Below are 57,136 nucleotides of genomic sequence, written 5' to 3'. Positions count from 1 at the left end.
GGTCGGAACTGACCACGCTGCCGAAGCTGTGACTGGTTTTTATACCAAATACGGTGACGGGGGTGCCGACGTGGTGCCACTATGGCGGCTCAACAAGCGTCAGGGGAAGCAGTTACTAGCAGCCCTGAATGCACCTAAGCACTTGTATGACAAGGTCCCAACCGCTGACCTGGAAGAAGACCGGCCAGCCTTACCTGATGAAGTCGCACTTGGCGTCCGTTATGATGACATCGACGATTACCTTGAAGGGCGGACCATCAGTGACGCGGCTGCAGAAAAGATCGAAGCCTGGTACTTGAAGACGGCTCACAAGCGGCACGCAGCCATTACGGTATTTGACGATTTCTGGAAGTAACCCCAGTCCGTCTGATTATGACAATTGAGATTCAAACCATTAGTTAAAAACGAGATTCGGATGAGCCTTTTGAAGCGGCCCATGCGAATCTCGTTTTTTAGCGTTGTTTGTGTTAAAACCAGCTATATCACAGGTTTATTTATTAGCGTTGGAACTGAAACGTGGTCTATTGTAAGCAAACGCAGATGCCTTTTGAAACGTGCTGGTTCTTAAGTTCAAATGCAGCCAGCTTAGACCCGCTGGAAGCAGTGCGAGTTACCGTAAACTTTCTGTTGTAGTTGCGTCCTAGTCCGGCTTCCAGGCATTCTGGGCAATGGCCGGAACGTGATGGACGCAGATTTAAGCCGACAAACCACGTCTTAAATACTGGTCTTTCACTAACCAAGCACAAAACACTTGCTAAGTGAAATTTCACCACTGGGCCTTGCCCCAAATACCTTCCAGCCGGGACAGTATTCGAAAGGCAGACATGGGTGTACCCAGCTTTTTAATGAAATGTCCGCTGATTTGCAGTAAACAGTCGTTTTGACCTTCAACTGTCAGACTTGTTCATAATGATAGCTAAACTTTTTCCCTAGTCTTTAGGTCTTCAAATCATCGGGTTCACTGGACTTTCCATACCTTTCTATGTTGCCTAAGATAATAAAACCGTGAATTCTAAACGAAGAGAATTTTATCGATTAAATTCAAGACTAGTGTCCGTTGAAATTAATGAATCATATTTTAGCAATCTTCTCAGTACTTAAATGTCGTAAAGTATCAACGATACCACTTTAAAGTTTGCCTGAAAGGCCGGTCTTCCAACATTCAGTGGTCAATTGCACCCAAATAGGTGGCCGTTTATCAGCCATTCGAGCGGGTTCCCGACTGTCCGGCCCGCCGGACAATGCTCAGTAGCCAAATTATTCTTAGTCGGAAGTGGGCTGCTTCCGGCTTAGAATAAGACTCGTATTTGAAATTGCGCAGTGGGTTTCTGCGTGAGTTCAAATCGATGTCGGCTTACGTTCCAGCAATTGTCAGCCGGCCCCGGAAGTCGGAGTAGGATGCGCAAATGCTGACGAACATTACACCAACTAACTGGCACGTTTCAATCATGAGCCATGACATCGACTCTCACACGCGTCATAACGGAACTTGGACCATAAGCGCTCACAGCCGTTTTATCCATCGTTTGATACCGTTTTCGTGGCTTTGGGCTAATATAAGTATTAAAATTGAGGTTAACAAAATAAGTGAACATTTGACTGTACTAGAACAGGAACATCATAAGTTATCACGGCGTTGACGGTATAAAGTGCGCAGGAGTTGAAATCGTGTTATTGATCGTTCAAGCAATTATTTTGCTAGACAGCCCCCATAGAATCTGTTATTCTTACGTTACAATCATAAGGGAGTAACTAGCAGAGTCATTCTGCGGCAATATCGTCAGCAAGAAGCCAATCCGGTATTGTCTTAAATAGTGAGACTTATGTATGTCCACACAATTTTGCGTGCATACATGAGTCTCATTTTCTATCTGGAGAACATTTAGGAAGTGGGGCTCGGATGCCAGAAAAGGAGCATAAGATGAGTACAAAACCTAAGTATCAACAGTCATTGCCAGCCATATATCAGGAGTTAGAAACTGATGAACATGGGTTGCAGCAAAGCGCCGCTGCCCAACGGCTGGAACAATATGGTCCGAATGCGTTGAACCAGCAGAAGACCACGTCCCTGCTACAAAAATTCATCGCCCAATTCAAGGACTTCATGATTATCGTGTTGTTAGTGGCTGCTTTAATCGCCGCGTTTACCGGGGAAGCCGTTGATGCGGTCATCATCCTGTTAGTGGTCGTTTTGAACGCGATTTTTGGGGTTTTCCAAGAATCCAAGGCAGAAGAGGCCATCAACGCGTTGAAGGAGATGTCGGCGCCGGATGCCACGGTGTTACGTGATGGTCAGTTACAAACGGTCAAGAGTGATGCGTTGGTTCCTGGCGATATCGTTTCCTTGGAAGCCGGTGACATCGTTCCAGCTGATTTGCGATTGATTGAAAGCGCGTCTCTCAAGGTGGAGGAATCCGCACTGACCGGGGAATCCGTTCCGGTTGAAAAACAGGCTGAAATGGTGGCTGATGGTGAATTGCCAATCGGTGACCGGTTGAACATGGCCTATATGAACAGTAATGTCACCTATGGTCGTGCAATGGGGATCGTGGTTGCTACTGGGATGCAGACTGAAGTTGGTCGGATCGCCGGCATGATTGAAGCCGCTGATGAAACGACGACGCCACTGCAAGCCAACTTGACCCAATTAGGGAAGTCGTTGACCATCTTGATTCTGGTTATCGCGGCTGTCGTCTTCGGGATTGGAATGTTGCGGGGCCAAGAGAGCCTGATCAACATGCTGCTCACGGCGATTTCGTTAGCGGTGGCGGCCATTCCAGAAGGACTACCCGCAATCGTGACGATTACATTGGCTTTAGGAACGCAACGGATGGCCAAACGCCACGCCTTAGTTCGTAAGTTGCCAGCGGTTGAAACGCTTGGTAGTACTGATATTATTGCTTCCGATAAGACCGGGACGTTGACACAAAATAAGATGACGGTTGAAAAGTTAGTCCTCAACCAGGAATTAGTCGATGCCCGCACGACCGAATTACCGCTTGATAGTCACTTAGCACAAGTGATGATTTTAAGTAATGATACGAAGATTATGTCGGATGGCTTAGCTGGTGACCCGACCGAAACGGCTTTGATTCAATACAACTTGGATCAGAACTACCCAGTCGACCAGTTATTAGAACAACGTCCGCGGGTCAACGAAGTACCGTTCGATTCAGAACGGAAGTTGATGTCGACGGTTCATCCGCTGGAAGACGGCCGCTTCTTAGTCGCTGTTAAGGGTGCGCCGGATGAATTGCTCAAACGGGTGACGCAGGTCGAAACGAATGGCGAAGTTGAACCGTTAACTAAGACCAGTCGTGACCAGATTTTAAGTGTTAACCACGAATTAGCAACGCAAGCCTTACGAGTGCTCGCATTTGCTTACAAAATTGTGACGTCAGTGCCTGCTACCGTCAATAGTGACACGCTCGAAAATGACTTGATTTTTGCCGGGATGGTCGGGATGATCGACCCTGAACGGCCAGAAGTTGAACAAGCAGTTGCCGAAGCTAAGTCTGCGGGGATTCGCCCATTAATGATTACGGGTGACCACCGGGACACGGCTGAAGCGATTGCGGTTCGTTTAGGAATCATCGACGAGGGCGAAGACGATGCCGTGATTACTGGGGCAGAGTTGGACGCCATGAGCGATGATGAATTTGGTAAAAAAGTTGGGGACTATTCCGTATACGCCCGAGTGGCGCCAGAGCATAAGGTCCGAATCGTGAATGCTTGGCAAAAACGTGGGAAAGTCGTTGCCATGACAGGTGACGGGGTCAACGATGCGCCCGCCTTGAAAGCCGCTGATATCGGTATCGGGATGGGTATCACCGGGACTGAAGTTTCCAAAGGGGCCAGTGATATGGTCTTGGCGGATGACAACTTCGCGACGATCGTGGTGGCCGTTGAAGAAGGACGGAAAGTCTTTGCTAACATTCAAAAGGCCATCCAATACCTCTTGTCGGCTAACTTAGGTGAAGTCTTAACACTGTTCGTCATGACGATGCTTGGTTGGCAGATTTTAGCGCCAGTCCACATCTTGTGGATCAACTTGGTTACTGATACCTTGCCAGCGATTGCGTTAGGGGTCGAACCAACTGAAAAGAACATTATGCAGCACAAGCCACGGGGCCGTAATTCGAACTTCTTCTCCGGCGGGGTCTTCAGTAGTATCATCTACCAGGGGCTGCTCGAAGGTGGAATCACGCTATTTGTTTACTGGATGGCGTTAACGTACCCTGTTCATGCAAGTGCTAGTTTGGCCCACGCGGATGCCTTAACGATGGCCTTCGCAACCTTAGGATTGATTCAATTGTTCCACGCCTTCAACTCGAAGTCGATTCACGAATCACTCTTTACGGTCGGTCTGTTCCGCAATAAGTTCTTCAACTGGTCTATTCTAATCGCCTTTGTCATGTTGGCAATCACGATCGTTGTTCCTGGGTTGAACGGCTTATTCCACGTGACCCACTTGGACGCTTACCAATGGGGGATCGTCGCTGCCGCCGCACTTTCAATGGTGATCATCGTTGAAATTGTTAAGTTCTTCCAACGTCGGCACATGCGGCGCGCCTAATCCGCACAATTGGCGTAGAATGAGACTAACTAATTAATAGAAAAGAGTTCTAACCATGAAAAAAGCAACGGTTCAAACGTATATGCCGGTTCTATCAAAGATCATCGAAAGTACGGAAAAGATGGGGGAAGAATTGAATCCTTCGTTTGAAAAACTCCGCAAAGCTATTGATGACGACGCGGTCGCTGAAATGGTTCCCGCTGAGTTCAGTGATATTCAATTGGAATTCAGTGACGGCACGGAACAGTACGAACAGAATTTGGCCCAATTGAAAAAGGTCGGTGTTCCGGCGCGCTTGATTGGTCGGCACCGTAATTTGATCAACGCCTATGAAGCTTATACCAAGGCGTGCGCGGCCATGACGGCTAGCATGGACCTCGAAAATCAGACCATTGATGTCGCTGCTTTCAACCAAGCGGAAAGTGACCAGGAAACTGAAATGGGCCGGATTTCGAACAACGTCCAACGCATTATGTCGACTGTGATGTAAGCTAGTTGGGTAGTACGCCTTTGGACGATTAAAAATTAATCACGTCGTTAAACGCTCAGTAACGGTCCGCCGTTGCTGGGCGTTTTTGGGCGCTTCGCTAAGTGGCGTTGCTTATGAAGTATCTGGACCTAAGTTGGTCTAGGTGCTTTTTTGGTCCGACAATTTTTAAGTCCACCATCAATTGTTTTTGGCGGTGGGGACGCGGAAAATCGGACTAAAACGCGTATAATATAATAGAACATCGGATGGCAAAATCGGCTGGAAGGTTGCGACTGGTTATCGGCTGAGACAAGTCGAACCGCAGTCGTTCAAGGTTGGTGGCTGTTAGTCGTGATGGCTATCTAGGTTGTTAACCGAAATTAGTGGTGACGACCTGCCATCCCGGTGATGAGATTAAAAGATTGGGTGAAATAATGGATAATCAGATTTTAACGTTAGTGAACCGCGCGCTAACGAAGTTTAAATCGCAACAAATCAAAGCGGTGTTAGGCCTCATGGATGAAGGCAATACGGTCCCATTCATTGCCCGGTATCGGAAGGAACGCACCGGCAATTTAGATGAAGTTGAAATTCGGGAAATCAAGGAAAATTACGACCGGCTCGCTAATTTAGAGAGTCGCAAGGCCGACGTCATGAAGCTGATTGCTGAGCAGAATCACTTGACGCCCGCTTTAAAACAGGCCATCGAGAAGGCCGATAAGCTGCAGGATGTCGAAGATTTGTATTTGCCGTATAAACAAAAACGGCGGACGAAGGCAACGATTGCCAAAGATGCTGGGCTAGAGCCGTTAGCCGCATGGTTGTTGCGTTTTCCAGCGAGTGGCATTGAAGCCCACGCCGCACAGTTCGTTAACCCTGACCAAGAGGTGGCGGATGTGGATGCTGCATTGGCAGGTGCTCACGAAATATTGGCGGAAGCTTTCGGTGATAACGCTAGTTTACGTAACTGGGTGCGGAACTATACTCGGGATCGGGGCTCCGTTGTCGTGAAGGTCAAACCTAAGGCGGAAGCGCTGGACGAACAGGGTGTCTATCAACAATATTATGATTTCAGCAGTCGCATTAAGCAGATGGTGCCGTATCGAGTTCTCGCCATCAATCGTGGTGAGTCTGAAAAGGTGCTGAAGGTCAGTATTGACGTGGACCGGGCCGGTATCGACCGTTACTGTCATTTCCGCTTCGTCGGGCAACACCAAGGGCCAGCTGTCGAGTTGATAGAAGCGGCGTACCAGGATGCTTACAAACGGTTCATTGGACCAGCCATCGAACGTGAGTTGCGCAATGAACTCAGTGCGATCGCCGACGAACAGGCTATCAAAGTCTTTGGCGATAATCTGTATCATTTACTGATGCAGGCGCCGTTAAAGGGCCGCGTCGTTCTTGGGTTTGATCCGGCTTACCGGACCGGCTGCAAATTAGCGGTCATGGATGCCAACGGGAAGTTCTTGGACAAACTTGTGATTTATCCCCATAAGCCAGCGCCAACGGCCAAACGAGAAGCAGCGGCTGGCGAATTTAAGGCCTTCCTCGAAAAGTATCAAGTCGAAATGATTGCGATTGGGAACGGGACCGCTTCACGTGAATCCGAAGAATTTGTCGCCCAAGTCTTAAAGACGCTTTCGCGGCCAGTCTACTACGTGATCGTGAACGAAGCCGGTGCTTCCGTTTATTCAGCGAGTGCCAAGGCGCGGGCTGAATTCCCAGAATTGCACGTTGAACAACGGAGTGCTATCAGTATTGGGCGTCGGCTGCAAGATCCGTTAGCAGAATTGATTAAGATCGACCCGAAATCCGTCGGCGTGGGCCAGTATCAACACGATGTGCCCCAAAAGGCGTTGACGGCCCAGCTGGATACCGTGATTGAAACGGCAGTCAACCAGGTCGGGGTTAATCTGAATACGGCTAGTTCAGAGCTATTGACCCATATTTCAGGGCTGTCCAGTACGATTGCCCAGAATGTGATTGCTTATCGCGATGAGAACGGTGAGTTTACCAGTCGGCCGCAATTGAAGAAAGTGCCGCGCCTTGGACCTAAGGCGTACGAACAGTCCGTGGGGTTCTTACGAATCATCGATGGCAAGAACGTTTTCGATAACACCGATATTCATCCGGAAAGTTATCCGGCTGCTAAGGCCCTGCTAGCTGCGGCTGGGTTAAAGACGACTGATGTTGGAACGGCGAAAGCCCAACAGCTGAATCGGCTTGACTTGACGCAACTGGCAACCACGACCGGTGTGGGTGAATTGACGCTGAAAGATATTATCAGTAGCCTCCAAAAACCAGGTCGCGACGTTCGTGATACGATGCCGGCACCACTATTACGGCAAGACGTACTGAAGATGAGTGATTTACGACCAGGAATGCAGTTGCAAGGAACGGTCCGCAACGTCGTCGATTTTGGCGCGTTTGTAGATATTGGTGTCAAACAAGATGGGTTGGTCCACGTTTCCAAGCTGACGGACAAGTTCCTGAAGGATCCACGTCAGGCCGTTGCTGTCGGCGATATTGTGACGGTTTGGGTCGAGACCGTCGATGAACAGCGACAACGCATCGCTTTGACGATGATTGCCCCAAGTGAACCTGCTAATGACTGATTCAGAACTCCAACAACTCGTCATGACGATTTCACAGCAGGATTTTCACCGGCCGTTTCGCCACCGGGCTTATTTTAACGCACGCTTACGGACGACGGGTGGTCGCTACCAGTTGGCCTCACACGACATTGACATCAACCCGAAGATGCTGACGGATTTTGGTGAAGCGACGCTGATTGGGGTCATCAAACACGAGTTGTGTCATTACCACTTGCACCTGAGTCACCGTGGATATCAGCATCGAGATCCCGCGTTTAAACAGCTGTTAGCTCAAGTGGGCGGCTCACGGTATGCGCCGGCACCCAAGCATCCCAAGGTACAACCGTATCGTTACCTATACAAGTGTCAGGATTGTGGGCAGACCTATCCACGTAAACGGCGGATGAATACGGACCGCTATCGTTGCGGCCGTTGTCGCGGACCGCTTAAATTCGTTGAAAAGGTTTGCTAAAGCGGTACGCTTCCGATAGAATTAGCTTAACTATTGATATGGAGGGATTAAGATGGAAACGATTAAAATTGGTGTGGTCGGACTAGGGACAGTCGGCACCGGCGTTGTTAAAATGCTTCAAGCGCATCAGGAGAAGATTTCGGAAATCACCGGTCGCAAACTCGAACTGGCCTGCGTGGTTGTCCACAACTTGAAAAAGCACGAACAAGTTGATTTGGGGGACGTGCAGTTGACCGACCAAATCGCCACCGTCCTTGATGATCCGTCCATTCAAATCATGGTCGAAGTCATGGGCTCGATTCATCCGGCGAAGGAATACATCACACAAGCGCTGCAAGCGGGCAAACACGTGGTAACGGCCAATAAGGACTTGATTGCCCAGTACGGGCGTGAATTAGTTCAAATCGCGCGTGAGAACCATCGTGACCTCTTTTATGAAGCGAGTGTTGCTGGTGGGATTCCAATCTTGCGGACGATCGACAATAGTTTTGCTGCCGACCGCATTCAGCGGGTGATGGGCATCGTCAACGGGACGACGAACTACATCATGACGCAGATGTTGACCAAACACTGGTCATACGACCAAGCCTTGAGTTCTGCTCAGGACTTGGGTTTTGCGGAAAGCGACCCCACCAATGATGTCGAAGGACTAGATGCGGCCTACAAGATGATTATTTTGACCCAGTTTGCGTTTGGCATGAGCCTGTCCTTAGACCACGTCAAGGTCCAAGGGATTACCAAAATCAGTCCGGAAGATATTGCAGAAGCCCATCAACTCGGCTATACGATCAAGCTACTCGGTATTGCGGAAGAAGTCGATGACCGCATCGCCGTGTCAGTCGGGCCGGTGCTCGTCTCGGATCAGCACCCATTAGCGACGGTTCAAAATGAGAACAATGCCGTGATGGTAACGGGGACTGCAGTTGGTAATACGATGTTTTACGGCCCTGGTGCTGGTGAATTACCGACTGCTAACAGTGTGTTGAGTGATATTACGACCGTGGCGAAAAACATCGCGCTGGATACGACCGGGAATACGTTTAACTCCTATCGGCAAGAAACGGTCTTGGCGACGCCAGAAGATGTCGTTTATCCACACTTCATTGCGTTGAAGATGCGTGACGTTCCTGGGATGATGATGAAGTTGACGGCAATCATGACGCGTGCAGAAGTGTCGTTCAGTCGGATTATCCAAAATCAACTCGGCGACGGCAATGCCCGGGTCGTTATCATCACTCATGAGATGAACGACCAACAGTTGGCAGATATCACCCGTGAAATCGGTGAACAGGATAATATGCAACTGTTGGCAAGCTACAAAGTTTTGAAGAATGCGTAGGTGAGTTGATGTTAACCATTTCTGTTCCAGCAACTTCTGCTAATCTCGGACCCGGGTTTGATTCAATCGGCTTGGCGCTCGACATGCAGCTGACGTTACAAGTCTTGCAGCCGAGTGATCACTGGCAGATCGATCACCCATTTGGGGCGGATGTTCCGACGGATGAACGTAATCTGATTATTAAAACTGCGTTGCACTTGGTCCCAGACTTGCACCCGCAGCACTTACAGATGGCGTCCAAGATTCCGCTTGCGCGCGGACTAGGGAGCAGCTCGACCGCGATTGTTGCAGGCCTCGTTTTAGCGAATGAATTGACGGGGGTAACGCGCTCCTCAGCCGAGTTATTGGCAGTGGCGACCCAGTTAGAGGGCCATCCTGACAACGTGGCGCCAGCGCTCTTAGGCGGCCTGGTAGTGGCAACCTATGTGGGCGAACAAGTGCGCGCCGTCAAATTACCATTGCCGACCCTGTTTGCCAGCGTTTACGTGCCCAACGAACCCCTACTGACTAGCGCCAGTCGCCAAGCGTTACCAGCCGAATTAGATTATCATCAGGCGGTAGCGGGCAGCAGCGTGGCAAATACGCTAGTCGCAGCCTTAGCGACGCAAAATTGGGAGGTAGCCTTGCCGCTGTTAGAGCAAGACCAATTCCACGAGCAATACCGCGCTAAGCTCGTGCCAGCACTACAACTGGTGCGCGAACAGGCGCATGCACTCGGGTTGACGGGAACGTATCTAAGTGGTGCCGGTCCGACCGTGATCACATTAGGCGACTACGGTCAGCTCGCCACCTTACAGACCAAATTAAGCCAGGATGACCGATTGACCGGGCAATTATTCTTATTGCCGATGGACGCAACCGGAGTAAAAGTACAAAAATCTTAAAATAAGCTTGTCAGACTCACAAAATTTTGTTATTATATTTTTTGTGAGTTGTGATGCGGCCATGGCGGAATTGGCAGACGCGCAAGATTAAGGATCTTGTCGGGGTTAACCCGGTGGAAGTTCGAATCTTCTTGGCCGCATTTTTTATGCAGAATAGTCGGTATTGATACGATTAATCGTTGATATACCGGCTTTTCTTTTATACATGATAGTGAATAATACGGAATAAAACGGAACAAAAACGATACTATTTTGACAAAAGCGATACCAGAAACGATACCAGATTTTGATTATTGAGCCAGTATTTTACTCATATCGTAGACCTGTGCAGACAGTTCCTGTTGGGATAGATGAGCATAAATATTGAGCGTAATTTTAATATCACTATGACCCATTTGCATTTGTAGTGCTTTGACGTTGATATTATTTGCAACTTGAATTGATGCAAACGTGTGACGTAACCCGTGGACTGTGATTGTGGGTAAGTCCGTTTCACCTATCAAGGCCTCGAGCCAATGGTTGGGTGTCATCACTGACATGATTTGGCCTTTCTTGTTGGTAAAGATAAGATCTTTAGCCCGCGGGATGGCTACTAACGACTTGCGATACTTTTTAAGTCGGTCGATTGTTGAGCTATCCAGTGAGAGTGTGCGGTAGGCATTTCTAGTTTTGGGTGTTGATATTATCTGATGGTTATCAATTGAACGAGAGATAGTTTTACTGATTGTTACCATCCCATTCTTAAAATCAATATCCGACCATGTTAACGCAAGTGCTTCACCTTTCCGCATACCTGTGGTAGCAAGTAAATAAAACAGTGCACTACGGTCATACCGTGGTTGTGTTCTGTGTCCGTCGGTAGCATCAACAACTGATAGAAATGTAGCCAATTGCTCAGCAGTCCAAAAATTATCAGCTGCTTTATCCTTTGAATAGTCAACGGGAACTTTTGGGACGTCAACTAATTTCATTGGGTTGGTAGTAATAACGCCCATTTTTTGAGCTGTCCGGAAAACTAGTGCTGCATATTGGGATAGCTTATTGAACTGCTTAACACTCTCACGCCACTTTAAAGCTTCTTCTTGGCACTTTTGCCATGTAATCGTATTAATCCTCATGCCACCGAAAGAAGGCATTATATGGTGCTTAAAGATGCCTTCAACGCGATTCAAAGTACTTTCTTTTACGCCTAGCTTGTAAGTCTTTAGCCATACTTCGTAAACTTCATCGAAAGTAGGATTATCCATAATAGCAGCTGGATTGTTTTTACGCTGATTAAATTCAACTTTGGCGCGATCAAACGCTAACTTAGCAGCCTTACTACTACTAAAGCCCCCGTGGTGATAGGTTTTAGTTTTGGTGTTACCGTTAATATCAGTATACTTTCCAAGGTAGCCACGAACGTCATATACCCGTTTGCTACCAATTATTTTATGTGTAATTTTCATTTTATTTTTTCCTCCATATTGACTATGCGAGGGGCCAAATTATTGGAAAAAATATTGCAAGCAACACCTTCTTTCAGTAAAATAGAGTATACAAAAGGGGTACATGATTAATGTATTCTGGTGCAAGCACATCCAACTTCTTGGCGGGAGGGGATGTGCTTTTTTGCTCCTTACAGGTCGTTATTAGCGAATGTATCTCTTAAAAGAACTAATGCCAACAAAGCAATCCACATTAAAGGATAATGAAAATGATAGTAGAAAACAGCAAATATAATTCCAATAACTCCTACGATCATTATCAGCCACGAGACTAGGCTTGAAGTGTAATGTTTCTGATCAAGTGAAGGATTACTTTTAATAGCTGGTTTATATAGAGTAAAATGGGCTATTAATGAAAATATAAAGATAACTGGCAATATCCATAGTGAATCTGCAAATATTGATTTTGGATATGTTTCCTCCAATGCCAGCACTATGAAAAATGGGTAAAAGTCAATATTATTCACAAGAGCATATTTCCAATTGAAATTCATCGATCTAACCATCTCCAATAATTGTTAAGTTTTATATTCAAAAATTTAAACGCGAGCGGCAGGAGTCGGACCTGCATCAATATAGGATGTGAGACCTATGAGAAGTGTGCAAATAATCGTTCTACCGTTGAACTACGCTCGCATGTTAACAGAAGTTTCAATAGATGTTGTAAAAAGTTGTGTACATACCAAACAATCCCACGATGATGGCAACTATTAATTTGAGGGTTATTATAAACATGTTGTAGGGGTTGTTATGATTTGTTTGCAGAAGTGTGTCTACAACTAAGTAAAGAGATAGCACTATCAATCCCCAATCTAATAGTTTTGTGATATCAATATTCATAGGTGCCTCCATAATTATTTGCTATTAACGTACAATGCGAGCGACAGGAGTCGAACCTGCATAATAGTATTAGTGAGAGAGAAGGGGCATAGTGTTCTGCCATTGAACTACGCTCGCATAAGGGGACACCAACTTGTTATCTGATGTCTCACTATTTTAGATGTAAAAATTAATTTCGCTTGCTGTAAGGTACAGCATACTCTTCGGGCGCGTCTCTGGGACTAGCATGTTTCCAATGAGTGTTTGATTTATTCAGCATGGGGGGTCATCCTTTAAACAAGTAAACCTAGAGCCGTGAGCATCTTCGATAATAAAAATACGTTGAAAAGAATGTAGAGTATTGACAATTTTACAATTGTCGTGCTTGATATTATAAACGTCTGTATATATTTTCCCCATATTCATTACCTCGTTTCTATTTTGGGGGAGAGACGATATAAGCGAGCGGCAGGAGTTGGACCTGCATAGTAGTCCAAGAAAGAATGGGCTTCAAGACTTGGAACAATGTTCTACCGCTGAACTACGCTCGCAAGATGCCAACTGAAATGATTCAATTGGCTTGACTGGCAAAATTTTACTATTCCTCTCTTTGCTTGAAGCGTGTCACCAAATCGTCTTTAATTCCTTTAAGCATACGGTCGTATTCTGCTTCGGAATAGCTATCTTTTGATAGGTAGAGAATGGCGTCAGATTTTACAAAGGCTGTTAAGTCACTGATAATATCTTCTATTAGTTCGTACCTTGAAATATCTTGATGCATAGTATTGCCTTCTTTCTTTATTTTAATGCGAGCGGCAGGGGTCGAACCTGCATCTGAATAGTAGTTTGAGTTATTTAATCGAGGGAAAATAAAGCAACCGTTCTACCGTTGAACTACGCTCGCAAAGATGGACCTTGTTGGACTCGAACCAACGACCGGACGGTTATGAGCCGTCTGCTCTAACCAACTGAGCTAAAGGTCCAATGAAAATTTAAATGCGAGCGGCAGGAGTCGAACCTGCATCTGAAAGTATCTAGTCAGCAACTCAAAGGAGTACTATTCTACCGTTGAACTACGCTCGCATGTTGCCCGCTAGGCTGGTAGTGGGCGAGGGTGCTACTTTCGTTTATGAATCCAGTAAACTAACATGACGACTAGCGCTATGAAGCAAATGATGCCAATTTCAATGGTAAAGTCGAACACGTGTGTGCTGTACGTTCCTACATACAATTCCATAGCTTTTACCCCGATTAAAATATATTTATACTAGTTATACTTAGCATGTTTATACCCGGCTAAGCCGATAAAATATAATATCGCGATTGGCACCCAAATCACCATAACAATTGCTTGTGAAGGAATCCATGTTGCCAGGATAAATAGTACGGCTAATATTGGCAAAAAGATGTGGCCTAGTGTTCCTAATATCTTCCATAGTGCTAGAAAGATGACGATCATTATTAGTAGTCCCATTACAATTATTCCTCCAAATTCCCCAGCTTTTACCGACATCCGTATCTGGTCAGTAAGTTAACTTCTAGTTACTAACATTAGTGCGGAAGGCGTTAACGACATCATCTTCTAATCGTTTGGGTATACCAAAATTTTCCATAAACGGCATGACACTATTGTCAGCATACGTATCAACTTCGCTTAAATAAATTGGAATAAGTATTTTCAATGCTTCTAAATTAGCCATGCGCTCGTATTTAGATTTATTGCTAAAACTAGAAAAATATAATATTCCTTCATCATGGTTGATAACGTGGCCTAGTTCATGTGCCATTTGAAAGGCGATTTCAGACGGATTGTGCCATTTTAGGTTAATTAAAACGATGTTATTTTCCGGTTTGGCTGACGACGGAGTGTATGCATCTAGTTTGTCTGTTAAGATGCAAGATATTCCATGATCCCAAGCATACTGCATTAAACGCTTGATGTAGATATTCAAATATTATCAGTCCTTCCCACCGTTTAAGATGCGTTTGATGTACTCCATATCTTCAGGAGGGATAGGCTTACCCTGATAGGTCATAATATAGTCGTCATCTGTAATATCAACTTGTTTGGGCTTCATTGAAGTAGAATTGTCATCCGTTTTGCCCAATAAGTAATCAACAGAAACATTTAGAACATCGGCAACGGCTTTTAAATTATTGATACTAGGCTCTTTGGTTTTCCATGAATAAATAGTATTTTTGCCTAAATTTGCCTTGTCGTTAACTTGGGTTAGACTAAATCCGCGTTTTTTTGAAACTTTTTTTATTCTATCCAATACTGTCATATCAATGATTTCTCCAAATTCTATGACAAAACAATTAGACTTAGACTAATTAATTGTTGACTATTTTTAGACTAAGACTTATTATTGATTCATCAAGTAATTAAGCAACAAAAAATACACCTATCGAAACAATAACTTTGGCGAGAGATTTAGATAGTAGTAGGCTTTAAATTGCTTATTTCGTATGCACTCATTTTAGACTTAGTCTAAATATAAGTCAATAACTTGATGAATAAATTATGTAAAGGAGGAGTAAAAATGCCAGAACAAACAATCGAAGATGTCGCATTGGAAATTGAAATTAAATACAAAACTGCATTGAGCCGCCACAAAATTTCTCAAAAAGAAATGGCTGAAATGCTTACCACTAAGTCCGAAAAGGTCACACCGCCACAAGTTAACCGTGCAATCAAAGGTGGCAACGAACCCAAGTCAAGACGGATTCGGTCACAAATGGCCAAAATTTTAGGGATTCAATGAAAGGAATGATCCACATGAATGATTTAGTAATTATGAAGAACCAACAAGCCGTTACTAGTAGCTTGCAAGTAGCTGAAACGTTTGAGAAAGAACATCGTAATGTATTAGCAACAATTGGGGGTCTGCTTAAAAATAAGCATACCCAACACATGTTCGCAAAGGAGACATATATTAACGAACAGAACGGTCAATCTTACCCAATCTATTATATGAACCGTGATGGTTTTACTTTGTTAGCAATGGGATTCACTGGTACTAAAGCACTTAAATTTAAACTTCAGTACATTGAAGCATTCAACTCTATGGAAGAACAAGTGAAATTGCCAACATCACCACGAGAGATTGCAAGATTGGCACTCCAAGCCAATGAGGAAACTAATCAACGACTGGATAGCGTGGAGGGCGATGTGAAAGACCTCAAGGAGAACCAAGTTATTCCTAATCCTGAATATAGTGCGCTTAACCGGCGTGTTAACCAGCGCGTGTCGGAAGTTGCACATAGCTATGGTCATATCACACAGAAACAACGAGGTGAGCTGTTCAAAGATATCGGCAGTGGAATCAAGAAGATTGCTAACGTGAGCGCTCGGTCAATGCTACGCAAGAAGGACTACCAGATGGTAATGGACTTCATCAACGATTGGGAACCGTCTACAGCAACTAAGACAATCATTCGACAGACGTCACTTCGATTCGACAAGGAGCCAGCATAGGAGGTAAAACAATGGAATTTGAAAATGTACGTGAAGCACTGAAATTCTTGCTTGAGTATAACGATACGATGTTGAACCCTAACCTTAAATCTCGGGTTAACGGTGGTAAGTGGGAGCCGAGCACAGTTAGCGAAGTTCAAGCGACGAACTATGACGCTTTAGCACAAGCAGCGGACATGCTTGGTATGAGCGACCTTTACTTAAATGAACAGCCAGCATAGGAGGTGAGTTAGATGGAACAATTAAATGTAACAATTGAAAGTTTAGATGAATTAAAAAAGCTGCTTGACGAGGCATCAGACCAGGTCAAACAACTTCAAAATACGATGTCTAAAATTACTGAATATCAAATGAAGTTCCATTAGATAAGCCATTTAGAACATAAAATTCAATAGCTTCATCTCGCATTTCAGTAAAACTTGAAAACTGTGAATTTTTGTTAATGATTTCGTCAACTACAGGTTTATCAAAATCATCAAAGGATTTAACGTTATCTGCCGGGATAGCGCTTAGCAAATCACCTGTTGTCTTGAAGCTTGTATATTTGTTCAAGAAATCATTGGTAAATAAATTCTCAAAGGAAACTTTATGATCGCCATCAAGTTCTTTGGCATTGTTGCTCATGCGATCAAAATCGGACACCAGTTTATCCAAACCATCCATATCTTATCACCTCGATTTATTGGGATAAGCAAAGTATACAACTAAGCAAACATAGGAGGCGAGTTACATGGAATCTAACGACATCTCTTTAAGCCTGCCTAGCAAGGTATTAGAGCCAATCAAGCAAGAGCTAACAGGGATAATCAAATCTGTATTTAAAAGTATGATGGACCGTGAAGCTTTACCGTATTGGATGAAGAAACAGGAAGCTCAAATTTACATGAATGTTAGTGACAAAACTTTAGACAAATTCATTGTTGACGGTTTGAGGGTTTCCGTTGTTGACGGAGTTCAACGGATTTCAAAAAAATCCGCTGATAAATATTATGAAGATCATGAATTATAAATAGTCTATGCGAGGGGCCATTTATTGGGAGGAATTGCCATGGTAGAAGTAGCGGCATTAACCTGGGCGCTAACAACCGTGTGGTGCAAACGCCGAGAGATTAGAAACTGGTTTGGAATTTAGGAGGAAACGATATGTATGAAGAAAACATTGAGCACGCGTTAAGAGCACGTAAGTATAACGCAATTCGTGCAGATGAACGTGAGCTGATTAACGCTATCACGTACGATACAGATGGAATCATTAAGCGGCGCCCGTGCTTTGGATATTCGGAAGAATTTATTGGCGAATTGCAAGAACACGATATTAATGTTTGCGAGCCAGATGAAGAAAACGACGATGGATGGACATTTACATTGCCACCAATGTATTAGGAGGAATGATCATGAAAGTTCATGTAGGTGATCGAGTGAGTTACAAGGCTGAGTATAGTTGCGGCCAATTAATACGAGAAGCCGGTGTTGGCAGAGTAGTTGAAATTAAGCAAATTCCGTTCACGTTGCGCACAAAAAAAGATGTAGCTGTAGTAAAAGAGAATGGCCAGCAATTTGAAATCATTACCAATGGTATTCAAGTGCTCAAGTAGGAGGAATGATCATGCAAAAAGTATCAATTTTACCACTCCACGAGTGGAAACGAGCGCAAAAAAAGCCATCGCTAGTAATGGCTAACGATGGGCTAATGGAAGAGATGATTAGTACCAACACTTACTTTATTCCAAAGCGGTCTCGTTTGCAAGCTAAAAGACAAAAATACTCCCTACTGGAGTGGATTACAAGAGTAGGGAGCAAGAAAACAATTCAAGGTATGCGTATATATTATCGCTAACCAGAAATGTTTGCAAGTGCTAAGAAAGTGAGGACGGTAGTTATGGATAATCCATTACCTTACAAAGAACAACAGGATTGCATTCTTCATGGCATTACACGGATTGCATCAATCGATCCACAAGAATTAACTCCAGAATGGCTGCTAATTCAAAATAATATGGCAATGGCGTTTTGCTTGAATTCATGGATGTTTAATAGGGGGCTGAAATAAATGGTGGACTTACTATCTGAATGCCAATCATTTGAAATGAAACTTAATCGTGTAGAAAAAAAGTTATCTGCAGCCACAAGCGCTGCTGACTTTGCCTACAAGGCGGTACAGGCACGTCAAAAAATTGTTTCGTTTGACGACCTAGACGATGAGGAAAAGATTGCACTGTTTAACGAATATGACTGGTTGTTATTAGAACTAGAAAGTTACTTAGGTGGATTGGAACAGCAATTTGAAGATGCGGATGAAGGCTTGTCTGGTGGAAAATTTTTGCTGGAGACTTTAAAAGATAATTCGGTGATATAAATTAGGCAGAGGTGATCGTGTGGAACTGCTACCGACTAAGTTAATTGAAAAAGATGGCGAGTGGTATCAGGTTCAGAAGCTCACCCATAAGCCTAACCTTGACCATGTTGAGACGGTAAGTGGTTCTGATGACGAATACTACACGTACTCTGAATTAGCTGACACACGTAAAGCTAGTCCACAACAACGACGCTTGTTCTTCGCGTTGCTTAGTGACATCTATACGTGGTCAGGCATGCCGACAGACTTCTTGAAAAACTTGTTTTATTTGCAGTATGAGTCATATACGTTTGGCAAGCAGATTAGCCTGTCAGACACCACAGAATCGTCTGTGAGCGATGCTAACCAGTTACTCGACCTAGTTATCGACTTCATGTTTGAGTGGCACGTGCCGTTCAAGGAAGGCTATAAGCTATTGCCACGTGAGCAAGAGTATTACCTGTTCCAGTGTTGCCGTCATCGAGTTTGCATGATCTGTGGTAATCGTGCTGATATCCATCATGTAGACGTTATCGGAGCCGGCTTGAACAGAACACACGTTGACCACACCAAACGGCACGTTATGGCATTGTGTCGAGTCCATCACAGCGAGATTGAACAAATTGGCTCCGTGGCATTTAGTGCAAAATACCACGTTCCGGTAGATGGCATAAAACTAGATAAAGAAACGTTAAAACGAATTGGCTTGAAAGGTAAATACAGCAGTGACTAATACACCGGGTGGGTGGAATGCCTACTAGTAAACAAGGGAGGATTAAGAGATGGCACAGAGAAGAATGTTTAGTAATACGATCACGGATTCTGATTTGTTTATGGATATGCCTAAGTCAGCTCAGCTACTATATTTTCATTTGAATATGCATGCTGATGATGATGGGTTTGTGGGTAATACAAAATCCATTATGCGGATGACTGGTTCAAGTGACGATGATTTGAAAATTTTGTTAGCCAAGCAGTATCTTATTCCGTTTGAGAATGGCGTCACTGTGATTAAAGATTGGCATATTCATAATTACATCCGATCAGATCGTAAGCACCCCACGAAATATACTAGTGAGCTTAAACAATTAGAGCTAAATGAAGACGCTAGTTATAGTAAATTACCTTTCGGTAGTCAAGTGTCAACCAACGGTCAACCAAATGACGGACACTTGGTAGGCAATTGTCATACCGAGGTTAGGTTAGGTAAGGATAGGTTAGGTAAGGTTAGTAAAGGTAAGTATATAGAGCCAGGTAAGCCCAAGCCAGGCAAAGCCAAACCAGCACGACACAAATATGGACAATACCAAAATGTCTTGCTGACAGATGAACAACTGGAGAAACTTAAATCGGAGTTTCCTTCTGACTGGCAGGGCCGAATCGAACGCGTTTCTGAGTATTGCAGTATGAATGGCAAGGCGTATAAGAACTATCTGGCAACCATTCGCAACTGGGCTAAAAGGGACAAACAAGGGCAAAGCCAATTAAATCAACCACGGAAAGAATTTGGACGTTCAGGAAGTGGTCGGTCTAACGGCTTTACCCTTGAGGGTAGAGAAGTTAAGGATAGTGACCAGCCATGGTAAAAACCGTAGGCGATGTAGTCACTAACCTAATGTCTAAGGTGTTTGAAACCTATGGGGTTAACTGTCCCGTTTGTGGGAAACCGTTACTACGACCACAGATTTTAAACAAGCGTACGGGCCAAAAAATGGCCGGTGCATGCCCTAGTTGCGGCTATATGGAAGACATTAACCACCGTGAAATACCAGATAACAAAGCCCTGACAGCATCCGCACATAAAAACGAAGCGCTAGGCTATATTAATACCTACAGTATTTTTAGCAGTTTTGATGTCTTTAACCGTCGCTTTAGTAATTATACAGTATCGAGTGATGCTAGCAAACAAGTCTTAGAGCGTAGTCGTACGATAGCTAATCGCATTATTAACGGTGAAACAATCCACACGTTGATGATTGGTGCAACAGGGCGTGGGAAGACGCACCTTGCTGTAGGCATGATGTGCTGGATATTAGAGCGGTCTGGTTACAAGTTATTAAAGACTGTGATGAAGAATGGCAAGCCAGTTGAAACGTTCTTTAGTTGGAAAATTATCTTTATTGACTGGCGTGAACTTATCGAACGCAAGAAACAGTCTTTTAATGACGATCAGATGGCAAAACAAATCAATAAAACCATGGCTGAGATAAAGAACGCTGATGTCGTTATTTTAGATGATTTTGGTAGTGAACGTGGCACCGAGTATTCGTTAGATTTGGCGGATGCATTCTGGCGTGACCGAGAAAACAAGACGGTGATTGTGACCACTAACTTAATTGGTAGCGACTTAACTGCAAGATATGGTGACAGAACATTAAGCAGAATGAAAAACCACGGTGTTAATAATGGAATCACGTTTGCAAATATTCCAGACCACCGCGGATTAGTTGAATAGAAAGGAGCGAGAAGTGTATGAGTTGTGAATTATGTCATGGTAGTAAAGTCGTTCAACAACCACTTGGGAGTTATGGTTTCACATTTGACCCATGTCCTAACTGTGTGAATAATAAACATAAACAATATGAACAAGAGTTTGAAAGGAAGATTGTTTATGACAAGCAAAAATTGGTCGAAAGAGCTGGAAGTAATTCATAAGCTAGAAGTGAGATATGGCAGCATGGCTAACGTGCCTGAGAGCAAATTAGCTAACTTGCATAAGATGCCTGGAATTAAGACCGTATCAGGCGATTACATGGAGATTACGCGTACCCAGTATAATGCCATTAAATTAGTCATGGAAGGCAAGCAGGGTAAAACTAGGACGTCTCAGGAGCTAAAACACAGTAACGCTTGGCTGGATAATCGTATTCGTGCGATTGACGAAAACAAATACTACATTACGGAGGACGAGAATGCCTAAACACACTAAGAAGCGTTCAACGATTAAACGGAAGCACCGGCGAATGAAGCAACATGCCGAAGCAAACAAAAAGCCGCCTACTAAGGCGACCAGTCATAGGGCCACTCGAATGACCGTTGCCAGTATAACATATAAAAAGCGCTGCCATTGCTGACCGTGCTACGATTGATACCTACAAAATTAATTATAGCACAGTCAAAACAAGGGGGTGGCATGATGGAGAGCATTTTTAAGGACGTTGATGAAGAACGAACAATTGCTAATGCGGAACGGGTGCTAAAAGACTATTGGAAATGGCGACTACGAGCTCGCAGGGTTAATTTCAACCTGCAAAGTCCAGCAATGGACGGAATGCCTAAAAGTCCTAGCTATGGCAACCATATTGAAGACAAGCAAGTTAGTAAAGCTAACGATGATTTTATGGCTAATTTAGTTGTCAAGGTCATTGAAGCTGTTACAATTGATGAAGAAACGGAGAAATATTCAGAGCTATTAATGCTGCTCTATGTTAAACGGTATTCGAAAACTAAGTGCATGATTAGCCTGAATATATCCGACAAAACATTTAATAAGTATTTGAAACAAGCCCAGTTAATGTTCGCTGAGATATATCCGGATGGCGTGGAAGACCTGATCGTTAAAAAGTATGAGCCAGAGATTATTGCTCACTACGACGAGGACTGAATTTACTCCGACAAAATTCCGAGTAAATTCCGACAAGTTTCCGTGTTGATTCCGGTAAATAAGTCAAAAAGGGGAGTAAATTAGTATTATCGATAGATAGGTAAGCCACCCCAGCTTGTTAGCCTATCGTCACGGCGGTGCGTCAGAGATGGAGAGCTGTGTCGGTCTGTAAAACCGATCCCATTGGGTGAGTAGGTTCGATTCCTACCGCCGCCATTAAGCAAGTAAGTACGCAATGATAGTGCGTGAATATTTGAATCAACAATAACCTATGCTTACTTGCTTGCTGTTCAGTGCGGAAAACTGGACGGCACCTACATAAGACGCGCAATCAAACGACCACCAGATTGCCTGCAGGAACAGGCGCGCTGTGGTATTGTATATAGATACTGAAAGGGGGCTTTAGATCCCTCAGGCATTCTCAGTAATCCTTCAAACTGCTCTCGCTTATTGGCGGGAGTTTTTTTGTGAAGTACTTTAGTGCGTATTACAACTCAAATAATGTGAGATATAGTATTATATGAAATCGTATTGTTGATTAATGGGATCGCCATCTTATGAGACAGCAATACATAAGTCTGGCTTACGTCAGGCTTTTTTAATATATACGATTAGGAGGTATCACAATGAATATGAAAGACAACTGGGTCATTGAGAATGATTGGAAAAAAGTTAACCTAGAATTATTTGGTGGACAATATCCATTCTGTTCAAGCAACGAGGCAACTCATGGCAAAGATGATTAATACAAAATATGGCTACGTCACGCCACAAGAAGCAGAGATGGATGCCCACTTAGATAAATGGATGAAGCGCCGTGCTAAACAGCATGGCGCTTTTAGTTTGGAAAAGAAACGGAGAAAGCAACATGCCAAGGACAAGAAGATGCCGCTATCCTAACTGCCATGCGATGGTCACTTTCCCTGACCACTATTGTCAGCAGCACTATGAGTATGAAGCTGAGTACTTGGCTAGTCGGCAACGTTGGGCACGTAGCAATGACAAACAGTACACGCACAAGTGCAACACGGTTACACGTTATCGTAATGAGGATAAGCGTCAGCAATACAACTTCTATCGGACAAGGCAATGGTCACATCTAAGGCAACGAGTCCTAGAGCGTGACCATTACTTATGTGCATACTGTAAAGCTCAAGGCACTGTCACACCAGCTATGACAGTTACTCAAGGGATTGAGTGGAAACGCAGCTAATAAATAAGGCTGTTAAAGACTGTTGCTGATAGATGTATTCTCAGTCTATTAATTAGTGCAGGGCAAAGCGGTGGACGCTTACTTGTTTCATAAACAAGAATGGTACTGGTTCGATTCCAGTCTCTGCAATTCTAGTCTAGCCAAGCGCTAGGCTTTTTTGTTGTCTTTAATTATGGAGGGATTAACATGCTAGTTTATCATGACGGCTTTGGTGAGACGGCCAAGCTCAGTATCAACAAGACACATGGCTTACTGGTTACAACTGATACAGTGAGTGGCGACACAGTTACTATGCAGATTAGACGCTCAGACTTAGCCAAGTTGTTAGAGTTCCTGACTACAGAGCTATCAGCCACTGAGAAGGGAGCTGACTTGCTGTGAATGAGAACTCTACGCATATACTCATGAGAAAGTTAGACAGTAATCACTTCAAGATTGAAATTGGTGGCAACCTGACCTATGAAGAACTGACTTGGTTTATTGGTCAACTTGCAGATAAGACAGCTTTATCATGGTCAAAGACATCAGGCTCGAACTATGCAGACTCATTGCAAGCCGTACTCTTAACCGTGCGTGCTAATCAATTACAAGAACACAACAACAGCAAAGGAGCTGACAAGTAATGAATCTTAAAGCAATTACAGCAGAGAATGTAGATGACGTACTTGGTGAAGTGAAGGAGAGCTATGCACAGATTAGTGGCAGCCCGCTCAAGCTAGATTCACTATCATTCCACAAGAGAGCCTATGACGTTATGACTGATGAAGACTGGGAGAAAGTAAACAAGGAAGTAGCAGATGTGGCGTTAGACTTCACTACCAAGTATTTACTATTTAGTTCAACCAAACCAATGCTGAGCCGGTTCAAAGTGTTACAGATTGCTGAAGCGTTCTATAACGCTAATTACCTTGTAAACTATGATTACACGAATGACGGTACAGATAACAACATTAATGTGTATGTAGACTTATGCCGGTGATGTTATGAGAATGAAAGTCTGTCGCATGTCAGGTTGTAATGAGCTGGTGAGTTATGAGCAAGAGAATCCTTTCTGTGCTAAGCACGCTAGTTGTTACAAGCCTAGACCTTATCAGCACTACAACAAGTGGGAACGCAAGCAACTCAGCAAGGATTACAACCACAACTATCGTGACAAGGAAGCCAATGCTTTCTATCACAGTGTGGCATGGCGCAAGCTTAGCAGAGTTGCTAAAGAGAGAGCGTACATGACATGTGAATGCTGTGGCCATACTGCTCTTGGTAAAGGAAAGCTAGTTGTAGACCATATCACACCAAGACGGATAGACAAGCGCAAGCAATTAGACAGCAACAATCTCTGGGTGCTCTGCTATAGTTGCCACTATTGGAAAGGACAGCTTGAGCAAGACATTTATGAAGACGGAGATGAAAATTTTATTTCAAATTTAGATGTTGCGACTCAGTGGAACAAAGAGAGCTGCAGAGAGTGGATTTTAGCACACAAGCACTGAAAAATACCCCCCGCCTATGAAGCTCAGGGAGAGCTCACACAAGCACTCTCAAAAACAAACAAAACTGCGAAAATTAAAAGGTTGATCAAGGTGGTGATACTAGTGAATGAAAAACATGCAGGAAGAAAGCGCAAAGTCACTCATGACGGTGATTATCATAAAGAGATTCATGAAGAAGATAAGAAAATTTCAAAAATTCAAAGCGGGCTTGCTGATATTCAATTGACACCCCCACGCCACTTAAACGGGTACGGGAGGGCACTGTGGAAAGTCTTAGTACCTGAATTGAGAAAATTGAACAAAGTGAAGCAGTTAGACCGTACCAGTTTAGAGTTATTTTGCTCTGAATATGGGTACTATCGGAGTGCTGAAGAGAAGCTTGAAGAATATGGTGAGTATATCTCTAATGATGACGGCATACCCGTAAAACGTTCACCAGCACTTGTGACGGTTGAAACGGCTGCAAGGACTCTGAAGAGTCTAGGCGCTGACTTAGGACTCTCATTTGACGCACGGAGTGGACAGGTACTTGCAGAAACTCATGATGATGAAGACGACAGTGCCAAAAGCACCCCGTTGAAGGTGGTGAAGTTCAGTGTCTGATTATGTTGGAGTAGAAGACATCAAGCAAGCCATTATTGAAGAAGAGCCTACTTATAAGGCACTGCTGTCAGATTATCCTGACGCTGCCACACAGTACGCCTATGACGTACTCTTCACTGATAAATACATAACTGGTCAAGATACTCAGCTTGGCTGTATTCGTCACCTGAACGATCTACTGCGTCAGGGTGATGAAGATTTTCCGTATATCTACAATTTAGACATGGTGAACGCAATAGAATACTTTGCCCGTACCATTCCTGACCCTACAGACATTCATACGCTAATCAATCCTATGCCGTGGCAGTCTTTTATCTTGGATAACTTGATTGGCTGGCGTGATCCTGTGCATAAAGGTAGCAGATTCCATACTGGAATTGTTTCAATCGCACGGCAACAAGGGAAGACTTGGCTTGCTTCAATCTTGGTTAATTTCAGCTATTTTGTGATTGGTCTACAGGCCAGCTCTCAAGATTTTCTTGTGGCAAGCTATGACAATGAACACGCTAAAAAGCTTTTTGACTACGTTTCTTTGCAAGCTCAAGTGATTATCAAGTCGCCTGATTTTAAAGAAGACGCTGCAAAGCAAGGCGTTGAAGCTCAAACACGTCAGGTAATTGGCCATAAGAACAAGAACACTATTCGTATTGGTTCAGCACAGGCAGGGGGATTTGATAGTTACCACAACCTAATTGCTGTGTTTGATGAAATTGGAAACTTGCAGCCTAAGATGAACGAAAGTGTTAACCAGATTATTTCGGGACAGTCAAAAATCAGTAACCGTCTTTTTCTTGAAATTTCAACCGCTTATCCTAATGTCAAAGTTAAATTCAAGAATGATCAGGACGTTATGCGCAAAATAATGCGACAAGACAGCCTGCGCGACGCTGAAGATACTTTCATGATGATTTATAGCCAAGACAATGATAGTGAAGTCTTCAGTCCTGAACTCTGGGAGAAGTCAAACCCGTTGCTGGGACACCCTGAACTTAAAGACCAGTTGTTAGACGGCCTTATCAAGCTTAGAGATAAGCAAGAGCGTGAAGGTGAGCTTGCTTCATTCGTGAACAAGTCGCTTAACGTGTGGAGCCGCCGCTTTCAAAATAGCTTCATCTCTCTTGAGAATATCAAGAACAATATTATTGACGGCTTTGACGTTGACAATCGTGAAGTATACGTTGGTTTTGACGCAAGCCAGACCAATGATAATACGTCTTTTGGATTGATTTACCCTTATCAGGTAGGAAAGAGCAACCGGTTCTACGCTCAGCAGTACAGCTTCATTCCGTTTGCGGCCGCTAAGTCCATTGGTGCTAAAGAGAAACAGGACGGGTTAAATTATCGGCAACTTGCTGAACGTCATCTCTGCGAAGTCACTAGAAACCCTGCTGGGACAATTAACCAGCAACAGGTTTACCAATGGCTGGTAGATTACGTTTATCAGCACCAGTTAAAGATAAAAGCGGTAGTTGCCGACCCTAACTTAGCTGCTTGGTTCGTTAAAATGATTGAAAATTATCAACCAGAATGGCCACTGCTGACTTTAGCACCTACTTCTTATAAGTTGTCTGTGCCTACTAAAGAATTTCAGACACAGTTCATAAACGGCAATATTAAAATGATTGATGACCCGCTCATGACAGACGGCTTGAACAACGCTGTACTTGTTGAAGACAGGGGTGGTGCAATCAAGATTGACCGTCAAAACTGGGTCAGTGAGCACATTGATACGACAGACGCACTGATCAACGCATACTCACAAGCAATGGATTATTTTAAAGGCTACAGGCCAGATGAAGGCTACAACCCTTTGAATAATTTGAATCACAGTGAGCGTGCGGACTTCTTCAAAGCAATGTTTGGGGGGTGATGATACTGAAAGTGATGAAAGCTATTGGCTTCTTTTTAGCTAACTGGTTATCTGTAATTCTGTTCATTGCAGGATTAACATTTCTTGACTTAGCAGCCTTTAATGTCAATTTCACTCTTGGCCTTCTGGTGGCCGGTCTTGCCCTGATCACAATGGCTTTGGCCTATGCACATGAAAGGGGGTGAGATAAATGGGATTGATGACACCAAGCAATTACAGACGGCCAAAAATTCGCAATGACATGAGCTATCCTAGCACTAGTGAGCAGCCCACCTTTGTGACTAATATCGCTGGTAATCCAATTAGCTATACACCCGCACGCAGTGCTTTTAATAACACTGACGTTTATGCGGTTGTAGTCCGAATTGCCAGCGACATTGCCAGTGCAAGGCTGAGCACGGAAAATACAGCGGTTTTAGACCTTCTTGAGCGCCCTAATCCTTTGATTGGACGCTTTTCTTTTTGGCAAGGTGTAATTATTCAATTGCTGTTAGCAGGTAATGCTTATGTGCCATTGAATGGCAACCAGTGGGAACACGTGCCGCCGTCTGATGTTCAAATTAATTACAATTCAGGCAATCAAGGTATCACGTACACTGTTATGGCCAATAATGACCGGCCAGAAATGATTTTGCCGCAGTCACAAATGCTTCACTTTAGATTGAGCCCTGACGCACGCTATCGGTATCTGGTAGGGCGTTCACCGCTAGAAAGTCTGAAGGGTGCGCTTGATATTGCCGAAAAGACGTATCGCTCAAATGGTAAAGCATTAGATAGTCAAATTGCCCCTTCAGGGACATTGAAACTATCCAATTTTATCGGCAATGCTGCTGATTTGAAGTCAGCACGAGAAGAGTTTGAGAATGCGAACGCTGGCAATAACGCAGGTAGAGTCATGGTCTTGACTGACAGCATGGAATATAGCCCGTATGAAATGAAAACAGACGTTTTCTCTGTGCTCACGGAGAACTCAAACTTTAGTGCTGATCAAATTTCTAAAGCGTTTGGCGTTCCTAGTGATGTGCTGGGTGGTGGTACTTCTACTGAAAGCAATCACAGTAACATTTCTCAGGTTAATTCTGTGTACCTTTCAAATTTAAACTCGTACATTTACCCGCTAGTTGAAGAATTAAAGCTCAAGCTTGCGGTGCCTGATTTGACAATTGACACCAAGACTATCCAAGACGCAAATGACACCGTGCTTGTGAACCAAGTCAATGCACTGGTTACAAGCGGGGCGATTGATCAAGGGCAAGCTGAGTTCTACTTGAAGTCAAAAGGCTATTTACCGCTGAATTTGCCAGAGTTTAAAGCACCGGCAACGGGGACTACTTCAACATTGAAAGGAGGTGAGAAAGAATGAACGTTTTAAACGTCAATGGAGTAATCACAAATGATGATGACGCTGACATCTATCGTGACTATATTGGTATGACGGTGGTTTCACCTAAAGACATCATTGATAATTTGCCAAGTGACGGCAGTGATGTAGTCGTTGACATTAACAGCTTTGGTGGTGAAGTTGACCCTGCTGCTCAAATTTATACGGCGTTAAAAGACTACAAGGGCAAGGTAACTACAAAGATTAGTAGCTCTGCATATAGTGCGGCCACGATTATTGCAATGGCTGGTGACACAGTTCGTATCAGTCCTGCCGCTCAGATGATGATTCACAATGCTTCTTCAAGCGCAGACGGTGACTATCATGATATGGATAAAAGTTCAGGCATGTTAGAAGCTACTAACCGCACAATTGCTGGGGTTTATGCAGCCAAAACTGGCCGTACTACTGATGAGTTTTTGCAATTAATGGATAAAGAAAGCTGGTTGACACCACAAGACGCTCTTGATCTTGGCTTAGTTGATGAAATTATTGACTACTCAAAAGAAGCGGTGTTCAACGCCGTGCCACAGATACCAATTAAGCTGATGAACAAAGTGAAGACCATGTACCACAAGCAACAAAAGAAGCAGGAAGACAGTGCAAAGCTGTCTTTAACACAACAAAAGCTAGAGATTTTAAAGGAGGATTTATAAATGGATTTACAAGCAAAATACCGACAAATTAGTGATAAGTGCAGCGATTTAAACGCACAATTACAAGCCGCATTAGTTGATGACAGCTTCAATGAAAAAGGTTTTAAGGTGATCAAGAACGAATTACATAATGCGAAAGTACAACGCAATGCTTTGCGTGAACAGTTAGCTGAAGACGACAAGGACAACGACGCTGAACCACAACCAGTGTTAGACAAGAAAGGCAAAGACTTAACGCCTAAGAAGAGCAATCTGGAAAAGCAAAAGACTGCTATTAATGACTTTGTACATAGCCGTGGCCGTAAAATTTCAGATGACGCTGCAACTGCTGTGACGTCAACGGTTGTTGAACCGTTAGTGCCAGAAACAATCATCTATGACCCTACGGCTGAAATTAACACGGTTGTTGACTTATCAACTTTAGTTACTAAGTTGCCTGTAACTACTAAGAAGGGGACTTATCCAATTTTGAAGCGGGCAGATGATTCCTTAGCTTCAACTGAAGAATTGAAGGCTAACCCTGAACTAGCTGCACCAGAATTTGATGAAGTTGATTGGTCAGTTTCTACTTACCGTGGTGCATTACCAATTTCTGAAGAGTCAATTGATGACGCTGAAGTAGACGTGACTTCTTTAATTGGCCACTCTATCGGTGAAAAGAAGGTCAATACGGTTAACAAGGCCATTGCACCGGTATTACAATCATTCACGGCGGTTTCAGCAGAATCAAGTGACTTAGTTGACGCTATCAAGCACATCTTGAATGTTGATCTTGATACTGGCTATGCGCGCACGATTGTTGCCAGCCAAAGCATGTACCAAGTTCTTGATACCTTGAAGGACAAGAACGGCCAATATTTACTTCACCAAAGTATTACAGAACCTTCAGGCGGCGTTTTGTTAGGCGTTCCCGTGAAGGTTGTCAATGACAGCCTGCTAGGTACTGACGGTGAAGCAAAAGCCTTTGTTGGTGACCTGAAGCGTGCGGTGCTCTTCCCTGATCGCAAAGAAATTTCATTATCATGGATTGATAACCCTACCTATGGTCAATATTTAGGTGCTGTCATGCGGTTTGGTGCACAGCAAGCTGATTCTAAGGCCGGTTACTTCTTAACCGTCTCAGATGTAGAATCAACGACCACTACGACTACTGCGGCTTCAACTAATACGACTACCACCACTACGGCAGCCTAGTTTATAACTGCAAGGAGGGCTGCTAATGTCTGAAACAACAGAGACTACGACTGTAGCAGAAACAACCACTACAACGACTGTAGCGACTACCAGCGGTGTGACCGTTGCTGATATGCAAGAATATCTGTCTGTTGATGAACAGGATAATTTGCTGGCCACGCTAATCTCAATGGCTGAAGTAGATGTCATCAGTAAAATAGATGACTCTATTGATGTCAGCGTGTATCGTGCTAACGCCTTGTTCAATCAGGCTGTTAGAACGTTGGTAGACTTCACTTATAACAACCGTGGTGGCCTATCAGACAGTGAATTAGCTTACCCGCCTGCTTATTTGTACTTTATCAATAGTATTAAATATCGTATTAAGTCGGAGGTGGACGATGCAACTGAAAGCTAACCGACTGAATAAGCGGGCAGAGTTTGGTGAAATGGTGGCGGGTGATGAAGTTAACCCTAATACTGGTGATTCTATTGACGTGTTTCAAGCTTCATTTTCACGATATGCAGGGCGCTACAGTCGTTCATTTTCTCAACAGGTTGAAGTGGCCGGTACTACACTTGAAGATACGTCAGTTATAGTCATAAGGCATACCGATAAGATCAATGACCAGATGAAGGTTAAGTTTGACGGCGATTTGTACAGCGTTGTTAGCATTTCATCTGATGACAGTACAGCCGTTAGTTATGACTTGGTTACAGTTAGAAAGTATGTGGTAACTCATGGCTAATGAGCTTGATTCTGAGTCGTTAGATAACCTTATGGCCAGCCTTGAGACTGGACTGAGCACTACAGAGCGTCTGAAAATCAACACTAAAGCAGCGGACGCTTTCAAAACGGTAATGCTTAGTGATGATCGCATACCAAAGAGTGCTCATGTATACGGTGGCGGTACGGTTCACTTGCGTTCTGCATTCATCATGCACATTAACGCATTGAATGGCACCGTAGAAGACGGCTTTTCTAAAGAGAGCAAGAAAGCCTATATTGGCCGTTTCCTAAATGACGGGTGGACGGTTAAAGATAGAAATAAGCAGACTCACTCTCATGTAGAGGGGCTTCATTTCTGGGAGCTCACACGGCTTGAAAGCAAGTCTGCTGTTCAAAAAATTATGATTAACGGTGTAAAAAACGCCATTGATAGGAAGGTGAAAAAATGACCCCCGCTTCAAAAGTAGTGGCGCTGCTAAAAGCAAACACAGCAACTCTGGTGAATATAGATTCTTCAAATATTCACGCTTATAAAATTGCTGATAGCGACTGGGTAGATGACACCCCTATCATTTTAGTAACTGAAATAGATGTTGATACATATTTATACGGCAACGGCGTTGCGGTTAAAGCCTATGATGAAGTTCAGATTCAGTTCTATTATCCTTCTGATTATGATCAGGACATGAACACAATTGAAGAAAGCCTAAAAGTAGTGATGTTCAATAACGGGTATCGCTTTTTTAGTATCGGTGGCCATGCAATAACGCCAGACACGGAAAATATTATACAAACGATTAAATTTAGAAAATCGAACTAGGAGGAATATACATAATGGGTGCAAAAGGTGGATATATTGGCTTACAAAAAGCCAAGTTAGCATTATTGGACGACAACAACAAAGTAATCACTTCAGGTGGTTTAAATGATGACGGTGACGGTATTTACACTGTCACTGTTTCTGAAGATTTAGGGGCAAATGCTGCTTCATTAACTGGTTTAGCCGGTTCAACTACTTCAGTTTATGGTAACAACACACGAGTTAAGATGTCTGTTGGTAAGGCACAGCCAAGCATTGCTCTTACCGTCAATGCTTTTAACTATGAAACGTTGAATAAGATTCTTGGTCGTAAAACCTTGGCAACGGTAAGTTCAACTTTGAAGGCGACCCTGTGAACTTAGCAATGGCCGTATATTCAAACACTGATGACGGTGGTGACATCATTTTTGGCTTCTATAAAGGTATCATGACGCCCGGTGATTTATCACTTGCAACTGATCAAGATACTGAAAACCGCGTCACTGACGCATTAACTTATACGCCACTTGGCAATGAAGACGGTGACTATGGTGTGATTGCTTGGTCTGACGCAGACGGTTATGAAGAATCAGATGTGTTAAATACCATTTTCCCGCAAGCAAGCAGTGACACAACGACTACTACGACTGTAGCCGCTTCAACTACGACTACTAGCACTACTACTGTAGCCTAGTTTAAAGAAGGGAAGAAAGCGATATGCACTATATTCTATGTCAACCAGCAATTCAACGTTTTAAGTGGGAACTTGAAGTGTGTTTGACCAACCTGATTGACAGCAATCACGTTAAACCAGCAGATATTATTCTGCTCTTTACGTCACACAACAATAAAATTCCACAGTTCTTTGCTGACAAGTACGGTGTAGAAGTGCATGTCTACAGAGACGAACGTGGGGACAAGCAATACATTCCAAGTGTTAAGCCGTATCTTTGGTGGAAGTTCTTGGAAGAAGACAGTTCACGCCAATATGAGACGTATTTCTACATGGATTCTGATGTGATTTTTCGTGAGAAGCCAAACATTAGCAAATTGCCTGCAAAGCCTAATTGCTGGGTGGCAAGCAACTGCAATGGATATTTGAATCTTGACTACATTCGTAGCCGCAAGAACGGGGAAAAGTTACTACATAAAATGGCTGACCTAATCGGGGTTACAGTCTCATCGCTAGAAACCATTAACGGCAATTCTGGCGGCACTCAATGGCTTATTGTTCAGCCTAGTGTTGAATACTGGGAAAAGGTTTATAAGGACTGCACGCCGCTATATAGCTTGCTTCAGCAGGCTGATAGCAACATTCAAGCATGGACTGCTGAGATGTGGGCGCAGTTATGGAATTTGATGTATTTCAATATTGGTGTACTAGTAGATCATGAGCTTGATTTTTGCATGGCCACTGATGATGTAAAGAAGTATAAAGAAACTAAGATTTTACATAATGCCGGCGTGGTTAAAAGTGATTCTGATCACTTATTTTTTAAGGGTCAATATGTACGAAAAACACCGTTCAAAACAGATTTAAGCTTTGTAGATGAACACCGGTGCTCAGCAAAGTATGTGCACGCAATTAATCAGGTCAAATAGAAGGAGAAATTAACCATGAAATTAACTTTAAACAACGTAGGAATTAAGAAGACTGTCAATGTAACTATCACTAACCGTATCGCCCGCAACGCCCTGCAAGTTGCCAAGACAGCTAATGCAAGTGAAGCGGCTGACAGTGAAGATGTAGCCTTATCAGGTCAAATTTCAATGATTGGTGAAGTCATTGACTTCTTGGCTGATGTTTTCAAACTCAATGAAAAACAAATTGATCGTATCTGGGACGCAGGCTTTGTTGAAACGCAAAACGCTTTTGCTGATGTTTCAGCCGCTATCTTTGGTGCACAGCCTATGTCTCCAACGGAGGAAAAGGCAAAAAAATAGCCGCCCGCAAAAGGCTGCGTGAAACAAAAAATGCACTTGAAGACATGGACTATAACTATCAGCAGGCCATGATTCAAATGGGTATTCCTATCAGTGTTTATGAGAGTGAAGACTTCTTCAAAATTAATCGGGTTATGCTGGCCAAACCACGTGAAGAGCGGGCACAAGACCCACTTGCTGCACTACGCAGTGCAGGCTTGTCAATTGGTGGTTCTATCAAAGCGTAGGAAGGGGGAAAATAATGGAAACAATTTCAGGCTATCGGTTCAGATTTGATATTGAACAGAGCAGCTTCAAGACTGCAATTAAGCAAATGCGGGAACAGTTGCGTTTCTTAAAAAGCGACACGAACGCAAGCTTCAAAGAAATGCGGTCAGCAGGTAACACTACTGAAGCATACAGTGAGAAAGCTAAGAAGCTTGCTCAGCAATTAAAAGTGGAGAAAGAAATTCTTCAGCAATCAAGAGAGCAGGTCAAGGAACTCACTAGTTCTTTTAACCGGCAGGAAGACACACTGAAGAAAGAATCTGAAGCACTTAGCAGCGTAGGCACAAAGCTAAAGTCCGAAAAAGAACGGCTTGAGCAGGTCAAGGAAAGTCTGGGGACTAATTCGAGCGCCTACAAGAAGCTAAAGAGTAATGTAGAGAGCCTAGAATCAAGTTATAAATCACAAGTGAACGTTGTTTCAAAGGCCAATTCTAAGTATGAAAATACACGCAAGTATTTAAATCAAGCTACTACTCAGGTAACAAGAACCCGCAAAGAGATTGCGTCACTGACTGCGCAACAGCAAAGGGCTAATGAGAAGGCTGAACTTTACAAGACGGGCATTACTCAAGTAAAAGCCGCTATCAAGAGAACCAGAGAAGAAACATCTAGCTATGTAGACAAGCTCAAATCTGAAGGCAATGTCTATAGTGCTCAAAAAGCCAAGCTTAGCGGTCTGAAAAAAGAGCATACTTTGCTTGATGAACAACTGACCAAAGAAAAAAGCTTGCTTAGCAGTCTTAATGCCCGTTACGGCACAAGTTCTGATAAAGCTCAGGAACAGCGTACCCGCATTAATAAGCTCACCACTGCTTATAACAAGCAGGCAAGTGAAATGCGTAGCTTAAATAGTCGGTACGGTAAAATGTCCACTGGCATGACTAAAGTGCGTGACACGGCTTCTAAGACCGCTTCTAAGATAAGCTCTACTTTTTCACGTTACCGCAATGCAATTCTGACAGTTACGGCAGCAACTGCTGGGCTGGGGGCTGCAACGGTCAGCGGTACTAAGAAAGCTTCTGACTTACAAACCACTTATAAGACCGTTACAAACGTTTTAGTTAAAGGTGGTGAAAGTGCCAAGTCAACTGCTAAGCAGGTTGCAAAAATGCAGTCAGACGCAACAAAATACTCAGTGAAGTACGGTAAATCACAATCATCAATTGCTGAAGCTTATCTTGATCTGGTCAAACGTGGCCATACCGCAAAAGAAGCTGTAGCAGTTATGAAGTCTGAACTTCAAGCGTCTGTTGCAACGGGTGATAAATTCTCTGATGTCGTTTCAGTATCATCTCAAGTTATTGAGTCTTTTGGTATGAAGACCAACAATACAGCCAAGATGACGGCTAACACAAAGAAAGTTGTTAACGAATTAGCTTACACGGCTGATATGACCGCCACAGATTTTCATAGCTTAGGTAAGGGTATGGAGTATGTCGGTTCGATTGCAAAGACAACTGGCGTTAGCTTATCATCAACGTCTGCAATGCTTGGTGTGCTTAGTAATCGGGGCTTGGAAGCGGACAAGGCCGGAACTGGTGTCCGTAAAGTTTTGACTTCACTTTCAAGCAACGCTTCAGCACTCAAAAAGTATGGTATTCAAGTCAAAAACTCAAATGGTAACTTAAAGTCAATGAGCAACATTTTCACTCAGATTAACGACAAAACCAAAAATTGGGGCACGGTTAAGAAGAACGCATTCTTCAAAGCTATTTTTGGCACAACTGGAATGAATGCTGCTTCAATCCTTTCTGAGAATGCTAATCAACTTGGCAACCTAACTAAAAAAATTGGTGCTGCTGGTGAGAAGGGCACTTATGTTGCGTCACTGGCCAAAGCTAACATGAAGACTGCTAAGAATGCCTATGCTCAATTTAAGCAGGCAGGGCAAGCGCTGATCACTTTGCTGGGTAAAAATTTATTGCCAGCACTTTATAAGTCATCAAAAGAGTTAACAAAGACGTTTTACAATACGCAGACAATGGCAGGACTAAAGCAGTTAGGTAAAGCTGTGGGGAGCTTGGCTAATAAGATTGCTGATCTGTTCGGCTATTTAGCTAAGCATTCATCTGCGTTAGCTGGGATTGTTAACAATCTGGGTACAATCACTGGGCTGATTGCTAAAGGTGCATGGTCAGTTTTCGCTGGCACACTGAAGACTATCGGTACAATGTTTGGAGTTGTACATAAGAATGGCAAAAATTCTAGCGGTGTATTGGAAGACATCAACGGTATTCTAGGGAAAATTGCCAAACATCAAACAGCGCTAAAAGCTGTTGGTGGCGTATTGATTACATATTTTGCCAGCAAGAAATTACTAACATTTGCTACTTCACTAAAAAGTAAATGGTCAGGGCTTTTTGACTTGTTCAAGAGCTCAAAATCAAAGGTAGCTGTGACTGCTACTGAAGAAACTGCTGCAATTAACACTGAAACAGGTGCTGTGAAGCGTCTTACAGTGGCGTTAAAGGAAAAAGAAGCGGTAGGCTCTTCAAGTAGCGTCACCAGTGAAGTTGAAGATACGGTCAGTACTACGTCTACTTCTACTGGTAGTAGTAGCTGGTCAAAAGCTGAAAAGGAAACGGCCAAGACTGCTAAAAACGTAGAGAAGGCTGAAACGGCTACTGAAGGTGTGGTCACTAAAACTGGCCGCTGGTCTAAGTTGCTTACTGCTTCACGTAGTGTGGTTAGCAAGGTGGGTTCAGTCGCTCTGAAGGCAGTCAATGTTGTGGCGTTAGCTGCTGAAGGTATTAATCTTGGCAAGAATATTTATACTTCTTTGACCAGTTCTAACACAAAGACTAAAACTAAGGCTGGCGCAAAAAGTATTGGTACGGTGCTTGGCGGTGGAATTGGTGCGGCTCTGGGCTCTGTCGTTCCCGGTCTTGGTACGGTTGCTGGTTTAGCGTTAGGCGCTTCAATCGGTGACGCACTTGGAGGCAGCAAGACTACTAGCAAGCTTATCTCAGCTTCTAAAAAGAGCATAGATAAGCTGAATAAGTACAACAAGACTCACACGATTAAGACCGTGGTTAAGGCTGACGGTACAACTGAGACTGTTGTTAAGCTCACAAAAGCTGCTAAGAAGGCCAAAGAATTACAAAAGACCTTCAGCTCACTGCCTAAGTCGGTTCAAAGCTCTGTAAAGAAGGCTAACGCTTCCTTCAAGACAATTAACAAGAGCCGCTTGAAGCTCAGCGTCAGCTATGACAAGACCAGCTTCAACTCTGCTAAAAAAAGCATTATTGCTAGTGTCAACAGCTTGTACAAGCAAGTTAAGAATAGTAGTGCAAAACAGGCTAAGAGCCAACTTGCTCAGGCTAAAAAGATGTACAAAAATGGCCTAATTAGCAAGAGTGATTTAGCTAAAACAGAAAAGCTAGTCAAGTCGCATTATAGTGAGACTACTAAGAGTGCTAAAAACGCTGCTTCAAGTATTAAAAAGATTACCAAGCAGGAAACTAAGCGGCTGGAAACCGAAACTACGAACCGCAACAAAGCAATCAACAAGGTTGAAAGTAAATACAGCGGAAAACGTAGCTCAATGGCCACTGAAGAAAAGAGTAACATTGCAAAAATAAAACGTGGCCAGACAGTCACTCTTGACGGCATTGAGTACAGCGGTCAAAAGGGCATTAACAAGATTCAAAAGTCTTATAAAGCCAAACGTGAACAGCTCTCTGTAAAAGAGGGCGAAGCTGTTAACCGCACCAGCAAAAAATACGCAAAGAAACGGCAGAGTATTGTTTCTGCTTATGCTAAAAAGTACGCTGACAAAGAATCTGACCTAGCAAAAACCATTTCAAAGACGCTGACTAGTAGCAGTAAGAAGCAAGAAGCTATTATGTCTAAGCTGAAGTCTTCTAACGGTAAAATTTCAAAGCAAATGGCAGACAAATTGATCAGCGAATCATATCGAACAGCTAAGAAAAATATTCAACAAGCTGAAGATGATTATAAGTCTGAAAAGAAGACCGCTGCTAACAAGCGTGATGACATTATTGCGTTTGCTAAGAAGACTTACACAGGCAACAGCGATTATGCTGTTAAAATGCGTAAAAAGCTGACTGATGAAGCGAATACTCAGTACAAAAATTCTGTGTCTGCTGCAAAACAGACCAAAGAAAAAACTGAGTCTCAAATTTCTGCTCAAGAAAAGTCAGTTGTTAAGACGGCCAAGAGTCAATCTAAGGGCGTTACAACGCATATGGTCAAGCAAGGCAATAATACCATTGAAGCTGCCGGTAATGGTGCAAGTGGCTCATCAAACATCTTCTCAGGCTTTATCAAATGGCTTAGCAAAATCAAATGGCTCACTGGTGTAAGTGGTTCAACTGCCAAGTACAATGCCACCATGACTAAAGTGGGCGGCATGACGTATGCAAAGGGTACTGGCAATGGCACGGTAGGTAAGACGGGCACGGCACTTGTTGGTGAAGAAGGTACAGAGTTAGCTTACAGTCCTACACGGGGTACCATGCGCTTGCTTGGTACTCAGGGGGCTGAAGTAACACAGGTCTACTCTGATGAACATATTCTGAATGCTAAAGACAGTGCCAAAGTTTTAAATGGTGGTTATGGTGAAGGCAAGGTATTACCCGGCTTTGCAAGCGGTACTGACACGTTGTCTAGCTTTGTAAAGTCACTCACTAAAAATGCAAGTAAGATATACAAGAGCCTAAGCGAGACAGTAAAATCTGCAATCAGTCACCCTATCAAAACAGTTGAGAAAATGCTGAGCGGCATGACTAGCATTAAAGTTCCTAATAAAGGCTGGGTGAAGTCAAGCACTTGGAATAAGGCATACAACAATGTTGGTAAGTCAGTCATCAAGAATGCTGAAAAGAGCTTCAAGAAACTTGCGTCAGCGATTAATGGTGGTAGCAGCGGCAACGCTAATAACCCCACTGGCTCAGGGGTAACACGTTGGAAACCGGTTATCAAAAAAGTTGCTGCAAATATGAATGTTGATCTAACTTCTAGCGGTATGTCAGCTGTATTGAGTCGAATTAAACAAGAGTCAAACGGTAGTGCCACTGTAGAAAATGACTGGGATTCTAACGCAAAAGCGGGAACTCCTTCAATTGGTCTGCTTCAATATATTCAGCCTACTTTCAAATCATGGTTGCCTACAAAAGCGGGGCATAAATACCCGAATAACATCAGACATGGTGCTTCTCAGATTGCCGCAATGTTTAATGATTCAAGCTGGTTATCTGATATTAGCGTATCTGGTGGGTGGGGGCCAACTGGCCATAAACGCTATGCTAACGGGGGTTTCAGCAATGTTGAGAAACTTGCTCACATTTCTGAAGGTAACCAATTGGAAGCCATTATTCCTATGAGTTCTCAAAAGGGTAGCCGTGGTTATGAGTTGCTTGGTCAAGTTGCCACAATGTTTGCTTCACGTGATAAGAATAAGTTGAGCGCAGCTAGTGGTACATCATCAACTTCAAGTGCTAGTGATTCTACCACCACAGCATTGCTTCAAAAAGTGGTAGATGGCCTTGATAATCTGTACACTGCGCAATATGATACAGCGCTGACTAAGAACGACATTTACAAGATTAACAAGAGTGTATCTAAGAAACAGACTAGGATTAAAAACTTTGCAACAGACTAGGAGGTGTGATCTTTGGAATTAACAAGCAGTGATTTTCAGTCTAATAACATTTTGAGTATTGGTACTTTGACCAATTATGATATGGGTTTCTTGGTAAATAAATTCACCAGAAACATAACGCCTGACATCACTGAAAATACGCAGACAATTCCCGGCCGTGTGGGACTGGGTTACATGTCTAATTCGTATGGTGGACTTCAGCTCACGGCTGAGTGCACTGTTATTGCAGATAAGTCTGATGACGTATATCAGATTATGCGTGATATTAGTGAAGGTCTTTGGAGTGATAAAGCTGATGAAGAAGAGCAGCCTATTACTTGGTCAGGTGACAACAATGATGGCATTATTGTTTATTTTGGCCACGTTACTGATATATCTACACCGTCATGGACTGATGAAGCAAGCTACTATATGGCAACTTTCACAATTACTTTTAAGTGTAGTGACCCACATGGCTTTGGTGCACAGCACTGGGTTTATCCACGTTACTACACTTCAGGTAAGCTTTTACAGCTAAGTGACGACGCTTTGGATATTAAAACGGTTGCTTCCAGTAACTATCTTGAAGATACCGTTAATGAAGTTGGTGATGACACTGATACTCAGCGTGACTACGGCAGTGATGACTATGCTGAAGGTGTTGCTGTAGAAAGTGCTAGTGTTGCTGATGACTTCATCACAGACGCTCAGGGCAGTGACGTGCAGCTTCAGTTTGACTACATCATAGACGCACCGTCTACTACAGCAGTTACATCTAGTGACGCTACAGGTGACGCAACTGCTACAACTTCAGTAGGATCAACCAGTGAAGTTTATGCCACATTTACGGTGACATACTCAGACGGCACTACACAAGATGTTACAGCAACAATTGCAATTGATAGCCCTGACGGTACAAGCACATATTCAGGGACGGCAATAGGGACAGCAACGCTTTCAAGCACACTGTCAATTGCCAGCGTTTCTGATTGCTCTTTGTACATTAACTTGTTTGCTGAACGTGTCACTCTGAGCGGTCTTCAGTTGATGATTCGGGCTCAACCTACGGCCACACACTTTGGTTGTTCATGGAATAGTGACGCAGACAGCGTGTCTAACACGTTCAATATTCAGTTAGCTGAGTACGATAGTAGCGGGGAACTTGTTGCCACTAATACTGTTGCAACGGTTACCCCTGACGCTGATGACACTGATGAATATGGTAATTATGAAGGCACGGTTGATACAGATTTTTCTTGGCCGTCTTTGAATAGTGCCACTGAAAGCCTGTATTTGTATCTATCTCAAGGAAACACGGACACTATCACCATTGACAGCTTCAAGTTCTACGTCACAAACTCAGACGCTACGATCACAACCCTATTTGATGACTCAGACACGGCTTACTACACTCAATTTATTTTGACTAACAGCACAACTTTCAGCGTTACGCCAGACGGGAATGCAACCACTGAGCCTGTATTCACCGTAGTGCCAACTGAAAGCATTAACCGTGCAGGAATTGTTTATGATGACGCATATAATAGCAAGCAATCATACAGCTACGTTGGTGAAGATGTTGATACTGAAACAGGTACTGAAGCAGCAACGGGTGATACGTTGATTCTTCATGACCCTATGGACACCAGAAACCGGTGGAGCACCTTAACTAGTACATCGTTTGAGCTGGAAAACAGTTCAGTTGATGGTAAAATGGCCACGCTATCAACTAGCGGGTTCCGTGTGGCAACACATACGGTAAAGGTGTACAACTCAAGCGGTTCATATACTAATAAGAAAGTCGCTAATTTTGGGACAGCTAAGAACCATTCTTATACGGAATTTTACGGGCCGGTTGTCATGAGAACCCTTTCAACTGCACCTACTGATTGGCAAGTTGATGTGCGTATGTCAATGCACGTTAAGCAGTCTTATGCTAAAGGCAAAATTGAGTTTTACTTATTAGATGAAGATGGCGCACGCCGTGGCAAAATTATGCTGAAAGATAATACTGATAGCGGCAAGGTAATGGCGCAACTTCAAATTGGTACACACTCTGCTCATACCCATCTTTATGAAGGCTATGGCACGACTTCTAAGGGGAAGGCTAGCACAAAAACGATCAAGTATTATGACAGCTCAACGACTAAGAAAACAGTGAAGAGCAAAGTGCGCTATAGTGCTTCTAAAATCAAGTCATACAAGGCTACACTGAAAAAACTTGAGAACAAGAAGAAACTGACTACAGCTCAAAAGAAACAGCTAAAAAAGTTGAAGGCGCTGGCTACAGCAAATTGGTACTACACAACCACTAGCAGCAAGAGTGTTGCTCAGGCTAAAACTGTGACAACGCCTGTAAATACTAGTACATCATCATTTAGTGATTTTTATGGCCTGTTCAGAATCAGAAAAGTGGGTAACAAGTACACCTATAAGATAGAAGAGCTTGATAGTAGCACGCACAAAGCCAAGAAGAACGGATTTTCAAAGAGCGGTAGCAAGACACTTTCATCTAGCTACGCTTTTTCTTTGGCCAAAATTGCTATGCACACGGCTAAGATGAACATTAAAGGCTTAGACACCTATGACAGCACTTCTAAGGGCAACGCCGTTTATTACAAAAATGATGTGATGTCTGGGTATGATTTGAAGGTTTATCAAGCCGTTGACACTGAAGATGTAACGCCAATTGCTGACAGTGACAACACACTTAAATTTGATTTTCAAGAGCACAAAATCTATAAAGATGACGCTGAATATATGGACAAGCTATCTATTGGTAGCTCTTGGCCAAGTCTACAAGGCGGTGAAGAGACTGAGATTGCTATTTCACCAACGATTGCTACAGCAGACTGGGCTATGACATATAGACCAACGTACAAGTAAGGAGATTTGAGATGTATTATGTTTTCAATAACGCTTTAGATAAAATCATCTCAACCGCAACGCCGGTGGGTGGCCATAGTCAGAGTGATTGGTTCGTGAATGATGAAATTCATACAGAGATTGCGTCTGAGGACTCCACCAGTGATGACGACACGTCTGTTAGTGAGATTCTGAATGGTAACACTAAAGAATGGAATAGCTATGTAACTATGGACGTGCCACGGCCGTCTTCACTTTATCCAATTATGGAAACAGGTGTACATCTAGTTCACCAAAACGCTGATGGGTATTTACACTGTTACCGTGTTTCTGAAGTGGAAGTTGACAGGTCAACTGGTCTGAAGAGTATTACGGCGTATGATTTGTTACTTTGGAATTTAAAGCACCTTGTACCTGATTCAAAGACAATGGTGAACCCTACGTCTCAAGACGTTATGGAGTACCTGCTGGGAGACTCAGACTTCGTCATCAATTCTGATGAATACACTGGTGAGAGTGAAGATGACAGCGGGCGTGCTAGTTATGAGATTAACGGTACTTCTACTGCGAACTCTTTACTACAAACTGCTCTTCAAGACTTTGATTTAGAGATTCGTTCGTATGTCGAAGTTAGTCAGGGTAAGGTAATCAATAAATATGTTGATATTGTCAGTGAGCTAGGCGATCAGAGTACGGGAAAACGAGTAGAATATCGTTTCAATGCTGAAAATATTCAGCGTGAAACAATTGATACAAGCTTAATTACTGCGCTTAAACCTCTTGGCGGTTCAGATGGCACTACAACGATTGCAGATGCAAATAGTGGTAGTGAGTGGATTTTTGACGCTACCGCGAATGATGAATATAACGCAGGCAATGCCAATTATCTTGAAGGTGTTACTTCAAATACCAACATTAACACAGCGGCGGGGCTATTGACGTGGGGGAAAAAAGTTCTGGCTTATTACAATCACCCACGATCAAATTACACTGTGACTATTTCACCTGATTTTTCTGCTGCGATTGGTGACAGCGTGCGGGTGATTGATCTTGAAGATGACCCACAACAAGCACTTTCTTCACGGGTAATTCAGCAAGTTGAATCTGAAGCAACTCCTTCAAGTAACTCAGTTGTTTTAGGCGAATTTACAACGTTAGCACTGATCACACCAAGCTTGATCAATTCACTAGAAAACAAATTGAATACCAGCATTTCTGATTTGATTCAGGATGCTCTGAGTGACAACACGGCTTTGGTGGCTACGATTTTACAGCCTGATGGTGCTGACTGGTCTTCTTCAGAATCAACTAAGCGGTTTATTGGCCATGTAGAAATTTATGGCACTGATGTCACCAGCTACTGTGAAGCGCCAGCTTTTGTATGGAATGTGTACAGCAGCTCAGGTAGTGCTGATACGGACTTTTATACGACTCACCGCAATGATGGTTATTTGCTGGAATTATCAAAAGATGAATTGAGCAGTGGTTCATTGACGCTCAGCATTAATACTGACTACATCAGTGAAACGAATGTGCTGGGAATGAATGAAGATAATGGTTCAAATCTATTACAATATAGTTTAAGTGATGGTTCGGATGATTCATATACTGGGAGTGCCAAGGCATTTCAATATGTGCAACCTATTACTTCAGGAACGTATAAAGGCTATTACATTGCGTCAAGGGCGTATAAAGATAGCCCGAGTACAACAGTATCTTTGTCAGTTACTCATGATTACGCAGTTGAATTTTTACTATTGGATAGCAATGGCACTTATCAATCATCAATGGTTCTTGACGGTAGCCGTCACGGTGCCAACTTTGGCATTCAAGTAGTTGATGACCTACCGTACATCTGGACGCAAGTATATGATGACTCCAACTACTATATCAGCCGTGTTAAGTATCAGGCGAACACTATTGTAGCCGTGGACAAGCTAACTACTTATTACAAGAGCGAGCGCCACATTACTTGCAACTATGACGCAACAAATAACATGGTTGGTATTCGTCTCACATATCTTGGTCAACTTTCAGTGATTGACGCAGATGAATTAATGAATGGCAGCACTGACCTCAAATACTCTATCCTGGTTACCGACTTTGGCTACTCACTTACTGATCAGACTTTTCAATCTTTCACTGTATATGGTGACTATGTTCTTTGGAATTCAGGAAAGGTTGACATGTCGGATAAGAGAATGCTTTATTGCGCCAATCTTGTAACTAATTCGTTAGTATTTAGCTATGAGTGGGGGCTGGCAGACATTGCGGCCAGTAATGACGTTTATGAACCAGAAACTACGTATTATGACGGCACTAATTTATATGCTGGTTTCAACGTCAAAAGTAGCACTACATCAACTGATAAAGTGGAATATTTGCAGCAATATCCGCTGACTTTTAGAACCGATAGCAGTGTTTCATTTAGTGATGATGATGATTCTGAAGATGAGACAGAATAAATGAAAGGAGGTGAAATAAATGGCAACTCTTGGCACGGTGTCTGTGTCAATCACAGACGCTTCAACAACTGCTGAAACTGCACAAGCAACTGCAGACACGGCAAACACAGGCGTCACCAATTTAAATACTAGCAGCATAATGTCAGTTATCGAAAAGCAGCAGCTTGAGTACTCTTTGACTGTGGCTACAATTCAATATACGGCAATTGTCACCACAGCTAAAAGCAGTAGTATTAGTACAACGGCATTAACCACAGCTTACAACGCAATGAATACATATGAATCAAGTCTATTAGCAGATTTGACGACTGCAAGCACGGTTGACCGCGATAACTTGACTACGTTGCAAAGTACATATAACACCGCCTATTCAAATGTTCAGACGCTGATCAATGATAGTTTTAGCGACTCAATTAGTGAAGCCGCAGCAAGTGCGGCAACAGCAAGTACGGCTGCAAGTACCGCTTCAGCGGCTGCAACCAGTGCCGGTGTGGTTGGTAGTAACGCTTCTAGCACGGCTTCAGTTGCTTCAGCAGCCGCAAGCCAAGCAAGTGCAGATTACACCACGCTTAGCACAGGAGTTTCAGACGGTTCATTAATTCACATCACAACTAAGACAGCTATTGATGAAGCTGTAATTGGAACGGCAGAGTTAGCAGACGCAGCTATTACTAATGCAAAAATTGGCAGTGTGTCTGCAAGCAAATTGACTGCGGGCACGATTGACTTCAGCACTATCACTGGTACAAACATCAATGCCACCAATATCACCACAGGGACACTAGATGTAGCACGCTTGAATGTCGGTAGTTTATCAGCCTTATCTGCTGATCTAGGGACAGTGACAAGCGGCACGATTAAAGGTAATACAATCACCGGTGGCACAATCAGTGGGGCTACAGTTTCTGGTAATACAATCACCGGTGGCACGATCAGCGGTACTACAATCACGGGCACAGTCATCAATGGTGGCACGATTAACAGCGGTGTGATCAACAGCGGGACTAAGAGCACTAGTAGCTATAATACCGGCGGCTATTACCCGCTCACTATTAATGCTAGTGGCGTGTACACATCTACTATGTTTGATAGCAGTGTGGGCTTGCAAGCCGCAATTGATCAAGCGTCACTCACAACAAGCGTAAGATACTTTACTGCTTCAAGTGACGGTACGTATTATGCAAATCAAACTTCACTGAGCAATGGCCAATTGACACTTACTGACGGTTATACAGCAGCTTCAGATAATACATTTTCAAGCGGCGTTACTGCTACTGGGAGTGTCAGCCTTAGCTCTGTGTATGGTATTAATTTATATGGTAATACACAAAATATTACTTTTAACGGCCGGATCACTGACACTAACAAGGGTATTACCTTTACTACATACGGCAACATCAAGAGTAATGGTAATCAGGGTACTTGGTACGTTGGGTATAGCGATGATAGTCAAACCGCAAATTTTGGTATTGATTCAGCAGGGAGTAATCCCATAAAATTCAACCGTGATCTCTGGGTAAGGAATATGGGGTTAAGTCGTGCACATCAGGTTAGGTCTAAAGATGGTGGCGGTATCTATTTCACAGACGATGATAGTAATCGGGTGAATACCTATCATAAGAACATTTATTATTCAGGATCATCTTCAAAGTCGCTATTGTCTGAAAAGACCAATGTAGAGGCTGCTGACATTAATTACTGGTCAAGCCTTGCCATGAGTATTGATTTGGCCACGTACAATTATGATACAGATGATTACACTGATCCGCTGCGCTTATCAGGGATTATTGATGACGTAAACGCAACAAAAGAATGGGCTTTGCCTGAAGCATTCTATGCCCGTGATGAAGACGGCAACATAGTTGGTATTGATAACGGTGTGCTTTTAAACGCTGTACTAGCTTTATCGCAGGAACAGGCAAAGCAAATTGACGAATTAAACACTAACGTTTTAGCTATGGAGGCAAAAATCAATGGATAGTTTATTAATCACGAATTACAAACCAGACTATAACAACAACATCATGACTATTTCTTTCACTATTAAAAATCTTGCGATTAGCTCAGAAAGCACAATTGCAATGGACGACTTCAACACGGCAATTGCAAACGGCGTTGAAGCTATCAAGAAGATGGTTCTGAATAGCTTGATTACCGCACTCAGCGCAATGTTGCCTGATGACACAACGACTACTACCACAGCTGAAGAAACAACAACGACAACTACTGAAGCGACTGCTGATAATACGACTGAAAGCACTACTGAAGCAGAAAGCGGGGTGACTGAATAATGAAAGTTGACGGGCAAGCATTAGTTGATAAAATGCGTGAAAATTTTGCACAAAAAATTGCGATTAGCGAACAGGAAATTGCTATGCTTCAGGTTCAAAATGACAACCTGCAACATGAATTAAACGCTTTAAAAGGGAAGAAGGAATAAGGATTGAACGTTAAAAAGTTAATTAAGGGCGGGCTGTTAACTGCGGCCGCTCTTTTCTTTTTGTCTGGGTTAAAAGTTACCGCAAACGCCGCAACACAACCTGTGCTTGACCTTTCAGAATGGCAAGGCCAGATCACAACTAGCCAAGCCAAGCTTCTAAAAGGTGAAGTGAAGGGCGTCATCTTGCGTGTGCAATATGGCTCAAACTACAAAGATAAGTATTTTGTACATAATGTGAAGGTACTGAAAGCAGCAGGTGTTCCATACGGCGTGTATGCCTTCAGTCAGTATGTCAATGCAAGTGACGCTAAACAGGAAGCAAAAGATTTTTACAATCGTTCTAAAACATATGCACCAAAGTTTTACGTGAATGACGCTGAAGAATTGACAACGACTTCAGGTACATACAGCGCTGCAACCAAGGCATTCGCCACAGAATTGCAGTCGTTAACTAGTAAGAAAGTTTATCTCTATTCATATCAAAGTTTCTACACTACGAACATTAGTTCAAAGTCTGGTTATGACGGTATGTGGTTAGCAGCCTATCAGACAAGTGCACCTTCAACCAGCTTCAGCTACCAATTGTGGCAATACACTGACAGCCGTTACAGCACTTCACTAAAGGCTTCAACAGACGCTTCAAAGTTCACTGGTAGCAATAACTGGTTTGGCACCACTATTAACAAGTCAAATTATCCTTATGGTGGTCACATTCTGAAAGAAGTGGTACGTGTTAAAGCGGGCACTAAGTTTTATGGCACTAGCAAAACTATTGATAGCTCACTCACTAAGGTTAACTTGAGAGTACATTCAATCAAGACTGTGTACACGGGAAAATCAAATCAAGTTTTAACGCTATACAACGGCAGTACGGCAATTGGTCAAGTTCGCGCGCAAGATATTAAGGCCAGTTATTTTTCAAATCCTAAAATCACTAAGGCGAAAGTAGTGAAGAGTAACGGTATCTGGACGTATAAAAACGGTAAGAGACAAACTCATATTAAGAAAGGTACGGTCTTAAAAGTAGATGGTTATGAAATTAACAGTGGCGGTTATCGGAGATTTAAACACTCTGGCCACAAGACTAATTTCACTGCTAACAAGGCTAATACTAAGGTAGTGAAGTAAATGGCACAGGGCGATATTAGTGATGAAACCCGTTTATTAATGGAGATTAAAGAAAATCTAGGCCGTCTAAACCAGAAATTTGACGATATGGGAAGCATTGATGAAAAGGTCAACCAAGCGTTAGCTTCTAGTAATGAAAACAGTCGTCGGATTGATCGACTAACAGCGATTCAAAATTGGCTGATTAGTGTATTGGTGGGCGGTGGCTTAATAACCTTATTAATTTACATTGCAGAAAAATTTATTTAGGAGAGACAATGATGACAAAAATAAAAAAAGCAGTAACCAAATTCTTTCAGACCATTGCGGCAACTTTTAAGGCTAACTACACTAAAGCTTCTTACTGGGCCCAAATCATTGGTTCAGTATTAGTGATTGGACTGGCCGTCGCCACAGTATTTTTTAACGATAGTATTGATACCAATACGGTTTTATTGATCATTACCGGCGTCGGATCACTATTAGCATTTTGGGGCGTGATTACAGATAATTCCATTTTGGAGGATACGGGTAACATAATCAAAACCAAGTCGAACACGCTAGCTTCTACGGAGCAAACGGTCGTGGAAGCCTTGTCAGAAGCCCAGGCTAAGATTGCGGCAGCTAACTCAGCAGCGGCCAGTCAAGCCGCAGTCGAGGCATCACAGGCAGTAGTGGCGGCTTACAGTCAAGCTGCTAGTGCGGCGGCAGTTGGTGACACGGCCACGGCTAGTTCAGCAGCCACTTTAGCGTCATCGCTAGCGGCTAATTTGGATAGCAATGTGCAATCAGATGCCGAAACGACGTCAGAATCCGCCTCACAAGCAGGCGAAAAGTAGTATAATTAAATATTGAATTTGCTAATCCCCTGCGCTTCGGCGTGGGGGATTTTTAGTTTGGCAGAAGTATACAAAAAAGGACCAGTCAAGACTGGCCCAATGCTTAAAGTAAAATAGGTGTTTTTCTGTTATCCCCTCCCTAAAGGCCAAGGGAAAACGTTAATAATTATACATCAAAGCTGGCAAATGTAAAGAGGCTTATAGGCTACTTCGAGTATTGCGATACAGATTGATAAGCGTTGTCATTTCTCGATCAAGCTTTACAAAACGGTAAATAATAAGTATAATGCCAGCTGTCTCTAGGATGTTTCTAGATGATAGTTATAACTTGATTAATTCCCCTGCGTTTCGGCGCGGGGGAATTTTCATGAATTTAATCAAGCCGGATTAGTATTATTGATATTAAGAAGATGTTGTGAAACTATGTAAACTTGGCCCCTCACAAGAGCGATACTAAAAGCGATACTGAGAAAACTTAATAGGGCCTAAACACAGTGGTATCAAAGGGCTTAGACGTTTTACTATGAAATCTTCTTGGCCGCATATAGATACAGATAGCTGGTATTGAGAGGTAAATCCTTGATATACCGGCTTTTTTATTATTCTTAGTTGGAATAACAAGCCATAATTTGGGCAGACTCTAAACTGATATCTAAACTGGCTGTACACAATCAAAGCTATGTTGACCTTCAGGTACTTCGTTAATTTCAACGTTTGGCTCATGTCTCAGATATGAATGACAGTTTGTCATTGGTACTGAAAAAGTGGATCCTGTGATTGTTGAAGGCCAGTCATCTGAGTGATGAAATTTTCCAGTGAGAGTCTGTGCTGGGGTGTATTCAAAACAAAAGTGTTTTAACGATTGCAATCAGCTGCTCAGCGTTATACTCGATTAGTACCATCATTATTTTTAGCCGGTTTCAACAGCACCGATCCAAATGAGGTAAAACAGATGAACAAAGCAGAAGAACCGAAAGAACCGAAAGAACCAAAAGAACCAAAAGAACCCACCTATGATGAACTCATCCAAAAAATCTCACACAAGTCGTGGTTTGGCGGCATGAGTATGCCTACCAGGGAAGAAATTAATGCGCTACTAGCAGCGCGGTGGCGAGAACGTGATGAAGCGGAACGGAAGTTGAAAGCTTCGAAGCAGCATGAAGACTAACTGAATCTGAATACAAAGCCGACTGGTCGTGGAGATCAGTCGGCTTTATGTTGAACTAATTTTGCTCATTCTGAGGATATCCTGCGTTACAGTTACAGAATAGATAAGTATAACTACCGGATGCCCCCCTAACGTCCACCAACTTTGCCGTATTTTATATTTCAATCTCACGCATACCAGCATTATAATGTAAACGGTTAATCGATGGGCTAGCAGTTAATGGAAGGTGAGGGGCAGTAATTGACTAAAATCAGCAGATTATGGGGCCTACTCGGTAGTTTATTTGTGAGCGTGGGACTAGCGCAAGCGGCACATGCTGCGAATCCGCCACGGGCCGCGACCACTTATCCCATCCGTGCGATTCAAGTGACCCCAGCACGCGTTTATCAGACCAAGCGTCAAACGGGTGTTGGCTACCATCTAACGGTTTTGCCGGGACAGCGGGCGCAATTGCGCGTTAATTTGCATTTGAAGTATCATCCACAGACCAAGTGGACGCGAACTGAACAAGCTGACATCTATCGTCACGGTCAGCGACAACGCTACTATTACGTGCATAACGCTGCTCATCAGAGTGGCTGGGTTGCGGCGGCCGACTTGAAACCAGTTACGACGGACGCCGTACAGTTAAAGGTCCCACTCATCAATCAGTTGCCAGAATTGCCGACGGGCTGTGAGATGACAGCTGCCACGATGCTGCTGCAGTATGCGGGTGTCCGAATCGATAAGTTGGCGTTAGCGGCGTTGGTGCCACGTAGTTTCAATCCTAACATGGGGTTTGTTGGTGACCCGACATCTGAATACGGTGTCGGTCTCTATATTTATCCGCAGGGACTGTTACCGACGATGCGGCATTTTTTACCAACCGCGGTTGATTTGAGTGGAGCCAGCCTGCTCACAATCAAACAACGATTAGCTGCTCGGCACCCCGTGGTCGTGTGGGTCAAAGGACTAGATGGTTTTGCCAGCCACACCATCACGTTAACGGGGTACACTGCGACGACGATTCGTTACAATGACCCCTGGAATGGCCAGCATGGTGAGCTGACCAATTCGGTCTTTGAAACGATGTGGCAAGGTAATGGGCGCCGGTCACTGAGTTATTAAGAAATTAATACCATCGTTAACTTTAGTTACTGTTTCGTAATTTTAGGTTAAAAAATACGCTATTTGATACACAAAAACTGAAATTTGATACTGTATTGCTTTTGTGTATCAAAAAGACCTTTGTTATATGGGCTTTTACCGCTAGTGTATTTTGGCACGGAATTTGCATGTATATTAGTGAGTGCGAAAAAGATTGCGCTTACAGTATCAAAAAACATAAATAGTTACAGGCAATTTTAGATATTATTTATTCGTTTTATATGACTGTAACGAAAAATAGGAGGTACAAAGATGGTAAGCATTATCATTGCTAGTCACGGCGAATTCGCTAAAGGCATCTATCAATCCGGATCAATGATTTTCGGCGAACAAGAAAACGTTCAAGCTGTTACATTGATGCCTAGCGAAGGCCCTGACGACATCAAGGCTAAGTTGGAAAAAGCCATTGCTTCATTCGACGATCAAGAGCAAGTCTTATTCTTAGTCGACCTTTGGGGCGGAACACCATTCAACCAAGTCAACGGCTTGTTTGAAGCACACAAGGACAAATGGGCAATCGTTGCCGGTTTGAACTTGCCAATGTTGATTGAAGCATACGCTTCACGGCTTTCAATGGATTCGGCACACGAAATTGCCACCCACATCATTGAAACGGCCAAGGACGGCGTTAAGGTTCGTCCTGAAGCATTAGCACCTAAGGAAGAAAAGGCAGCTGCTGCAGCTACCAATAATGCTAATGCCGGTCGTCCAGGGACGATGGAATATGGTTTGGCACGGATTGACTCACGTCTCTTGCATGGGCAAGTTGCCACTGCATGGAGCAAGACGGTCAACCCAACTCGGATCATCGTTGCGTCAGATAACGTTGCGAAGGACGAGTTACGGACTAACATGATCAAGCAAGCAGCGCCTTCTGGTGTGAAAGCTCATGTTATTCCAATCAAGCAAATGATTAAGATTGCCAAGGATGACAAGCACTTTGGTGGTCAAAAAGCATTAGTATTATTCGAAACGCCACAAGATGCCTTACGTGCAATCGAAGGTGGCGTGCCGATCAAGACCTTGAACATTGGTTCAATGGCTCACTCGGCTGGTAAAGTTCAACCAAACAAAGTTTTGGCCTTTGATCAAGATGACATTGACACTTACCGGAAACTCGAACAAGACGGCATCGAATTCGATGTTCGGAAGGTTCCAAGTGATGGTAAGGAAAACATGGATAACATTTTAAACAAAGCTGAAAACATGTTAAAGGAACAAAAGTAGTTTCAAGAATATCAGAAAAGATGGAGGATTAAATCATGAATTTGAACGTAATTCAAGTGATTTTAGTCGTACTTGTATCATTTTTAGCTGGTATGGAAGGTATTTTGGATGAATTCCACTTCCATCAACCAGTTGTTGCATGTACCCTAATCGGATTAGTAACCGGACAATTAGTCCCATGCATTATCTTAGGTGGGAGTCTTCAAATGATTGCCTTAGGTTGGGCCAACATTGGTGCCGCCGTTGCACCTGATGCTGCGTTAGCATCAATTGCATCTGCAATTATCTTAGTTTTAGGTGGCCAAGGCCGTGCCGGGGTTACTTCAGCCATTGCGATCGCCGTTCCTTTGGCCGTTGCTGGTTTACTTTTAACCATCATCGCCCGGACGTTAGCAACTGGTATTGTTCACATCATGGACCGTGCTGCTGAAGAAGGTAGCTTTGCCAAGATCGATTTCTGGCAATGGGTTGCCATCTGCATGCAAGGTCTTCGTATCGCGATTCCAGCCGCTTTGATCTTAGCCGTTGGTGCCACTCCTGTTAAGGCAATGTTGAACGCAATGCCTAGTTGGTTGACTGATGGTTTGTCAATCGGTGGTGGTATGGTTGTTGCCGTTGGGTACGCCATGGTTATCAACATGATGGCTTCTCGTGAGGTTTGGCCATTCTTCGCTTTAGGTTTCGTCTTAGCCGCAATCAGTGACATTACTTTGATTGGTTTAGGTGCAATCGGGATTTCCTTAGCCTTGATGTACTTAGCACTTTCGAAGCAAGGTAACTCTGGCAGCAATGGTGGTGGCGCTAATACTGGTGATCCAGTTGGCGACATTATCGACAAGTATTAGAGAAGGAGGCAAACTGAGATGTCTGAAACTACAAATATTACTAAAAAAGTAACGTTAAGTAAAAGTGATCGTCTGCATGTTTGGTGGCGTTCAACGTTCCTCCAAGGTTCATGGAACTATGAACGTATGCAAAACGGTGGTTGGGCTTATTCATTAATTCCAGCAATCAAGAAATTATATACGACTAAAGAAGACCGTGCCGCAGCTTTGAAGCGTCACATGGAATTCTTCAATACCCACCCATACGTTGCTTCACCAGTTATTGGTGTTACCTTAGCGCTTGAAGAAGAACGTGCTAATGGTGCTCCAATCGATGATGTTACGATCCAAGGGGTTAAAGTTGGTATGATGGGACCTTTAGCCGGTGTTGGGGACCCTGTGTTCTGGTACACGGTTAAGCCAATTGTTGGTGCCTTAGCTGCATCACTTGCGATCTCTGGTAGTATCGTTGGACCAATTTTATACTTCGTTGTTTGGAACGCAATTCGGATGGGCTTCATGTGGTATACTCAAGAATTCGGTTACAAAGCCGGTTCTAAGATTACCGATGACTTATCTGGTGGTATTTTACAAGATATTACGCGTGGTGCTTCCATGCTTGGGATGTTTATCCTTGCTGCCTTAATTGAGCGGTGGGTTGTTGTGGACTTTAGTCCTGTTAAAGTCTCGACAATCAAGCAACAAGCCGGTGCTTACATCGACTGGGACAAGTTGCCAAAGGGCTCTGCTGGGATTAAGGAAGCCTTATCACAACAAGCCGCTGGACGTTCACTTGATAAATACAAAGTAACGACTTTGCAAGATAACTTGAATCAATTGATTCCTGGGTTGATGGCCTTACTGTTAACCTTCCTCTGCATGTGGTTACTGAAGAAGAAAGTTTCACCAATCGTTATCATTCTTGGCCTCTTCGTATTTGGGGTTCTGATGCACGTTATTGGTTGGATGTAAAATTCGGTTTCGTGGTATTGAAAGGATGGACTCGTTGGAGCTCATCCTTTTTATTTAGTTCGGCAGGTTTTGCATAAAGCAGGCCCTCGCCGTATAATCGGGTAGTAATAGAAGGTGATAGGAGGAGTGTCAGATGGTTCAATCAATTAATACGAAGGTTGACTTAGTCATGAATGGAAACTCGCATATGGGCTTGACCGACTATGGCAAAATCATGGTAGGCGACAATGGCTTTGAATTTTACGATGACCGCAATGTCCGTAATTTTATTCAGATTCCCTGGACGGAAGTCAACTATGTCGTGGTATCAGTGATGTTTGGTGGTCGCTGGATTCCACGGTTCTCATTTCAAACGAAGCGTAACGGCATGATTACTTTTTCGGCTAAAGACCCGAAAAAGGTGTTGCGTGCCGTGCGCAAGTATATTGAGCCGGATCACATCGTTAAGTCGTTAACATTCTTCCAGGTCCTGGGCAGAATCTTTAAGGGCAAAAATAACAAGGATAAGTATCTGAAGTAGTCGCATGATACGGGTGGCAGCGCCTGCTATCGTGATTAATTGGACTACTATCACACGAGCTTACGTGACGTTAGTCGTTGGACTGACCGTCGCGTGAGCTCGTTTTGTAATCCTGTGAAATAGGACGACAGTGTGGTATATGGTATAGGGGGCTAATAGGCAACTTGCCTGGACGGGCCTTTTGGGGGAGTACCCCACTGACCTTTAAAAAGTCGATTATCAGCTAACTATGGTAGAATGTAGTGTGTTATAGTGTATCAAATCGAACAAAATAGTTGAGCCTGGTAAAAAGGAGTGGCGATTTTGACCAGAAAATCCAAAATATACGAATACGTCCGCGAGCACAGTGATTCGCACGGGCTAACAACGGAAATGGTTGCGACCGCGTTAATGATAGCGCGTTCAAACGTTAGTAAAGAATTGAATACACTCGTGCGCGAAGGCCAACTCCATAAGTTAGCTGGCCGGCCAGTCCATTATGTGCCGGCTACGGATGAATTGGCAACTGCGCCAACCACTGTTAGTGACGTAGCGAATGCCACGATGGCGAAGCGAATGCCGAATACCGGAACGACGACCACGGCACCTAAGTCAGCCGCCACCGATATTTTTGAAAATATGATTGGGTCGCACGAAAGCCTAGCTAATCAGGTCGAACAGGCCAAGGCGGCAATTCTGTACCCACCGCGGGGCTTGAATACGTTGATTATTGGGCCGACTGGTTCAGGGAAGACTTACTTTGCAAACGCCATGTATCGTTTCGCGGAGAACCAACAAGTGCTGACCAATCCACAAGGGTTGATTACGTTCAACTGTGCGGACTACGCCCATAACCCTGAATTATTGATGTCGCACTTATTTGGTTACGTCAAAGGGTCGTTTACGGGTGCTAACGAAGATAAGGATGGGCTGATTCAGGAAGCAGACGGCGGCATGCTGTTTCTGGATGAAGTGCACCGGTTGCCACCAGAAGGGCAAGAAATGATTTTCTACTTCATGGATCATGGTACCTATTCCCGGCTGGGCGAGACGGCCAAGAGTCACCATGCTAATGTGCGCCTCGTCTGTGCGACGACCGAAGACCCCGAGAGTACCTTGTTACAGACCTTTGTGCGTCGGATTCCGATTACGATTCAACTCCCGGCCTTCAATCACCGTTCAGCGAAGGAACGTTTGGAATTGCTGAAAGCGTTATTATCATTGGAAGCCAATCGAATCAATAAGCAGATTCGGTTAACGGAAGACGTCGTCCAGGCCTTGTTAGGGTCGGTCACGTTTGGGAATGTCGGCCAGTTGAAGTCCAATATCCAATTGGTCTGTGCACAAGGCTTCGTTAATAGCATTGAGAATGACAGTGAAATCACGATTACCATGGATGACTTACCACAAAACATTCGGAGTGGTCTGATGACGGTGGCGTCGAATCGGCATGAATTAGGAGCAATTTCAGAGTTGCTCGACCCAGTTCTGATCGTTAAACCCAACGATGGTCCGACACCATTACGGAATAAAAATGATAATTATGAGTTACCTTATAATTTATATGAAATTATTGGGGATAAGGCGTCCTTACTTCGCCGTGAAGGGCTGGATAAGGAGCACATCAATCGCTTCATTACGACGGACATTAACTTGCATTTGAAGTCGTTTTATAAGCAGAATCAACTAGGGTCCGTCTGAAAACTACTTAAGTAAGATGCAAATTGAGGCAATGTAGACCGTAGCCAGATAAACATGAGCGAGCTTATCATAACGCGTTGCAATCCTACGAAAGTTCT

Annotated in this window: 63 protein-coding genes, 8 tRNA genes and 5 pseudogenes (1 of these 76 cut by a window edge); 62 read left to right on the top strand and 14 right to left on the bottom strand. The window is 43.5% G+C overall.

The window, feature by feature from the left end; genetic code table 11:
* The 8 genes from nadE to MZO40_RS14835 form a co-directional block, all read left to right on the top strand.
* Positions 1–355 carry the final stretch of an ammonia-dependent NAD(+) synthetase gene (nadE, locus tag MZO40_RS14870; RefSeq protein ID WP_252133383.1) on the top strand. The gene continues 473 nt to the left of window position 1, outside the view, so the window shows 355 of its 828 coding nt (coding positions 474–828); its start codon lies off the left edge, out of view; the stop codon is at positions 353–355.
* A gap of 1,566 nt (positions 356–1,921) precedes the next feature.
* A complete protein-coding gene (locus MZO40_RS14865; RefSeq protein WP_105961511.1) occupies positions 1,922–4,576 on the top strand; it encodes a cation-translocating P-type ATPase in 2,655 nt (884 codons plus the stop codon).
* Positions 4,577–4,631: 55 nt separating this feature from the next.
* Entirely contained in the window at positions 4,632–5,066 is a 435-nt protein-coding gene (locus MZO40_RS14860) for a hypothetical protein (protein WP_050339268.1), read from the top strand.
* A gap of 413 nt (positions 5,067–5,479) precedes the next feature.
* Complete coding sequence (locus MZO40_RS14855) at positions 5,480–7,660, top strand: Tex family protein (RefSeq protein WP_105961508.1); 2,181 nt, start codon at positions 5,480–5,482, stop codon at positions 7,658–7,660.
* Positions 7,653–8,111 (top strand): SprT family protein, encoded by a 459-nt coding sequence (locus MZO40_RS14850; protein ID WP_050339266.1) that lies wholly within the window; start codon positions 7,653–7,655, stop codon positions 8,109–8,111. Before MZO40_RS14855 ends, MZO40_RS14850 begins: the two co-directional genes overlap by 8 nt.
* A gap of 52 nt (positions 8,112–8,163) precedes the next feature.
* Positions 8,164–9,450, top strand: a complete 1,287-nt coding sequence (locus tag MZO40_RS14845) for a homoserine dehydrogenase (RefSeq protein ID WP_050339265.1) — start codon at positions 8,164–8,166, stop codon at positions 9,448–9,450.
* A gap of 8 nt (positions 9,451–9,458) precedes the next feature.
* Positions 9,459–10,334: a homoserine kinase gene (thrB, locus tag MZO40_RS14840; protein WP_105961510.1), complete on the top strand. Its 876-nt coding sequence runs from the start codon at positions 9,459–9,461 to the stop codon at positions 10,332–10,334.
* Between the two features lie 55 nt (positions 10,335–10,389).
* Positions 10,390–10,474 (top strand) — tRNA-Leu (locus MZO40_RS14835).
* A 150-nt stretch (positions 10,475–10,624) separates the two neighbouring features.
* Here the strand turns inward: MZO40_RS14835 and MZO40_RS14830 are convergent.
* From MZO40_RS14830 to MZO40_RS14780, 12 genes and pseudogenes are all read right to left on the bottom strand, one after another.
* Positions 10,625–11,782 carry a site-specific integrase gene (locus tag MZO40_RS14830; protein WP_252133382.1) on the bottom strand — a complete coding sequence of 386 codons (1,158 nt, stop codon included), beginning with the start codon at positions 11,780–11,782 and terminating at the stop codon, positions 10,625–10,627.
* Between the two features lie 583 nt (positions 11,783–12,365).
* A tRNA-OTHER gene (locus MZO40_RS14825) sits at positions 12,366–12,457 on the bottom strand.
* Between the two features lie 239 nt (positions 12,458–12,696).
* A tRNA-OTHER gene (locus MZO40_RS14820) sits at positions 12,697–12,778 on the bottom strand.
* Between the two features lie 52 nt (positions 12,779–12,830).
* A pseudogene (locus tag MZO40_RS17535) lies at positions 12,831–13,060 on the bottom strand (hypothetical protein).
* A gap of 40 nt (positions 13,061–13,100) precedes the next feature.
* A tRNA-OTHER gene (locus MZO40_RS14815) sits at positions 13,101–13,191 on the bottom strand.
* A gap of 47 nt (positions 13,192–13,238) precedes the next feature.
* Complete coding sequence (locus MZO40_RS14810; protein WP_050339261.1) at positions 13,239–13,421, bottom strand: hypothetical protein; 183 nt, start codon at positions 13,419–13,421, stop codon at positions 13,239–13,241.
* Between the two features lie 26 nt (positions 13,422–13,447).
* Positions 13,448–13,544 (bottom strand) — tRNA-OTHER (locus MZO40_RS14805).
* A 5-nt stretch (positions 13,545–13,549) separates the two neighbouring features.
* Positions 13,550–13,623: transfer RNA gene (locus MZO40_RS14800), tRNA-Ile, on the bottom strand.
* 14 nt (positions 13,624–13,637) lie between these two features.
* Positions 13,638–13,723, bottom strand: a pseudogene (locus tag MZO40_RS14795).
* A gap of 184 nt (positions 13,724–13,907) precedes the next feature.
* Positions 13,908–14,114, bottom strand: coding sequence for a hypothetical protein (locus MZO40_RS14790; RefSeq protein WP_050339260.1), 207 nt, complete (start codon positions 14,112–14,114; stop codon positions 13,908–13,910).
* Between the two features lie 64 nt (positions 14,115–14,178).
* Positions 14,179–14,592, bottom strand: coding sequence for an ImmA/IrrE family metallo-endopeptidase (locus MZO40_RS14785; protein WP_016511001.1), 414 nt, complete (start codon positions 14,590–14,592; stop codon positions 14,179–14,181).
* A 6-nt stretch (positions 14,593–14,598) separates the two neighbouring features.
* Positions 14,599–14,925 (bottom strand): helix-turn-helix domain-containing protein, encoded by a 327-nt coding sequence (locus tag MZO40_RS14780; protein ID WP_050339259.1) that lies wholly within the window; start codon positions 14,923–14,925, stop codon positions 14,599–14,601.
* 258 nt (positions 14,926–15,183) lie between these two features.
* Between MZO40_RS14780 and MZO40_RS14775 the strand changes: the two genes are divergently transcribed.
* Genes MZO40_RS14775 through MZO40_RS17460 form a run of 4 tightly spaced genes read left to right on the top strand, consistent with a single transcriptional unit; the run spans position 15,184 to position 16,483 of the window.
* Complete coding sequence (locus tag MZO40_RS14775; RefSeq protein ID WP_015380504.1) at positions 15,184–15,405, top strand: hypothetical protein; 222 nt, start codon at positions 15,184–15,186, stop codon at positions 15,403–15,405.
* Positions 15,406–15,419: 14 nt separating this feature from the next.
* The gene (locus MZO40_RS14770; RefSeq protein WP_050339258.1) at positions 15,420–16,118 is read left to right on the top strand and encodes a Rha family transcriptional regulator; all 699 of its coding nucleotides are present in this window, start codon (positions 15,420–15,422) and stop codon (positions 16,116–16,118) included.
* Positions 16,119–16,129: 11 nt separating this feature from the next.
* Complete coding sequence (locus MZO40_RS14765; RefSeq protein ID WP_050339257.1) at positions 16,130–16,339, top strand: hypothetical protein; 210 nt, start codon at positions 16,130–16,132, stop codon at positions 16,337–16,339.
* A 12-nt stretch (positions 16,340–16,351) separates the two neighbouring features.
* Positions 16,352–16,483: a hypothetical protein gene (locus tag MZO40_RS17460; protein ID WP_015380502.1), complete on the top strand. Its 132-nt coding sequence runs from the start codon at positions 16,352–16,354 to the stop codon at positions 16,481–16,483.
* Here the strand turns inward: MZO40_RS17460 and MZO40_RS14760 are convergent.
* Positions 16,455–16,781, bottom strand: a complete 327-nt coding sequence (locus tag MZO40_RS14760) for a hypothetical protein (protein ID WP_016058354.1) — start codon at positions 16,779–16,781, stop codon at positions 16,455–16,457. The genes MZO40_RS17460 and MZO40_RS14760 overlap by 29 nt on opposite strands.
* A 67-nt stretch (positions 16,782–16,848) precedes the next feature.
* On the opposite strand from MZO40_RS14760, the gene MZO40_RS14755 reads away from it, so the two are divergent.
* From MZO40_RS14755 to MZO40_RS14510, 50 genes and pseudogenes are all read left to right on the top strand, one after another.
* Positions 16,849–17,127, top strand: a complete 279-nt coding sequence (locus MZO40_RS14755; protein WP_050339256.1) for a hypothetical protein — start codon at positions 16,849–16,851, stop codon at positions 17,125–17,127.
* 134 nt (positions 17,128–17,261) lie between these two features.
* Positions 17,262–17,501 (top strand): hypothetical protein, encoded by a 240-nt coding sequence (locus MZO40_RS14750; RefSeq protein WP_050339255.1) that lies wholly within the window; start codon positions 17,262–17,264, stop codon positions 17,499–17,501.
* 11 nt (positions 17,502–17,512) lie between these two features.
* The gene (locus MZO40_RS14745; RefSeq protein ID WP_050339254.1) at positions 17,513–17,713 is read left to right on the top strand and encodes a hypothetical protein; all 201 of its coding nucleotides are present in this window, start codon (positions 17,513–17,515) and stop codon (positions 17,711–17,713) included.
* A gap of 11 nt (positions 17,714–17,724) precedes the next feature.
* Entirely contained in the window at positions 17,725–17,955 is a 231-nt protein-coding gene (locus MZO40_RS14740; protein ID WP_050339253.1) for a hypothetical protein, read from the top strand.
* A 42-nt stretch (positions 17,956–17,997) separates the two neighbouring features.
* Positions 17,998–18,168: a hypothetical protein gene (locus tag MZO40_RS14735; RefSeq protein WP_162985047.1), complete on the top strand. Its 171-nt coding sequence runs from the start codon at positions 17,998–18,000 to the stop codon at positions 18,166–18,168.
* Positions 18,169–18,474: a hypothetical protein gene (locus tag MZO40_RS14730; RefSeq protein ID WP_050339252.1), complete on the top strand. Its 306-nt coding sequence runs from the start codon at positions 18,169–18,171 to the stop codon at positions 18,472–18,474.
* Between the two features lie 19 nt (positions 18,475–18,493).
* The gene (locus tag MZO40_RS14725; RefSeq protein ID WP_050339251.1) at positions 18,494–19,186 is read left to right on the top strand and encodes a putative HNHc nuclease; all 693 of its coding nucleotides are present in this window, start codon (positions 18,494–18,496) and stop codon (positions 19,184–19,186) included.
* Between the two features lie 49 nt (positions 19,187–19,235).
* Positions 19,236–20,039: a hypothetical protein gene (locus tag MZO40_RS14720; protein ID WP_050339250.1), complete on the top strand. Its 804-nt coding sequence runs from the start codon at positions 19,236–19,238 to the stop codon at positions 20,037–20,039.
* Complete coding sequence (locus tag MZO40_RS14715; protein ID WP_252133381.1) at positions 20,033–20,908, top strand: ATP-binding protein; 876 nt, start codon at positions 20,033–20,035, stop codon at positions 20,906–20,908. Before MZO40_RS14720 ends, MZO40_RS14715 begins: the two co-directional genes overlap by 7 nt.
* A gap of 156 nt (positions 20,909–21,064) precedes the next feature.
* The gene (locus MZO40_RS14710) at positions 21,065–21,373 is read left to right on the top strand and encodes a hypothetical protein (protein ID WP_050339248.1); all 309 of its coding nucleotides are present in this window, start codon (positions 21,065–21,067) and stop codon (positions 21,371–21,373) included.
* Between the two features lie 216 nt (positions 21,374–21,589).
* Positions 21,590–22,057, top strand: a complete 468-nt coding sequence (locus tag MZO40_RS14705; RefSeq protein WP_016511185.1) for an ArpU family phage packaging/lysis transcriptional regulator — start codon at positions 21,590–21,592, stop codon at positions 22,055–22,057.
* Between the two features lie 133 nt (positions 22,058–22,190).
* A tRNA-Tyr gene (locus tag MZO40_RS14700) sits at positions 22,191–22,273 on the top strand.
* A 513-nt stretch (positions 22,274–22,786) separates the two neighbouring features.
* On the top strand, positions 22,787–22,957 hold the full coding sequence (locus MZO40_RS14695; protein ID WP_003641389.1) for a hypothetical protein: 171 nt from the start codon (positions 22,787–22,789) through the stop codon (positions 22,955–22,957).
* Positions 22,926–23,240: pseudogene (locus MZO40_RS14690) on the top strand (HNH endonuclease); the annotation flags it as partial. The gene MZO40_RS14695 and the pseudogene MZO40_RS14690, both read left to right, overlap by 32 nt.
* Before the next feature lie 86 nt (positions 23,241–23,326).
* Positions 23,327–23,399: transfer RNA gene (locus tag MZO40_RS14685), tRNA-Met, on the top strand.
* 57 nt (positions 23,400–23,456) lie between these two features.
* Positions 23,457–23,651: a hypothetical protein gene (locus MZO40_RS14680; protein ID WP_050339245.1), complete on the top strand. Its 195-nt coding sequence runs from the start codon at positions 23,457–23,459 to the stop codon at positions 23,649–23,651.
* On the top strand, positions 23,648–23,893 hold the full coding sequence (locus MZO40_RS14675; RefSeq protein ID WP_050339244.1) for a hypothetical protein: 246 nt from the start codon (positions 23,648–23,650) through the stop codon (positions 23,891–23,893). The genes MZO40_RS14680 and MZO40_RS14675 overlap by 4 nt, the downstream gene beginning before the upstream one ends.
* Positions 23,893–24,249 (top strand): hypothetical protein, encoded by a 357-nt coding sequence (locus tag MZO40_RS14670; RefSeq protein ID WP_252133380.1) that lies wholly within the window; start codon positions 23,893–23,895, stop codon positions 24,247–24,249. Before MZO40_RS14675 ends, MZO40_RS14670 begins: the two co-directional genes overlap by 1 nt.
* Positions 24,250–24,295: 46 nt before the next feature.
* Positions 24,296–24,760, top strand: coding sequence for an HNH endonuclease (locus tag MZO40_RS14665; RefSeq protein ID WP_225351371.1), 465 nt, complete (start codon positions 24,296–24,298; stop codon positions 24,758–24,760).
* A 102-nt stretch (positions 24,761–24,862) separates the two neighbouring features.
* Positions 24,863–25,363, top strand: a complete 501-nt coding sequence (locus MZO40_RS14660) for a phage terminase small subunit P27 family (protein ID WP_050339241.1) — start codon at positions 24,863–24,865, stop codon at positions 25,361–25,363.
* Positions 25,356–27,233: a terminase TerL endonuclease subunit gene (locus MZO40_RS14655; RefSeq protein ID WP_056952840.1), complete on the top strand. Its 1,878-nt coding sequence runs from the start codon at positions 25,356–25,358 to the stop codon at positions 27,231–27,233. Before MZO40_RS14660 ends, MZO40_RS14655 begins: the two co-directional genes overlap by 8 nt.
* An 11-nt stretch (positions 27,234–27,244) precedes the next feature.
* The gene (locus tag MZO40_RS14650) at positions 27,245–27,418 is read left to right on the top strand and encodes a hypothetical protein (RefSeq protein ID WP_159257459.1); all 174 of its coding nucleotides are present in this window, start codon (positions 27,245–27,247) and stop codon (positions 27,416–27,418) included.
* A 5-nt stretch (positions 27,419–27,423) separates the two neighbouring features.
* Positions 27,424–28,596: a phage portal protein gene (locus tag MZO40_RS14645; RefSeq protein WP_050339239.1), complete on the top strand. Its 1,173-nt coding sequence runs from the start codon at positions 27,424–27,426 to the stop codon at positions 28,594–28,596.
* Positions 28,593–29,270 (top strand): head maturation protease, ClpP-related, encoded by a 678-nt coding sequence (locus MZO40_RS14640; RefSeq protein ID WP_050339237.1) that lies wholly within the window; start codon positions 28,593–28,595, stop codon positions 29,268–29,270. Before MZO40_RS14645 ends, MZO40_RS14640 begins: the two co-directional genes overlap by 4 nt.
* The gene (locus MZO40_RS14635; RefSeq protein WP_252133379.1) at positions 29,271–30,464 is read left to right on the top strand and encodes a phage major capsid protein; all 1,194 of its coding nucleotides are present in this window, start codon (positions 29,271–29,273) and stop codon (positions 30,462–30,464) included.
* 25 nt (positions 30,465–30,489) lie between these two features.
* Positions 30,490–30,861 carry a head-tail connector protein gene (locus tag MZO40_RS14630; RefSeq protein WP_159257454.1) on the top strand — a complete coding sequence of 124 codons (372 nt, stop codon included), beginning with the start codon at positions 30,490–30,492 and terminating at the stop codon, positions 30,859–30,861.
* Positions 30,845–31,192 carry a phage head closure protein gene (locus MZO40_RS14625; RefSeq protein ID WP_050339235.1) on the top strand — a complete coding sequence of 116 codons (348 nt, stop codon included), beginning with the start codon at positions 30,845–30,847 and terminating at the stop codon, positions 31,190–31,192. The genes MZO40_RS14630 and MZO40_RS14625 overlap by 17 nt, the downstream gene beginning before the upstream one ends.
* Complete coding sequence (locus tag MZO40_RS14620; protein WP_159257452.1) at positions 31,185–31,622, top strand: phage tail protein; 438 nt, start codon at positions 31,185–31,187, stop codon at positions 31,620–31,622. The genes MZO40_RS14625 and MZO40_RS14620 overlap by 8 nt, the downstream gene beginning before the upstream one ends.
* On the top strand, positions 31,619–31,993 hold the full coding sequence (locus tag MZO40_RS14615; RefSeq protein WP_159257450.1) for a DUF806 family protein: 375 nt from the start codon (positions 31,619–31,621) through the stop codon (positions 31,991–31,993). Before MZO40_RS14620 ends, MZO40_RS14615 begins: the two co-directional genes overlap by 4 nt.
* Positions 31,994–32,007: 14 nt before the next feature.
* Positions 32,008–32,349: a phage tail protein gene (locus MZO40_RS14610; protein ID WP_252133378.1), complete on the top strand. Its 342-nt coding sequence runs from the start codon at positions 32,008–32,010 to the stop codon at positions 32,347–32,349.
* Complete coding sequence (locus tag MZO40_RS14605; RefSeq protein WP_252133377.1) at positions 32,346–32,666, top strand: phage tail protein; 321 nt, start codon at positions 32,346–32,348, stop codon at positions 32,664–32,666. Before MZO40_RS14610 ends, MZO40_RS14605 begins: the two co-directional genes overlap by 4 nt.
* 23 nt (positions 32,667–32,689) lie before the next feature.
* Positions 32,690–33,574: a hypothetical protein gene (locus MZO40_RS14600; RefSeq protein WP_252133376.1), complete on the top strand. Its 885-nt coding sequence runs from the start codon at positions 32,690–32,692 to the stop codon at positions 33,572–33,574.
* A gap of 15 nt (positions 33,575–33,589) precedes the next feature.
* Positions 33,590–33,916 (top strand): phage tail tube assembly chaperone, encoded by a 327-nt coding sequence (locus MZO40_RS14595; protein WP_050339229.1) that lies wholly within the window; start codon positions 33,590–33,592, stop codon positions 33,914–33,916.
* Between the two features lie 44 nt (positions 33,917–33,960).
* Entirely contained in the window at positions 33,961–34,143 is a 183-nt protein-coding gene (locus tag MZO40_RS14590; RefSeq protein ID WP_050339227.1) for a hypothetical protein, read from the top strand.
* Between the two features lie 14 nt (positions 34,144–34,157).
* Complete coding sequence (locus tag MZO40_RS14585) at positions 34,158–39,806, top strand: phage tail tape measure protein (RefSeq protein WP_252133375.1); 5,649 nt, start codon at positions 34,158–34,160, stop codon at positions 39,804–39,806.
* A gap of 12 nt (positions 39,807–39,818) precedes the next feature.
* Positions 39,819–42,671 (top strand): phage tail domain-containing protein, encoded by a 2,853-nt coding sequence (locus tag MZO40_RS14580; protein ID WP_216748330.1) that lies wholly within the window; start codon positions 39,819–39,821, stop codon positions 42,669–42,671.
* A gap of 11 nt (positions 42,672–42,682) precedes the next feature.
* Positions 42,683–45,115 (top strand): phage tail spike protein, encoded by a 2,433-nt coding sequence (locus MZO40_RS14575; RefSeq protein ID WP_159257440.1) that lies wholly within the window; start codon positions 42,683–42,685, stop codon positions 45,113–45,115.
* 19 nt (positions 45,116–45,134) lie between these two features.
* Positions 45,135–47,096, top strand: a complete 1,962-nt coding sequence (locus tag MZO40_RS14570) for a hypothetical protein (RefSeq protein ID WP_252133374.1) — start codon at positions 45,135–45,137, stop codon at positions 47,094–47,096.
* Positions 47,089–47,406 (top strand): hypothetical protein, encoded by a 318-nt coding sequence (locus MZO40_RS14565; RefSeq protein WP_216748332.1) that lies wholly within the window; start codon positions 47,089–47,091, stop codon positions 47,404–47,406. Before MZO40_RS14570 ends, MZO40_RS14565 begins: the two co-directional genes overlap by 8 nt.
* Positions 47,406–47,555, top strand: a complete 150-nt coding sequence (locus MZO40_RS14560; RefSeq protein WP_156182995.1) for a hypothetical protein — start codon at positions 47,406–47,408, stop codon at positions 47,553–47,555. The genes MZO40_RS14565 and MZO40_RS14560 overlap by 1 nt, the downstream gene beginning before the upstream one ends.
* 3 nt (positions 47,556–47,558) lie before the next feature.
* Positions 47,559–48,683 (top strand): GH25 family lysozyme, encoded by a 1,125-nt coding sequence (locus MZO40_RS14555; RefSeq protein WP_252133373.1) that lies wholly within the window; start codon positions 47,559–47,561, stop codon positions 48,681–48,683.
* Positions 48,684–48,932 (top strand): hemolysin XhlA family protein, encoded by a 249-nt coding sequence (locus MZO40_RS14550; protein ID WP_050339220.1) that lies wholly within the window; start codon positions 48,684–48,686, stop codon positions 48,930–48,932.
* 11 nt (positions 48,933–48,943) lie between these two features.
* Positions 48,944–49,501 carry a holin gene (locus tag MZO40_RS14545; RefSeq protein WP_216768758.1) on the top strand — a complete coding sequence of 186 codons (558 nt, stop codon included), beginning with the start codon at positions 48,944–48,946 and terminating at the stop codon, positions 49,499–49,501.
* Positions 49,502–50,453: 952 nt separating this feature from the next.
* Positions 50,454–50,669: a hypothetical protein gene (locus MZO40_RS14540; RefSeq protein ID WP_105961346.1), complete on the top strand. Its 216-nt coding sequence runs from the start codon at positions 50,454–50,456 to the stop codon at positions 50,667–50,669.
* A 240-nt stretch (positions 50,670–50,909) separates the two neighbouring features.
* Positions 50,910–51,776, top strand: coding sequence for a C39 family peptidase (locus MZO40_RS14535; RefSeq protein ID WP_105961347.1), 867 nt, complete (start codon positions 50,910–50,912; stop codon positions 51,774–51,776).
* Between the two features lie 291 nt (positions 51,777–52,067).
* Entirely contained in the window at positions 52,068–53,042 is a 975-nt protein-coding gene (locus MZO40_RS14530; protein ID WP_003637738.1) for a mannose/fructose/sorbose PTS transporter subunit IIA, read from the top strand.
* A gap of 35 nt (positions 53,043–53,077) precedes the next feature.
* Complete coding sequence (locus tag MZO40_RS14525; RefSeq protein ID WP_050339213.1) at positions 53,078–53,887, top strand: PTS mannose/fructose/sorbose transporter subunit IIC; 810 nt, start codon at positions 53,078–53,080, stop codon at positions 53,885–53,887.
* Positions 53,888–53,905: 18 nt separating this feature from the next.
* Positions 53,906–54,838: a PTS system mannose/fructose/sorbose family transporter subunit IID gene (locus tag MZO40_RS14520; protein ID WP_050339212.1), complete on the top strand. Its 933-nt coding sequence runs from the start codon at positions 53,906–53,908 to the stop codon at positions 54,836–54,838.
* A 133-nt stretch (positions 54,839–54,971) separates the two neighbouring features.
* Positions 54,972–55,358, top strand: coding sequence for a DUF956 family protein (locus MZO40_RS14515; RefSeq protein ID WP_050339211.1), 387 nt, complete (start codon positions 54,972–54,974; stop codon positions 55,356–55,358).
* Positions 55,359–55,661: 303 nt separating this feature from the next.
* Positions 55,662–57,026 (top strand): annotated as a pseudogene (locus MZO40_RS14510) (sigma-54-dependent transcriptional regulator); the annotation flags it as partial.
* 15 nt (positions 57,027–57,041) lie between these two features.
* Here MZO40_RS14510 and MZO40_RS14505 read toward each other — a convergent pair.
* Positions 57,042–57,136: pseudogene (locus MZO40_RS14505) on the bottom strand (IS5/IS1182 family transposase); the annotation flags it as partial.

Origin of the sequence: Lactiplantibacillus sp. B652, assembly GCF_023806745.1 — a bacterium.
In the GTDB taxonomy this organism is placed as follows: Bacteria; Bacillota; Bacilli; order Lactobacillales; family Lactobacillaceae; genus Lactiplantibacillus; species Lactiplantibacillus pentosus.
Note: the sequence above shows the minus strand (reverse complement) of the source record. Positions and strands in the feature narration are given on the sequence as shown.

Excerpts from the sequence above, each read along its gene's own strand:
- MZO40_RS14865 (WP_105961511.1), top strand. The coding sequence starts at position 1,922 with ATGAGTACAAAACCTAAGTATCAACAGTCATTGCCAGCCATATATCAG.
- MZO40_RS14860 (WP_050339268.1), top strand. The coding sequence starts at position 4,632 with ATGAAAAAAGCAACGGTTCAAACGTATATGCCGGTTCTATCAAAGATC.
- MZO40_RS14855 (WP_105961508.1), top strand. The coding sequence starts at position 5,480 with ATGGATAATCAGATTTTAACGTTAGTGAACCGCGCGCTAACGAAGTTT.
- MZO40_RS14850 (WP_050339266.1), top strand. The coding sequence starts at position 7,653 with ATGACTGATTCAGAACTCCAACAACTCGTCATGACGATTTCACAGCAG.
- MZO40_RS14845 (WP_050339265.1), top strand. The coding sequence starts at position 8,164 with ATGGAAACGATTAAAATTGGTGTGGTCGGACTAGGGACAGTCGGCACC.
- thrB (WP_105961510.1), top strand. The coding sequence starts at position 9,459 with ATGTTAACCATTTCTGTTCCAGCAACTTCTGCTAATCTCGGACCCGGG.
- MZO40_RS14830 (WP_252133382.1), bottom strand. The coding sequence starts at position 11,782 with ATGAAAATTACACATAAAATAATTGGTAGCAAACGGGTATATGACGTT.
- MZO40_RS14810 (WP_050339261.1), bottom strand. The coding sequence starts at position 13,421 with ATGCATCAAGATATTTCAAGGTACGAACTAATAGAAGATATTATCAGT.
- MZO40_RS14790 (WP_050339260.1), bottom strand. The coding sequence starts at position 14,114 with ATGGGACTACTAATAATGATCGTCATCTTTCTAGCACTATGGAAGATA.
- MZO40_RS14780 (WP_050339259.1), bottom strand. The coding sequence starts at position 14,925 with ATGACAGTATTGGATAGAATAAAAAAAGTTTCAAAAAAACGCGGATTT.
- MZO40_RS14775 (WP_015380504.1), top strand. The coding sequence starts at position 15,184 with ATGCCAGAACAAACAATCGAAGATGTCGCATTGGAAATTGAAATTAAA.
- MZO40_RS14770 (WP_050339258.1), top strand. The coding sequence starts at position 15,420 with ATGAATGATTTAGTAATTATGAAGAACCAACAAGCCGTTACTAGTAGC.
- MZO40_RS14765 (WP_050339257.1), top strand. The coding sequence starts at position 16,130 with ATGGAATTTGAAAATGTACGTGAAGCACTGAAATTCTTGCTTGAGTAT.
- MZO40_RS17460 (WP_015380502.1), top strand. The coding sequence starts at position 16,352 with ATGGAACAATTAAATGTAACAATTGAAAGTTTAGATGAATTAAAAAAG.
- MZO40_RS14760 (WP_016058354.1), bottom strand. The coding sequence starts at position 16,781 with ATGGATGGTTTGGATAAACTGGTGTCCGATTTTGATCGCATGAGCAAC.
- MZO40_RS14755 (WP_050339256.1), top strand. The coding sequence starts at position 16,849 with ATGGAATCTAACGACATCTCTTTAAGCCTGCCTAGCAAGGTATTAGAG.
- MZO40_RS14750 (WP_050339255.1), top strand. The coding sequence starts at position 17,262 with ATGTATGAAGAAAACATTGAGCACGCGTTAAGAGCACGTAAGTATAAC.
- MZO40_RS14745 (WP_050339254.1), top strand. The coding sequence starts at position 17,513 with ATGAAAGTTCATGTAGGTGATCGAGTGAGTTACAAGGCTGAGTATAGT.
- MZO40_RS14740 (WP_050339253.1), top strand. The coding sequence starts at position 17,725 with ATGCAAAAAGTATCAATTTTACCACTCCACGAGTGGAAACGAGCGCAA.
- MZO40_RS14735 (WP_162985047.1), top strand. The coding sequence starts at position 17,998 with ATGGATAATCCATTACCTTACAAAGAACAACAGGATTGCATTCTTCAT.
- MZO40_RS14730 (WP_050339252.1), top strand. The coding sequence starts at position 18,169 with ATGGTGGACTTACTATCTGAATGCCAATCATTTGAAATGAAACTTAAT.
- MZO40_RS14720 (WP_050339250.1), top strand. The coding sequence starts at position 19,236 with ATGGCACAGAGAAGAATGTTTAGTAATACGATCACGGATTCTGATTTG.
- MZO40_RS14715 (WP_252133381.1), top strand. The coding sequence starts at position 20,033 with ATGGTAAAAACCGTAGGCGATGTAGTCACTAACCTAATGTCTAAGGTG.
- MZO40_RS14710 (WP_050339248.1), top strand. The coding sequence starts at position 21,065 with ATGACAAGCAAAAATTGGTCGAAAGAGCTGGAAGTAATTCATAAGCTA.
- MZO40_RS14705 (WP_016511185.1), top strand. The coding sequence starts at position 21,590 with ATGGAGAGCATTTTTAAGGACGTTGATGAAGAACGAACAATTGCTAAT.
- MZO40_RS14695 (WP_003641389.1), top strand. The coding sequence starts at position 22,787 with ATGGCAAAGATGATTAATACAAAATATGGCTACGTCACGCCACAAGAA.
- MZO40_RS14680 (WP_050339245.1), top strand. The coding sequence starts at position 23,457 with ATGCTAGTTTATCATGACGGCTTTGGTGAGACGGCCAAGCTCAGTATC.
- MZO40_RS14670 (WP_252133380.1), top strand. The coding sequence starts at position 23,893 with ATGAATCTTAAAGCAATTACAGCAGAGAATGTAGATGACGTACTTGGT.
- MZO40_RS14645 (WP_050339239.1), top strand. The coding sequence starts at position 27,424 with ATGGGATTGATGACACCAAGCAATTACAGACGGCCAAAAATTCGCAAT.
- MZO40_RS14640 (WP_050339237.1), top strand. The coding sequence starts at position 28,593 with ATGAACGTTTTAAACGTCAATGGAGTAATCACAAATGATGATGACGCT.
- MZO40_RS14635 (WP_252133379.1), top strand. The coding sequence starts at position 29,271 with ATGGATTTACAAGCAAAATACCGACAAATTAGTGATAAGTGCAGCGAT.
- MZO40_RS14630 (WP_159257454.1), top strand. The coding sequence starts at position 30,490 with ATGTCTGAAACAACAGAGACTACGACTGTAGCAGAAACAACCACTACA.
- MZO40_RS14625 (WP_050339235.1), top strand. The coding sequence starts at position 30,845 with ATGCAACTGAAAGCTAACCGACTGAATAAGCGGGCAGAGTTTGGTGAA.
- MZO40_RS14620 (WP_159257452.1), top strand. The coding sequence starts at position 31,185 with ATGGCTAATGAGCTTGATTCTGAGTCGTTAGATAACCTTATGGCCAGC.
- MZO40_RS14615 (WP_159257450.1), top strand. The coding sequence starts at position 31,619 with ATGACCCCCGCTTCAAAAGTAGTGGCGCTGCTAAAAGCAAACACAGCA.
- MZO40_RS14610 (WP_252133378.1), top strand. The coding sequence starts at position 32,008 with ATGGGTGCAAAAGGTGGATATATTGGCTTACAAAAAGCCAAGTTAGCA.
- MZO40_RS14600 (WP_252133376.1), top strand. The coding sequence starts at position 32,690 with ATGCACTATATTCTATGTCAACCAGCAATTCAACGTTTTAAGTGGGAA.
- MZO40_RS14595 (WP_050339229.1), top strand. The coding sequence starts at position 33,590 with ATGAAATTAACTTTAAACAACGTAGGAATTAAGAAGACTGTCAATGTA.
- MZO40_RS14590 (WP_050339227.1), top strand. The coding sequence starts at position 33,961 with ATGGACTATAACTATCAGCAGGCCATGATTCAAATGGGTATTCCTATC.
- MZO40_RS14585 (WP_252133375.1), top strand. The coding sequence starts at position 34,158 with ATGGAAACAATTTCAGGCTATCGGTTCAGATTTGATATTGAACAGAGC.
- MZO40_RS14575 (WP_159257440.1), top strand. The coding sequence starts at position 42,683 with ATGTATTATGTTTTCAATAACGCTTTAGATAAAATCATCTCAACCGCA.
- MZO40_RS14570 (WP_252133374.1), top strand. The coding sequence starts at position 45,135 with ATGGCAACTCTTGGCACGGTGTCTGTGTCAATCACAGACGCTTCAACA.
- MZO40_RS14565 (WP_216748332.1), top strand. The coding sequence starts at position 47,089 with ATGGATAGTTTATTAATCACGAATTACAAACCAGACTATAACAACAAC.
- MZO40_RS14560 (WP_156182995.1), top strand. The coding sequence starts at position 47,406 with ATGAAAGTTGACGGGCAAGCATTAGTTGATAAAATGCGTGAAAATTTT.
- MZO40_RS14550 (WP_050339220.1), top strand. The coding sequence starts at position 48,684 with ATGGCACAGGGCGATATTAGTGATGAAACCCGTTTATTAATGGAGATT.
- MZO40_RS14545 (WP_216768758.1), top strand. The coding sequence starts at position 48,944 with ATGACAAAAATAAAAAAAGCAGTAACCAAATTCTTTCAGACCATTGCG.
- MZO40_RS14540 (WP_105961346.1), top strand. The coding sequence starts at position 50,454 with ATGAACAAAGCAGAAGAACCGAAAGAACCGAAAGAACCAAAAGAACCA.
- MZO40_RS14530 (WP_003637738.1), top strand. The coding sequence starts at position 52,068 with ATGGTAAGCATTATCATTGCTAGTCACGGCGAATTCGCTAAAGGCATC.
- MZO40_RS14525 (WP_050339213.1), top strand. The coding sequence starts at position 53,078 with ATGAATTTGAACGTAATTCAAGTGATTTTAGTCGTACTTGTATCATTT.
- MZO40_RS14520 (WP_050339212.1), top strand. The coding sequence starts at position 53,906 with ATGTCTGAAACTACAAATATTACTAAAAAAGTAACGTTAAGTAAAAGT.
- MZO40_RS14515 (WP_050339211.1), top strand. The coding sequence starts at position 54,972 with ATGGTTCAATCAATTAATACGAAGGTTGACTTAGTCATGAATGGAAAC.